The following is a 57,671-nucleotide window of genomic DNA, read 5'->3' on the forward strand; positions in this document are numbered from 1 at the left end:
GTGTTTGGTGCGAGTCACCGCACGGCTATGGCGTCTGGTGGCAGCCCGGCGAAGGGTCAGGCTGGGTTTCTGGTTTGGATGGGCAGGATGTTGCTTGCTCCGCGGCCGGTTGTCACCAGGACGTTGTGGGTGCCGGCGCCGGTGGCCGGCATGGTGAAGGTGAGCGTGGTGGATGTGTTCGCGGTGATGGTCGCCTGGGTGGCGCCAACGAGCACGCGAGAGGCGTTGGCCAGGTTGATGCCTGTGATCGTGACCGCGGCGCCGCCGGTGGTGTCGGCGGCGTTGGGGGCGAGTGAGGTGAGGACGGGAACCGACGTGGCGATGGGGCCTCGTTGGGTCCACTTGTCTTTCATGGAGTTGGCGGTGGTGTAGTAGAACACGATGATCTGACCGGCTCCGAGGGTGACAGTGCCGCCGGGTTCGCAGTCGAGGACAAGGCCGGTTGCTGGTCCTGGTCGTCTGCTGTCGTGGAAGGTTACGGGGTGGATGCCGATATTGCAGAGGGCGATCTCTTGTCCGTTGGCCCCTGGCGGGAGCGTCGGCGTCGCGGTGACGTCTGCGGGCGCCTCGAGAGTGCCGCGGTCTACGTGGATATTGATGTTCCGCCTGCGGATCGGGATCGTCGTTGTCCATGGGCTCGTGGTGATGTTCGCTTCGGCGCCCGCGCTGGGCAGGGTGAGCGTTCCGTCGTTGGTGAAGTCCTTTCCACGTCTGGCGGGTATGTCGGTCGTCGCCAACCCGATGGGGCGGAGGCCGGTCGGGTGGTTTGCGTCGACGAAATCGGCGATGTAGCCGAGAACGCCGGCGCGAAGGCTGAGGAATTCGCTGTAGACCAGGCGGCGGTGGACGGGCTGTCCGAACCACATGGGTTGGTCGATGGTGATTCCTCTTGCCTGTGCGAGGAAGATGCACGCGCCGTAGAAGGGCCCTTCGAAGTAAGGGCTGGAGATTCGGGTGCTGAGGAAGACGGCGACCCTGGAGTCGAGGGTTCCGATCACGATACCGGCGAAGCCACATCCTTGGAGCTCCATGTTGTCCAGCATGGCGCCGTACATGCCTCGGCACACGATTCCGCTTCCGGCACAGTAGGTGAACTTGCCGGTGTCCATGCGTGTCCGGTTGTTGTCGTTGTGGACCTCTTCGCTCCAGCCATCGCCGACCCCGATCGCGAACGGCTGTGCGGTGAGGTTCATTGACGGCTGGAGGAATTTGTGGACCGTGATCTGGGTGTCGCTGTCGATGCTGGCGATCTCGAGCCGCTGGGTCGTGGCGTCATCGGTGGCTCCGATGAGGACGAAGTCTCCAGGACGGGCGGGAATGGAGTTGAACTTCGTCCCGGATCCGGTGATCGTCGTACTGTCCTTCTGGCAGGACACAGTGCCCTCGACCAGTTCGGCCGCTCGCAGGTTGCCGTACCGGGCGGTGATCAGGTCTTGGGAGGAGCAGTACATCGTTCCGCACCGGTCCGCGTCCAGCGCGCGTGCGTACACGTTGTCGTTGATGGTGTTCGACCCGGCGTCGTTGGTGGCCACCGCCCGGTAGCCGTCTTTGACCGCATGCTCGACGTGCACGTCGTCGAGGTGCAGCCTCGACGCGCCTTGCAGGTAGAGCCCATGGTCGGTGTTGCCGGCGCAGGAGAACCGCATCCCCTTGATCGTCACCTGGCCGGAGTGAATCGAAAGAATCGAGCGGACTCCGGTACGCCTGGCCGTGATGCGCGTTCCACCGTGCACGGGCTCACACGATCCCTCACCACGAATCGACAATCCGTGATCGGTGAGCCCGGTGACCGCATAGGTCTCGAGCCTGATCTCGGGGGTTGTCACGAAGTCGCCGCCAGGCAGGTAGACACCCGTCTTGCAGGTTCTCGCGGCGCGGATCGCCGCGACCAGGTGCTCGGTGTCATCGGTCCTGCCGTCACCGACCGCACCGAACCAGGCGACGTTGAGGTCTGCGCCGTCGCGGCGGCGTACCCAGCGACCATCGGTTGACGCGCTGGCAACAGATACTCCGCCGTCTCCGACGGCACCACCCTTTGCATACGAGCCGGGCGGTCCGGCGGCGACGGTGAACGTTTTCGGGCTAGATGTGCCGATGGGTAGGTATGTGCCGTTGAGCGCGAAGCCGCCCTCGCCGGTGGCCCGCTCGATGATCGCGCGACCACCGGGCGCGAGCCCGTGCGACAAGGACGTCTCCACCGTGACGCTCTTCGCCGTACCGCCTGAGATGTAAGCGGCATTGCCTCTGGACCCGAGCAAGGTGAAGACGTCCGGAGCGTTCTTGTCGACCGCGACCAGCCAGGCGCCGTTTGCGTTGGTGTTGCCGCCCACGCCTTCCACCAGGACCGCTTGCCCGTTGACGAACCGGTGCCCGGCCGCTGTGACCACGATCGGCCCGCGTCCGGTGGGACTGTAGGTGGCGCCTGTGATGGTTGCCGAGCTGACTTTGGCTGCCGTGATGTGGGTCGTGTCGAACAAGAACGTGCCGCCCCCACCGTCGTGGCTCGACTTGTAGCCTGCGACCTCCACGACGTCGTCGACCTGTGGCGAAGCAATAGCCCGCATCGCGGTGACGGTCGTCGCGTTCGAAACTGTCATGACGGATCCTTCCGACGGCTGCCCTGCCGCCTGTTGAGTTCAAGCCCGATGTCACATGCGGTTGGTTGCCGTGGAGATCTCAGCCAGCTGGATTCCGTATTTCCGATCTCTGCGTCGAGCCGCCGGCAGCATTCGAGAATTGCGGAGTAGTGAATTCCAGCCGTATCGTGTTGTCGTCCGTGAGGACGATTGCCTTGCCCTCTTCGAGATTCCACTCGGTGGGAAGTAGAAAGTATTTGTCGCCGGACTTCTGGAGGAGCCGGAGTCCGTCGTATCGGTAGCCGTAGGCCGATGTTTCTCCGGCAAATCGAGTCTCCCGGACGCCTGGCGCGTCGATCTGCAGATTCTTGGCGCTGTAGACGATGACTCCGACACGGTCAGGGAGCCCGGCGATGAGCTGTCTGGCGTCCATGCTCCCGACCATGTTGGCGTAGTTGGACAGCGCCAAGAACAGCGGAAGGACAATGAGGAGGCCGATGACGATCCTGATCGCCGGCAGATGCCACGTAGCCAACGTCTCCGTGTCCTGGCGGAGACCGAGCGCAGCGGTGATACGACGCTGCAAGACGATCCCGTAGGTCGTGGTGAGGACGCCAACGGTGAAGCTGAGAGGGACGACCAGACCCCGCCAGCCAGGCCACATCCAGCCCGCGACCAGTCCGAGTGCGAGAGAGGCTGCCAAGCCATACTTCAGGCCTCGAACGAGCACGCGCAGACTGGCAAGTCGCCTGGCCTGGATGGCGCCGACCGCCCGCTCGTGAAGGAGTAGCCAGCCAATACCGATGGCTGTGACTACCAGCATCGGCAGCCACAAGGTGCGGATGCTCCCCAACACGTAGAACTGGGTGGTCAACTCGAAGAGGGTGGTGTCCAAGCCCAGAAGCCGGGTCCCGAGATAGGACCGTTGCCATCCGAAGTACACCAGCCCTGCCGTCACGATCGTGAGGGGTGTGCCGAACGCCGCTACCAGGCTGAGTGCCGGGCCCAGCACACTACTGGCGCCCACGTTTTCTCGTACGGACGTGGATCGCGCCCTGACCGCGTTCTGCCGGAGCTCCCCAACTGGCGTTCTGGCAGCACGAGCCCGCGAGCTTTGCGGACTCACCCTGTTTCCCCGGTGGTGTCGGAAGGCGTAGGGGTCGGGCCGTCGTCCGGGGGCGTTGTCTCCTCGTCGTTGCTGTCCTGCTCCTCACCTTCGTCATCGACGTATTCGAAGGAGACGCCGGTACGGCTCCCGCCCGGGCTGCGGACGGTGATCTGCACGGCTCCCGCGTTGCTCGCGCGTGGTGATATGACCTGAATCGAGCGGTAGTTGTCCTTGTCGTCGTCGGGGTCGTCGCGGGCGACGATTTCCGCGGGGCTTTGGCCGAAGAGAACCTCGGTCACGTCTTGAAGCCCGTTGCCGCTGTCGTCATAGATCTCCACCGTTGTGCCACCTTGAACGGTTCCCTGGGCCGGGTCGATGTCATCGATCCCCCAGGGACATACGGTGCCCCGTGTGGAGGTGATCCTCAGCCCAGGCGGGCCATCGGGAAACTCCAGGAGCCGCCGCCCCAGCGCGACGGCGGCGCCGTTATGACATTCGAGGTTCTCGTCGGCGAGTTGATCAAGAGCACGGGTCAGATCCCGCTGGGCATTACCCCAACGTCCGGTTTGTTTGTCGAACAGCGCCGAGCAGGCCGTACCCAGTCCCCGATAAAGCAGGGCAAGCCCTTCCGCGGATTCGTCCGATCCCGGACCGACTTCGTTACATTCCCGGTTCACCAGTCTCGTGTACCAACGTTCGTCCTCGGGAATGTCAGGGCCGGCGGGGCCGATAGGCACCCATGGCAGTTCCTCCTCATCCTTGCTGTTGGAGTCTTTGCCGTTGCTGTTGCCGTTGTCATCCTCGTCGTCTGGCGAGTCCGCCCCGGTCGTCGCCGGCGCTGGGGATGTGGTTTTCGAACCGGCCTCGAAGGTGTCGCCGGGGCTGTCTCGCCCACAGCTGACGAGTCCCACCGCCAGGACGCAGGTGACCACCAGGATTCGCTTGGACAGCATCTTCATGTTCCCCCTTTTGATCGAGGTCAGGGCGTCAACGTGATGGTCATGTCGTCGTTGCCGCCGACGTCGAAGACGCGGTATCCGATCTGGAAGGAGTCGGTGCTGCTCGTCCACTCGCACCATTCGAATGCTCGAGGAGGAACGTCGCGGGCGATATCGCCTGCCCAGAACGCACCGTCTGCTGCGCGCGCGAAGAAACACCAGTACCGGTTGATGTCGGCCAGGTCTGCGCTATGGACGACGGCACCTTGCCCGTTGGCAAGCGGCCACCATCCCTTCTTCGTCCAGTCTCCCCCGTCCGGACAGTTGGGCGTGAACCACATGATGGACAGATCCAGCCGCTGCGGATAGCTGTTGATGAACTGCAACATCAGGCATCCCTCCCGGAACCGCTGATGCCGTCGTCGGGCGGTTCACTCAGAGGACGTTCTGCTGGTCCGCGCCCGTAGGTTTCCGCGGCCTGTCCTGGACCTGCCCAGTCCAGGGTGCTTTGCGGCAGCAGTCCGGGGCGATGAGTCACGCTCAGCGATTTCCGCCCGGTAGGCTGTTCGAGCGTGGCGCCGAGGTCGGTCGTCGGGTGCACGCTCACCGTGAACTCGTTCTCGCTTGACATACTTTCTCCTCCGCGTTCCGTATATGCGGGCCGCGCCTGCCATTCCTCACGCGGTCCAGCCGGCCAGTTGTCGAACGGATGTGCTCGGTGTCCACGGTGGCGCCGCACTCTGCTTGTGGATCTTGCAGAAACCTTGCGGACCGGCCACTATTGACTCGTGAGCAGGTGTCGGTGACCAACTGATCTCCAGTTGGGTGGGGGATATGGAGTTTCGACTTTTCGGCCAGATGGAGCTATGGGCCGGCGGTCAGCCCCTCGACCTGGGGACTCCGCGGCAGCAGGCGGTGTTGGCGGCGCTGCTGGTGGACGCGCCGCGGCCGGTCGGGATCGAGACGCTTGTCGATCGGGTCTGGGATGACAGCCCGCCAGTCGAGGCCCGCAGCGTGTTGTATTCGTATCTGAGCCGGATCCGCCAGCTGCTGAAACGTGCGGCCACTCACACCGGCGAGACAACGGTGTTCGTCGAGCGCCGGCCCGCCGGCTACGTTTTGGACATCGACCCGGAGCGGGTGGATCTGCACCGGTTCGCTCGCCTGGTCGAACACGGCCGCGATCCGCAACGCACCGACGCCGACAGGGCCGATGCGCTCACCGAGGCGTTGGGTCTGTGGCGAGGCCCCCCGCTGGCCGGCATTCAGGGCGGATGGGTCACGCAGGTACGCAGCAGCTGTCACCGGCTGCGGCTCGACGCGGCGATGCAGTGGGCTCAAGTCAAGCTCCGGCTCGGCCGCCCTACAGCGGTAGTCGCCATGCTGCCCGACCTCATCGTCGAGTATCCGCTGGTCGAGCCGCTGGAGGATCTGCTCATGCGAGCGCTGCACGCGACCGGCCGCGACGCCGAGGCAATAGACCGTTACACCGCTATCCGGCAACGGCTGGCCGACGAACTCGGAACCGATCCCGGTTTTGAGTTACGCGCCCTGCACCAGGCGATCCTGCGCGGCGAACTGCCACCACCAGCCCAGGCAGACCAGCCGACCGTGGCGCGGGTTCTCGCCTCACCAGCGCAGCTGCCGCCAGACGTGTACGGCTTCTCCGGCCGCGAGAACGAACTGGACCGACTCGATGGCCTGCTCACCGCCGGCGGCCATCAGCCAACCGCCGTGGTGATCTCCGCGGTGTCCGGCACCGCCGGAGTCGGCAAAACCGCGCTGGCGGTGCATTGGGCCCACCGCGTCCGCGACGAGTTCACCGACGGGCAGCTGTATGTGAACCTGCGAGGTTTCGACCCGGCCGGGCCGCCGGTCACCCCGGCTGAAGCCGTACGCGGATTCCTGGACGCCTTCGAGGTGCCACCGCAGCGGATCCCGGCCGCTTTCGAGGCGCAGATCGCTCTGTACCGCAGCCTGCTGGCAGACCGGAAGGTCCTGATAGTGCTGGACAACGCCCGCGACGCCGAGCAAGCCCGTCCGCTGCTGCCCGGTGCGGCGGGCAGCCTGGTGGTGGTGACCAGCCGCAACCAGCTCACCGGTCTGGTCGCTACCGCAGGGGCCCAACCCATGGCCCTGGACCTGCTTACCACCGCCGAATCCAGGGAGCTGCTGTCCAGCCGCCTCGGCCACGACCGGGTAACCGCCGAACCCCTGGCAGCGGACGACATCATCGCCACATGTGTCCGACTGCCGCTGGCCTTGGCGATCGTGGCCGCACGCGCCGCCACCCACCCCAGCTTCCCGCTTGCCACCCTGGCCGCAGAACTACGCAACGCCAGAAGCCTGAACGCCTTCGCCAGCACGGATCCGGCTACCGACGTACGGGCGGTGTTCTCCTGGTCCTACCGGCAACTCAGCACCCGGGCGGCCCGCCTGTTCCGGCTGCTTGGCCTGCACCCAGGCCCTGACATCTCCGCGCCAGCGGAGGCAAGTCTGGCCGGTATCCCGTTCAGCGAGACACAACCGCTGCTGGTCGAGTTGACTCGCGCTCACCTGATCACCGAGCACATGCCTGGTAGGTACACGTTCCACGACCTGCTCCGCGCGTACGCCACCGAACTCGTCCACGGCAGCGGTACCGAGCGCAATCCGGCCGTGCACCGGATGCTGGACCACTATCTGCACTCCGCCAATGCCGCCGCCCTGCTGCTTAACCCGCACTATGACCCGATCACCATGCCGCCAGCGCGGCCCGGCGTCACACCCGAGGACCCACCTGGCTACCAGCAGGCGGTGTCCTGGTTCACCACCGAGCGCCCCGTCCTGCTCGCGATCCTCAACCTGGCCGCCAACGCCGGGTTCGACATCCACACCTGGCAACTGGCCTGGACAATGTCGGGGTTCCTCGATCGCCGTGGGCACTGGCACGACTGGGAGGCCACACAGGCCGCCGCGGTGGAGGCCGCGCGGCGGCTGGGCGACCGGGCCGCACAAGCCCGTGCGCTCCGCGGTCTCGCCAGTGCCAGCACACGGTTTGGGCGCTATGACGACGCCTGCGACGACCTTCGGCGCGCCCTCGACATCCACCATGAGCTCGGTGATCGCATCGGCCAAGCACATGCCCACTTCGCATTCAGCTGGGCCCTTGGGACGCAGGGCCGCCACGCCGATGCCCTCCGCCACGCCGAACGTGCACTCGACCTGTACCGGGAAACCGGCCACCGGCCCGGCCAGGCCGGTGCACTCAACGCGGTCGGCTGGGCCCACGCCCTACTGGGGAACGACAGGCAGGCTCTCACCTACAGCGAGCAGGCGCTCACGCTGTCGCAGGACCTCGGTGACCAGGACAGGGAGGCTGGCATATGGGACACCCTTGGCTCAGCCCACAACCACCTCGGCCACCACCGGCAGGCCATCATCTGCTACCGGCACGCCATCGACCTGTACCGGAGCCTCGCAGATCGCTACCACGAGGCTGTCCTACTCTCCTACCTCGGCGACACCCAATGCGCTGCGGGAGACCCCCATGCCGCTCGCGCCACTTGGCAACACGCCCTCGCGATCCTCGAAGAACTCCACAACCCCACCGCCGACGACGTACGCATCAAACTCCGCCAGCTTGACCCGCACTCGCCCGACACCGAATCCAAGCGTTCGTAACCGATCCTGGCTTGGCGGGAAGGATCGATCACGGCCGAATGCCTGTGACCGATGAACGTGGATCAACCGGACCTACAAGCCGGAGGTTGAGGGGTCGGCCGTGACCGTGACCTCGGCGCGGCCGCCCGCGGGTACCGTGACTGAGTCGGAGGACAGGGTCAACACGCCGGCTGAGGCGCCGTTCACGGCCAGCCGCAGCGTGAGCGGCTCCTTGCCGGTGTTGCGGTAGGTCAGCGTCTTATCGCTCGGCTGGCGGAGGAGTCGCGGATCGGGTGCCGCGGCCGCCGGATCAACGAGTGGAGCGCCGAGCACCCCGTTGAAGTCGGTGGAGCAGATCACCACCGACTTCGACGGGGAAACCCGGGTTCACCGCACGTGAGGCGGTGGCCTACGACGTGGCCGGCGATCCGGCCGGGACTTCGGCCGGAGCTCCGGAGTCCGGCACGCCCGCGTAGTCGGGCAGCTCGGCGCCGTTGATCGCGCGTTCGATCAGCTCGGTGAACCACTCGCCGTCAAACTCCGGGATCGGCTCGGCGTCCGGCCTGGAGGCGTCGAGGAAGCGTGCGTGCAGCCGGCCGATCTCCTGGTTGGCCTCGACGAACGAGCGCATCCGCCCCTCGAAGCCGGCGAACCCGGCCTCCGGGTCCCACCCGGCGGCGGCCAGCTCTCCGGCCAGCAGATAGGCACCGACCAGAGCCAAGCCGGTGCCCTGCCCGGACAGCGGCGACGAGCTGAAGGCCGCGTCCCCGAACAGCCCGATCCGTCCGCTCGACCAGCGGTCCATCACCACCTGGGCCACCTGGTCCAGGTAGAAGTCCGGCGTGTGGTCCAGGTGCGCGAGGATGCGCGGGGTCAACCAGCCCAGGCCGGCCATCTGCTCGCGCAGCAGGCGCTTCTGGGCCTCGACGTCGCGGTAGTCGACGTCGAGGTCGGCCGCGGGGAAGGAGAACAGGGCCATCGCCTGGGTCGCGTCCTGGAGGGGCCGCAGGCAGGCGGAGCGCCCGGACTCCGAATCCTGGAAGTCGAGCATCCAGCGGTCCAGTCCGAACTCGTTCGGCACAGTGTAGAAAGCCATCACGTGCCCGAGATGGCGGACGAACTGCTCGTGCGGCCCGAAGACCATCCCTCGCAGTGGCGAGTGCAGCCCGTCCGCCCCGATCACCAGGTCGAAGCGCCGCCGGTCGCCGCCCTCGAAGGCCACGTCGACCCCGTCCGCGTCCTGGGTGAGCTCGGCGATCCGGTCGCCGAAGATGTACTCCACACCGTCTCGGGTGTCGTCGTAGAGCACCTGGGACAGGTCCCCACGCAGGATCTCGATCTCCGAGATGTACCCGTCGCCGCCGTCGTCTTCCGCACTGTGGGTCTCCAGCACGTTCCCGTCCGCGTCCACCTTGTACGCGCCGGCGGTCTCGGTGCGGGCCGCGCGCACGGCCGCGTCCAGCCCCATCCGCCGGATGACCTCTCTGGTCACCCCGCGCGCGTCCACCGCCTGCCCACCGGGACGCAGCCCGGGCGCCCGCTCCACAACGGTCACCTCGGCACCCCGCCGGCGCAGCCAATGGGCCAGTGCCGGCCCCGCGATGCTCGCCCCTGTCACCAACACCCTGGTGCCGCTCACAGCGCCACCCCCTTATCTGTCCGGAACGTACGGCTGTCTACGGCGCCGGCGTGCAGGCCGGCGTCCCCGCCGGGATCCGCCGCGAAAGACTCCTCGAACATCGAGATCTCAACCTTGAACAACCTGTCCTCCTGTCATCGAAGAGGTAGACACCCTCCGGCCAGCGAACTCATCGGCAGCCGGCGAAGAAAGTTCACCCGGCCGGATCGTCGGCACCAGCCTGCGACTCGACGCGGCCGAGCCAGAACCCGATGGTCTCGGCAGCACTGCCGGCCAGGTGCCCGGGCGCGGCTAGTCGACGTCGACGCCTGCGTACGCGTAGGCGAACCACCGGGCGAGCAGCGGATCGGCCAGCAGGGTGTCTATCCAGCCGTCCCCCAGTCCGCGCGTGAACCCGCCGGGCACGGCAGCCGGCGCTTCCGAGCCGTTCCGCAGGCCGGCGAGCAGCACCCGCAAGTACCACAGGGAGAACGCCTGGGTCCGCCAGATCACCGGCAGTCGTGTACGTGAGTACGCGTCCAGCCGGCGGCTGTCCCCGCTCGGGCCGAACCGTGCGACGAGTCCGGCCGCCAGTTCCACGGCGTCCTGGATGGCGAGGTTCATCCCCTTGCCGCCGGCCGGGGTGATGAGGTGTGCCGCATCGCCCGCGAGATAGAAGCGGCCCTGCTGGATCGGGTCCAGGACGCGCACCCTGAGGTCCACCCAGCTCGGCGTGCCGAACGGGACGTCCGCCAGCTTGCCGTCGACGTCGAGGCGCAGCGACAGCTCCGCGCGGATCTGCTCCTCCGGCCAGTCCTGCTGTGAGTCGGTCGCCGGCACCTCCAGGTAGTAACGGGTTTCGTGGTCTCCCCTGCGCATCTGCCCGGCGAAACCTCTCGGATGGATGGCGTAGATCGTGTGGTCGACCATCGGTGGCGCCCCCGCGAGGACCGCCATCAGCCGGACGCCGAGCACCTCCTCGCTGACCTGGACGCCGGGCATCGCGGATGCGACGACGCTGCGCGCGCCATCGCATCCGACGACCGCCTGGCAGGCGATCTCCTCGCCGTTCGCGAGCACCACGACCGCGCCGTCAGGCCCCTGACGTACGCCAGTTACAGCCTGCCCGAACCGCAGGTCGGCGCCGTCGGCGATGAGCACGTCGCAGAGCTCGCCGACCAGCTGATGCTGCGGGTACACGTAGTTCGGACGGCCACCGGTCAGCGAGCCGTAGTCGAAGATCGCGCTTCGGCCCGGTGTCCGGAACTCCATCCGCCCGTTCTGCTTGCCGAAACGCAGGTCGGCACCCGCGATGCCCACCGCGGTGAGCACCTGCACGGTCCGGTACTCGACCAGGCCCGCCTTGGGATGGCTGCTCAGCTCGGCTCGCGTCCGGCGTTCGAGCAGAGTGAACGAGACACCCGCGCGCTGCAGCATCCGTCCCACCACCAGGCCTGCCGGCCCGGCACCTACGACGACGACATCCGGAACGGAGGTCATGGGAGGTCGGCCCGCAGCATCGCCCCCACAGCGTTACTGGCCGTGGCAACCGCGGGAAAACCCGCCCCGGCCACGATCGACGCACTGGTCGCATCCCACACATTCGGCAACACCAGCAGATCCCCACCGTGCAGCTCACGAAGCCGCTCGGCACGAGCCTTCAAATCTCCTGCGTCACTGGTCATTCGAATCTCCTCCATTTCAATGCACGTTTACTCGACCGAGCCGCTCATCACCGGTGGGCGCGGCGTCTGCCGTGGCGTGGCCGCGGTCGCCGGTCGTTTGCCCGGTATGCCGAGCGCGACGAGCATGCCGATGAACGCGAGTGCCGCGACCGCGCCCATCCCCGCCGAGAATCCAGCAGTGAACTCCTCGGCTGAGCCGTAGCCCCCCACGCCGGCGAAGACGGCGACGGTGATCGTCGTACCGAATACGCCACCAAGTATCCGCAGCATCATGAACGTGCCGGACGCCTGGCCGATCTCCTGCGGCCGCACCGCTCCGACCACTGCCTTCTGGGCCGCGGGCATGGCCATCGTGACTCCGGCGCTGCCGAGGATCAGCGCGGGCACGATCTCGAGATAGTTCGTGTCGGTGTCGACAACGATCGCGATCCAGCCCATGGCCAGGGTCTGGAGCAGCAGCCCGCCGGCCACGAACGCCCGCTCACCGACCTTGTCGACCAGCCGGCCGGCGATCGGCGCGCACACCATCAGCGTGCCGGTCCACGGCATCAGCCGCAGGCCGGCTCCGATCGGCCCTTCACCCTGGACGACCTGGAAGTACTGTGCGAGAAAGAACATCGTGCCGTACAGCGAGGCGAACACCGCGAAGTTCGCGGGGTTGGCCGTGGCGAACGCCCGCAGCCGGAAGAACCGCATCGGCAGCATCGGCGCGTTCGTGCGTTGTTCCCAACGTACGAACGCGATCACCAGCGCGACACCGAGCACGAGCGAAGCCAGGACCTCCGCGCTCCCCCAGCCGGCCGCGTTCCCGCGCACCAGCGCCCAGACGATGCCGAACGCGCCCGTCGTCGCCAGCACGACCCCAGCCAGGTCGAGCCGGTTGTTCGGGCCGACGCTCTCCTCGACGCGCCGCAACGTGAGCAGGATCGCGATCACGCCGATCGGCAGGTTCAGCCAGAAGATCCACTGCCAGGCAAGGCCTTCGGCGATGACGCCACCGATGAACGGGCCGCTGAACGTCGCCAGGCCGGTGAGACCCAAGTACAGTCCCATCGCCTTCCCTCGCTGCTGTGGCGGGAAGATCGCGCTGATCAGCGTGAGTGACAACGGCAACACCATCGCGGCCCCCGCACCCTGCAACGCGCGGAATGCGATCAGCGCACCGATGTTCGGCGACAGCGCGCACGCCACCGACGCGATGGTGAACAACGCCAACCCGGCGCTGAACATCCGGCGGCGGCCGAACCGGTCACCCAGTGCCGCTCCGGTCAGGAGCAGCACCGCGAACGTCAGGTTGTACGCGTTGACAACCCACTCGAGCGACTCGATCGATGCCGTCAGATCCTCTCGGATCGTGCTCAGTGCCGTGGTCACGACCAGGCTGTCCAGAGCCATCATGAACGACGCCAGCGAGGCGAGGCCCAACCCCCACGCCTGCTTGGACGTCATCCGTCTTTCGTGCGTACTCACAGTTCTCCTTCTGTACAAGGCCGTTGGCAGGGGCGCCGGCTACGTGTACTGACACCGGGTGGGTGGGGAACTGGTCGCTGCCGGTTGTTCTCGGAGTCAGGCGAGCTCGCCGGCGGGTTCAGCGGTCGGTTCGGCAGACGTCTCGACCGCGGGTGGCTTCAAGACGCTGGTCGCCCAGGCGACCGCCACGCCGGCCGCCGCGATGATCAGGCCGGTGACCACCGCGGCCGAGGCGGTGTAGGCGCCGATCGCCACACCGCCGGCGGCCGAGCCGAACGCGATGCCCACGTTGGCGGCCGATGCCGGCAGCGACTGTGCCAGCTGCCCACCGGGTCCGGCCAGGCTGATCACGCGGTACTGGATCGACGGCAGCAGGCCCATGCCGAACAGTCCAAGGGCAACCAGGGCCAGCGCCACCAGGAACGCGACCGTGCCGACGAGGTACAGCGCCAGCAACGAGACCGCGACCCCGATGGCCCCGAGGACCAGCGTGCGCGCGGCGTTGGCGTCGGCGTACCGGCCGCCGCCGAACGAGCCGACCGCCGTGGCGACACCGTACGCCAGCAGGAACACGCTGATCAGCGCGCCGGACACGCCGGTGACAGTCTCGAGGAACGGCACGATGTAGGTCAGTGCGGCGAACAACGCCGCGAACGCGAGGAACTGGAAGAACAGCACGGCGAGCACCCGTGGGGCGAACGCGTACTTGGCCTGGTTGCTGGCGCCGCCGCCGGAGCTGGGCACGGACGGGACCAGCGCCAGCGTGGCGACCAACGCGACCACGGCGAAGCCGACGATCGCGGCGAACGAGCCGCGCCAGCCGAGCGCCTGACCGACCAGCGTGCCCACCGGCACGCCCAACGCGGCCGACACCGCGACGCCGGACACGACGACGGAGATCGCCCGCCCCATTCGTTCCGGCGGGACGACCGAGATGCCCGCCATGAACGCGGTGCCGATGAACAGGCCCTGGATCGCGCCGGTGAAGACGCGGGCCGCGAGGAACACGCCGTAGCTGCTGGTCAGCACAGCGACCAGGTTGCCCAGGACGAACAGCACGAGCGCGCTGATCAGGATGGTCCGCTTGTTCAGCTTGATGGTCAGCGCGGTGAGCAGTGGGCCACCGATCGCGAGGCCGAGCGCGTAGCCCGTCACCAGCGTGCCGGCGACCGGGATGGAGACCCTCAGGTCGGCCGCGACCAGGTTCAGCACGCCGACCACGAGCAGCTCGGCACTGCCCAGTACGAACATTCCTAGGAACAGCGCGGCCAGGGCCAGGTTTGCCCTGCCCGGGCTCACCGACAGTTGCCGGGTAGTCATCACGCACACGCCTTTCTTGGAGGAGCTATGCTTTAGGGAACGATCCCTAACACTGTAGGGAACGATCCCTAACATCGCAACGACATTGTGAGGCCCCGGTGCAACGAACCGCTGCCGAAACCCGGTCCCACCTGCTCGGCGTGGCCGGAGAACTGTTCTATTGGAAGGGCATCCGGGCGACCGGGGTCGACCGGGTCGCTGCCGAGGCGGGCGTCGCGCCGACGTCGCTGTACCGCCTGTTCGGCTCCAAGGACGGACTCGTCGGTGCCTACGTCGAGCAGGCCGACCAGGGCTTCCGCGAGCTGGTCACCGCAGCGGTCGCCACAGCCGGCCCTGACCCGCGGACCCAGCTCCTGGCGATCTTCGACGCCGTCTTCGCACAGGTCAGCTCGACGGAATACCGCGGTTGTGCGGCGATGATGACGCTGGCCGAGTTCCCTGACACCGACCTGCCCGCACACCGCAACGCCGTCGCGGCCAAGGCCTGGGTCCGGCAGCGCATCGGCGAGCTCACCGACCAGCTTGGCGTGGACGACCCGGCCCAACTCGCCGACCACCTCACGCTGGTGCTCGAGGGCATGCACGCCTCGAGCCAGGCCCTCGGCCCGGCAGGCCCCGCCAGGCAGGCCCGGCTCCTGGCCGAAGTGCTCCTACCGGCCACCGCTTCGTAACCGAATGGGCGGTTCAGTCAGGTGTGGTCGGCGAGGAGCTTCAGTGCCAGTCCTCCGAAGACCGCCACGATGCCGCCCCGCCGTCCGCCAGTGATCCCATGCGCGACGATGAACATCATGCCCGGGCCTGGCACGAGGTTGAGCGCCACAACCTCCAGCCCGAAGCCAAGCAACGTCATTGCGGCCGACAACCCGGCGTCGCCAGTTGCGGCCAGCACTTGGCTTCGGAACTCGGGCGACTGCCTGAGCGACTGCAGAAGGTGCCCGATCAGGCAGATTGAAGGGCAAACCTGGCTCTGAGTTCTGGCCTACGCCCTTAGCCGTCGACAGAGTGAGATTCACGCATCCTTATCGGTGTGGATCTCTGGACAGGACTGTCATGATCTTGGAGCAGGTTGTTTCCCGGCATCACCCGAACTTCAATGTCGAGCAGGCTCGGCTCGGGCTTGGCCGGGATGGGAACGTCTATCTTGTCAGCAGTGCGCCGTATCCGGTTGGGCAGGCGTTACGTGTGTCGGCGGATGGTTCTGCTCGGTTGGCCGGCAAGGTCGGTTACTCGGCAGCGGCGATCACCGCGAATGCCGACGGCGTGATCGCCACCGCGGAAGTCCACTTCCCGCACCAGATCGCGTTGTGGGGAACGGATTTCGGGCCAATCGGACGAGCTACGGACTTCCTGACCAGTGACGAGGTCGGATACGCGGCACCGTCTGATGTGCAAGCCGGACTGTCTGGCGACTTCTACGGGATCGACCAGTATCGGCTTCGGGTACTACGACTCCAACCGGCAGGTGGCGTCGCCGCGGCCTACTCTCTCGCGCAGCTTGGCGAGCCTCGCCCAGCCGGCGCGGTTGGCCTTCGAGTTCTGGAGGATCAAGCACGGCTCTACACCGCGTGGCCGTCTGGGAAGGTGTGGGTGTCCGGCTTCGACGGCACGCCGCTGTGGAGCGCGGCCGCGCGGCCAGCCGGTGACATGTTCGGCGGATTCGACCTCGACGCCGAGGGGCGGCTCCACGTCCTGTCATCGGCGAACCTGCTGCAGATCTTCGACACCGCCGGCGTGTCCGCAGGGACGCTCACCCTGACCGGTGGCACGCAGGCGAAAGCCGTGACCGGCCTACGGGTGCACGGTTCGGAACTGGTGGTGAAGCGGGCTGATCCAACGACGTTGTTCGAGGTGTACGACGCCAACACCGGCGCTTTGCTCCGCAGCGTTCCGGCGGATGTCGAACGGCTACGCGTGACCTACCCGTCCGCGGTCTGCACCGCGGGCAGCCCGGTCCCCCTGACCATCTCGTTCGATGCCGGTTCGTGGCGGACGAACCCGCAGTTGCGCGCCTGGATTCGCCCGCTGGGTGTACCGGAGTTCCGTGAGCTCCCAGTCGTGCGAGGGCGAGTGACGCCGTCCGCCGACGCACGCGGGCTCTACCACCTGCGTGTCAGCCCAGGCCTGGATGGGCGATTCAGTGACTACGCTGTGGACGGCGTACTGGAGGTACGGACGCCTGGGACGACCGGCACGGTGTCGCTGTTCACTCCCCTGAACCGTTTCTACTACGGCAAGGGCGAACCGATCCCGTTCACCGTGGTTGCCCGCACGGCGGCTGACCAGTCGGTCCCCTCCTCGGTGCCGGTGCGGCTGATGCGCGATGATCACCAGGCCGGGCAGCGTGCTGTCGTGCTTCGTGACGGACGTGGCGAAGCAGCGTTCGATGCGGCGTTCACCGCCGAACTGGAGCCTGGACGGTACGTCCTCGACGCCGATGTCCCTGGCTGCACCGTGGCGCCGCAATACCTCGAGATCGGCGCCGGGCTGTCCGAGCGGCCAAGCTTCCACCTCGTGCAGCACGGCGACTACAGCGACAGCATGCCGATCACGGACGTCCGCGATCCGGGCAAGCAAACCCCTACAGGCAGTCCGTCCTTGCTCCCGTTCGCCGATCTCCCGGAAACGACCGCAGACCATCTCAACCGAGCCCGGCAGCTCGGGATCAACTTGTTCGTCGACAGGATCGGCTCCAACTGGTTGTCGTGGAAGACCAGGTTGACGCCCACTCCGGCCGATTCCACCACTGTGGATCGGCTGAGCGCCGATCCGACAGCGGTCGCACCGGAGAAGGCGGTCTTCGAGGACCCGACCAGCCGCGCGATCGCCGGCTACGGCGCGCACGGCATCGAGGAACAGCCGATCCTGCTGTTCAACGACGCCGGTCTTCCGCTCGGCACGCTGTACGACCCCCGCACACCAGAGAACATGGAGGCCGACCTCGAGGCGATCACGAGGCACCTCCTCCCCTACGCCGCGTTCCGTGGCTGGAGCTGGGCCGCCAACTGGTGGCTGGCGAAGCCCGGCGCCGATGCCGCCGCTGATCCCGCTGAACGTGCCGCTTACGAGGCCGCGCTCACCGCGGCACGGGACACCGGCGCCTGGTCAGCCGTACTCGACACGGTGTCCGACCGTACGTTCGCGCTCAAGGTCGACGCGGAGCGGCGATTCCGCGCGGCGCTGGAGTCGGTCGCACCAGGCAAGCTCAGCGCGATGAGCGCGCCCTACCCGTCGCCGCAGACTCCGCCTGCCGTCATCTTCGCCAACGTCGACGAGGTGGATCTGCACTACCAGGCAGAACAACTGCAGCCGCCGCAGATCACACCCCATCAGGTCGACTTCTACAAACGACCGGGCAAGCCCGCATGGGGACACCCTGAGCTCGGTAACGACGACGGCACCGGCGGGATGTTCCTTCCGACGCTGTTCCAGATGATGATGTGTGGCGCCGACGGGGTCGGTGCGTCCGGAGACGCCAGCGGCAACCACGGTGGCTCGCACGCGGTACCGCTTCCAGACTGGCGTTCGGGCGGCACCGGCCCACGGCCCGGCGATCCCCGTTCAGGTGGCGCTGGCAAGACATCGGTCCTGCGCGCTGCTTACGACGTCTTCCGTGAGCACGGGTCTGCCGTTGCCCAGGCGAGGAGCATCAACCGTGTCGCGATCGTGGTGTCGACCAGGATGCAGCGCATCGAGATCTGGGACGGTCAGATCCGCAGCGCCTACTTCGACGCGCTGTTCGAGGCATACAACGCCTGCCTCTACGCACATCGCCCAGCAGCGTTCGTCTTCGCCGAGGACGCCACTGCGCAGTCGCTGACCGGATTCTCCGTGGTGCTCCTGGTCGGTCAACGGGTCGAGCTCGACCCGGCGCTCGCGGAAGCACTTCAGGCGGCGGTCGATGCCGGCGTTTCGGTCTGGTACGACGGCACCTGCCGTCCCGAACTGGTTGCCCGGTTCAATCGGCTACCGGTGACGTTCGACCGGATCAAGAACGACCCACCCGCGCTACAGGACGACAGCGCCTACGCGAGATTCAGGCGACACTTCCTCGACCACGCCACGGCACTCCGCGAAGCCTGGGGGACCCAGGTCGCACCGGTCGCCAGCTGCGACCAGCCCGAAGTGATGCTCACCGAACGGCAGGCCGGCGACATCCGTTACATCTGGGCGGTCAACAACACGTTGCTGGACTGGGAACCCGGACTGGCCTGGCGGGTGAGCCTGCTGATCACCCACAGGGTGCCGGTGATGGCGAACCTGGCATTGCCCGTGCCGCCTGGACACAAGGTGCTGGACGTCCTGGCCGGAAAGGTCGTCCAGCCGCGAAACGGCACGATCACCGCCGATCTGCGTACGATCCCGGCCAGGCTCTACGCCATTTTGCCGCCGGGCTACCACAACCTGCCGGCGCCGAGCCCTGCCCTCGAGGACCGCTTCGGGCCACACGCCCGCGACATCGCCATCAGCGACGACGGGCACACAGCGCTGGTGAACTGCTTCAACTGGGACCACAACCTCTACGGCCTCGACCTGACCACTGGCCAAACCACCTGGCGGCGCAAGGCAGGGCACTTCTTCACGTTCGCTCCCGCCGCGCACGCCCCCGGATTCACCGTGCAGGGCTTCGACCTCTCCGCGGCGGAGGGCTACCACCTCTACCTCCTCGACGACGCCGGAGAACTACAGCGCCGTTTCGCGCTGTTCGGGCTACCGAAGCGCGGCACAGACTGGGCCTCCGGCGAATGGGGCTACGACCTCGGCCTGAACAACTTCGCAGCACCACCCAGCCGCTCCTGGATCGCCACCTCCGGCGATCTCGGAACAACCGTCTGGACCGAGTCGGGAACCGAGCTCTGGTCACACGAGGGCTGGCCACACGGCAGGGCTCCGTATCGGTTGCTCGCCCTCGACGAGTCCACGCTGATCACCTGCACGGGCGGCACGATCTCGGGCCTCAGCGCCACAGACGGCACAACCCTGTGGTCCCTCTCAGTTGTGACCTCCGGCGACCTGCTCGGCGGCCTCGCCTGCGCTGACGGCGGTACTGCCGTCTTCTGGTCCGACACCGACGGCGGACGGATCTTCGTCATCCGCGACGGTGAGCTGGTCAACACCATTCCGGCCGCGGTCGACGAGCTCGCCTTGTCCGGCGACGGCACGCTGATCGCCGTCACGGCCAGCAGGCAGCTTCGTGTGTTCGACACCGACGGCGGCCTGCTGTGGGCCTACACCGGCGACGACCACCTTCGCCGGCCACGCATCTCGCCGGACGGAACACGAATCGCGGTCGGCAGCGAACTCGGCACGCTGATCGTTCTGAACAGGACCGGCTCGGTGCTGACCGAACGAGACCTGCAGGCCTTGCCCGTACCGGCCTGGCTGCCGGGCGGGGATCTCCTCGTGGCCACCTGGATGGGCCGCGTCATGCGTCTGAACGCAGATCTGACGCCAACCTGGGAACGCCGGCTGCGACCAGCGGAACGAAACGCAGCCGCCGGGCTACGCGCGCCAGATCCAACACCGACGATCCGCAAGACAGGATGGGGCAACGCCACAACGACGATGCCGCTCAGCCCCAACCTGGTCCTCGATACCCGCGCCCTCGTCTATGCCGAACTCCACGCCGGCGTCCAACCGACAAGACTGGATTGGCAGAACCCGCTCGACCTCCTACGTGACGGGAAGACCGATCCTCCACCAAAACCGTGGCTACCGTGGTGGGCGGTCGGCAAGGTCGACAGCGGCTGGCACGACAAGCTGACCATCACCGTCGACACCTTCCGCACCCAGATCCGGCTGGACGGAATCACCTTCGTCGAGGACCCTGCCCATCCGGAGTCCTGGCTACGTGACGTGCGGTTGCAGTGGTGGGACCCCGTCACCGAAACCTGGCGTGACGGGCCCTACCTGTTGTCCGACGCGCAGTACCACAGCCACGCCCTGCCACAGCCAGTCGAGGCCGCACGATTCCGGTTCGCCACCACCGGTGGCGGTGGCTGGCCCTCCGGCAACATCCGGCTGGGAGAACTGGTTTTCCACGGGCAACAACTCGGTTGCTCCCATCCCGACGTAGTCGCCAGACGCCCGCTCGCCGTGCTCTTCGACGAACAGGAGTCCGACGTCAAGGCACTCGTCGGCATCGGACCCAGCGCCTTCCGCTACACCGACGCCTACTCCGGCGGCAAGTGCCTCGAGCTGAAAACAGCCGGGCAAAGCGGACCGGCCTACGTTCCACCGTTCGGCCACGCCATCCCCAACTGGAACTTCGACATCACCGAACAGCCCCAACCAGGCCAGTATCGCTACCTGCAGTTCGCATGGCGCGCGAAAACCTCCGCGACCAACGGCATGAGCCTCCTACTCGGTCTCGAATGGCCCGGCCGGGCAACCGCTGTGTCCATCGGCGACGCCAGCTTCCCCGACTACACCAAAGCCGGCGAGCACACAGTGCCCGGGACGCCATCGACCGCATGGAGCGTCGTGACCGTCGACCTGTGGGCCGTCTGCAACGGCGCGCCACCACCCATCCGATGCCTGTCGCTGCTGACCAGCGGGGACGGCGCGATGTTCGACCAGATCGTGCTCGCCCGGACACTAAGCGACCTTCCCAACCCAACCTGACACGTGGCTCAAGTCGCGAGGAGTTGGTGGACGAGGTTGGCGGCCAGCCAGGTTTCGTAGCGGTCGGCGGTCCAGCCGCGTTCGAGGACGAGGGTGCGGTAGACCTCGGGCAGGACGAGGGTGAGGTAGATGTCGACGCCGTCGTTGACGCTGACCGCGAGGTGGGAGGCGATGGCGTCGAGGTGGCGGCGGAACGCGCGCTCGCGGTTGACCAGGATGCGCTGGAGGTCCGCGGCGATGTCGGGGTCGGTACGGGCGGCTGTCTGGTAGATGTCGATCACGTCGTACATCAGCTCGAACTGCCGGCGTTGGATGTTCGCGGCCAGGCGCAGTCCGGCTTTCGGGTCGGGTTGGGCGAGGGCCTGGTCGTGGGCCTGGTCGATGTCGAGGCTTCCGGCGGCTTCCCAGGCGATGGCCTGGAGGATCGCGGCCTTGCTGCCGAACGCGGAGTAGATCGTCGGTGCAGGTATGTCCGCGGCTTCGGCGATCGCGGCGATGGTGGTCCGTACGTAGCCGTGTGCGGCGAACTGGGCGCGCGCGGCCTTGGCGATCTGCTCCTTGGTGGCCATCGCCTGACGCTGCCGGTGGGTCGGCCGTTCCCTCTTGACAACCACCTCTGGAGAGTATCACTCTAGAAATCATAGTCACGCTATGATGAAAGGAGTGGGACTATGGCTTCGGATATCTTCGAGACGCCGGTGCTGATCGTGGGAGGCGGCCCGGCCGGATTGACCGCATCGCTGCTGCTGTCCCGGCACGGCGTCGAGTCGCTGTTGATCGACAAACGCCTGACCGGATCGGCGTTGCCTCGGGCTCGCGGGGTGCACTCGCGGGCCATGGAGATCCTGAGGGTCCTTGGCGTCGAACCCGACCTGCGCGCGGTCGAGTTGCCGATCACACCCGGGGCGGAGTGGCGGGCGGACCTCACCGGCCCGGCTGTCGGGGAGGACGTGCCCTCGCACGGCGGCAGCCAGGTGAGCCCGTGTGAAGGACTGTCGGTCTCCCAGGACGTGTTCGAGTCGGTGCTGCGCGAGCACGTCCGCGGCAACCAGGCAGGGCAGCTGCGGATGGGTGCACAGCTGGAGTCGTTCCAGACCTGCGATGCCGGCGTACGGGCGACCGTGTTCGAGCAGGGCTCCGGCCGCCGGATCGAGGTTCGAGCGCGCTGGATGATCGCCGCCGACGGGGCCCACAGTGGCATCCGCCGGCAACTCGGCATCGCGATGAACGGCCCCGCCGATCTGGGCCGGCAGACGATGATCGCGTTCCGAGCCGACCTCCGTCGTCTCACCGGTGCCCGCCCGCGGGGAATCTACTTCCTCACCGCCACCGGATCCGCGCTGATCTGGACCCACGCCGACGACCGTTGGGTGATCAGCCGGCCCGGGCCGATCGCTGCCGGCGACGAACCCGCGACGGTCATCCGCGAAGTCCTCGGCCTCCCCGAACTGAACGTGGACGTACTGGCCACCAGCCCCTGGACCGCGGCCGCCCAGTCCGCCGCGCAGTACGCACACGGCCCGGTGTTCCTGGCCGGCGATGCCGCGCACCGCTTCCCGCCCGCCGGTGCCACAGGAGTCAGTGCGGCGATGCACGACGTGCACAACCTCGCCTGGAAGCTCGCCGCCGTCGCCCACGGACACGGCGATGACAAGCTGCTCGACAGCTACGCCACCGAACGAGAAGCGGTCGGACAGCGCAACGCCGAGGAAACCGGCACCGCATGGGCACGGATCTTCAGCGGGGACACGACGCCGTTCAACGGACGCAGCCTCGCCCAGATCGACCTGGGCTACCAGTACGTGTCGCCGGTCATCGTCGGCGACGGCAGCCCCGACGCCGATCCACCCGGCGCCGACTACCAGCCAACCGCCGCGCCCGGCTGCCGCGCCCCACACCTGTGGCTGGCCGACGGCACATCCACCATCGACCTGTTCGACCGCCAGTTCGTCCTGCTGACGGCCCCGCCCGGCCGCCCCTGGCGCGAAGCCGCCGCCCGCTCCGACCTGCCCCTCGACATCCATGTCATCGCCGAACCCACCTGGCCCGAGCTGTACGGCATCTCGCCCGACGGCGCTGTCCTCGTCCGCCCCGACGGCCACATCGCCTGGCGCACCGCCACCGCGTCCAGCCGTCCCGCGGCCGACCTCCACTCCGCACTGACCACCAGCACCGGAGGCTGAGACGGCCGTCCGTGGTGAGCGTGCAAGCGTCGAGGTGCGGCATCGGGCCACGCGCAGCTGTCTATCCCAGATCCTCGAGGCGAGGAGGCGATCGAGGTAGCGCCGAAGATGCGGTCGAAGAAGCAGGCAACGATGTCTCGGCCTTCGTACTCGAGGGGAAGCCCGTCCAGGACTGAGCCCGTTTGCCTTCGAGTGCACTCCAGGCTGCATGCTGGAAGGCGTAGTGCCACCTCTTGGCCATGACACCCGATGGAGGCTCGATGACAACCCCGACCCCGACCCGGACGCTCGGCCGTAGCGGCCGCACCGTCAGCCCGATCGGCTTCGGCTGCTGGGCCATCGGTGGCCCGGCCTTCCGGGACGGCAACCCGACCGGCTGGGGAAAGGTCGACGACAACGAGTCGATCGCGGCGATCCACGCCGCGATCGACGCCGGAATCACGTTCTTCGACACCGCCAACGGCTATGGCGGCGGCCACAGCGAACGGGTCGTCGGGCGGGCGCTGGCTGGCAGGTGGGACGACGTAGTGGTCGCCACGAAGTTCGGCAACCTGTTCGACGAGTCGACCAGGCAGGCGATCGGCCGCGATGCCTCACCCGCCTCGATCCGGCAGCAGTGCGACCAGAGCCTTGCCCGGCTGGGCACCGACGCGATCGACCTCTACCAGTTCCACCTCGGCGACTACGACCCCGTACAAGCGCAGGAGGTCGCCGCCACGCTCGACGACCTGGTCGCCGCGGGCAAGATCCGGTCGTTCGGCTGGAGTACGGACGACCCGGAACGTGCCAAGGTGTTCGCCCGCAGCCCGAACTGCACCGCCATCCAACTGCATGCCAACGTCGTCGACGACAACCCCGCCATGGTCGACCTGCTCGAGGCAGAGAACCTCGCCGGCATCAACCGCGGTCCGCTGGCGATGGGCGCGCTCACAGGGAAGTTCACCCGGACCTCCACGTTCGCCGCCGACGACATCCGCCGGCGGTTCGACTTCGCAGGCAAGGAAGGACGCATCCTCGACGCGCTCGAGCAGATCCGCGACATCCTCACCAGCCAGGGCCGGACGCTCGCCCAGGGCGCGCTGTGCTGGTTGCTCGCGCGGAGCTCGACCTTCGTGCCCATCCCCGGCATCCGGACCGTCGCGCAAGCCCAGGACAACGCCGGAGCGATCGGACACGGTCCACTCAGCGACGCGGAGATGAGCCAGATCCAGACCGCCCTGAAGGCGCTCGACACGTCACAGCACTGAACACCGCCGTCGACGTTTGGTGGTGAGCTCAACGCCGCGCACGCGGTTTACGGCGTCAACCGTCTCCTGCGTTACGTACCGCGGCAGTGAACGCGCACGCCGGTTCGGCTGCGACATAACCAAGGGATGTCCCCCGCCTGCCTCGCACTTCCCGACCCTGCCCGCATCCTCGCCGCGACGCTTGCCTGACCAGAGACGGAAGGGCCGCGGCACCGCGCCCGCCAGGACCATCCCCGGCGGGCGCGGCGGTTACGAGTTGCGAGTTACGACTCGAGGACCTACGCCTGCAGGCGGCAGAGCGGTCCACCGCACGACGACTGGTACGAGGTGCGCAGGCAGCGCTCCTTCCCGTCGGAAGGGGTTTCCTCGATCAGTTCGAGCTCCAGGTCGAACAGGTCCGTGATCGGTTCGCTGACGGCATTCATCGGCATCACCTTTCTCGCTAACCGGTTTCCGCTCTCTACCATGCAGGCCGGAGCGGACCGGCGGGGCAAGTCGGTCGCGATTTTCACGACAAGTCCGGCGAATAGTTTTGGCACGTGTGCCACGCTGGCTGGACATGGAGGAGCCCGCTCGCCTGACCGCCGTCCTGACCTCGGCGCTGCTCCGGCTCACCACGTTGCCCGTGGAGCGAGCCAGGCCCACACTCCAATCCCTCGGCGTTGACGACACGGCCGCGACCGAGCGCTACGTCCGCGAGCTGACCGCCGACCCGCTCGTACGGGAAGCGATCGCGGTGTCCAGCCCGTCGCTCACGCACACGCTCGACGCGCTGCACGCGGGTCGTCCGGTCGAGCCGGCGAGGGTACGCCGCGCGGCGCGAGCCGTCACCAGCTACCTGCTGCGGATGACCACGCGCCCCACGCCGTTCGGGTTGATGGCGGGCGTGGCGCGAGCAAGGTTCGGGCCACGTGCCGTCGCCCGCCTGGGCAACGATCACCGCAAGGGTGTCCGCGCCGACGCGGGCTGGCTCGCCGAGGTGGTACGCCGTCGCGAGAGTGACCCGGCGATCGTCCGCCGACTCCGCGTCGTACGCAACAACCTCTGCACCGTCCGCGGCGACCGCCTCGTGCTGACCTACGTGTCCGGGGCGGATGATGTCGACGGCAAGCCGGCGCGAGAGGTGTCGGTCCGCCGCACCCCTCTCGTACGCGAAGCCGACCGGCTCGCCGACCGCCCGATCCGCTTCGGCGACCTCGTCGACCAGTTGTGCCAGGCGTTCGAGCAGGCGTCACCCGACAAGGTCGAACCCGTCCTGCTGCAGCTGATCGAGCGGCAACTCCTGCTGACCGAGCTCACGCCCCCGCCCGGCGCGAAGGATCCGCTGGAGCACGTCCTCGGCCACCTTCCGGGCGATCCGGAGCTGACCAGGGCACGCGACGCGATCCACGCGTACGCGGCCGAGCCCTCAGGCGCCGGCCTGCCGGCCTGGCACAGGGCCGGCAGGTCCGGGCGGGAACCTCATGTCGATCTGGCCTTCGACGCCGAAGTCACGCTTCCCGTCCCCGTGGCTGCCGAGGTCGAGCGCGCGGCGACGATCCTGACCCGGCTCGCGCCACCCGACCAGACACCCGCGTACCTACGGCACTACCACCTGGCCTTCCTCGAGCGGTACGGCACCACGCAGCTGATCCCGCTGCTGGAGTTGCTCGATCCCGTGAGCGGGCTGGACGCGCCGGCGGGTTACGAGCTGCCGCGCAGCTCGCGCCCGGACCCACCTGCCGAGCTCGACGACGCGACCCCGCCGCCCAAGGACCGCGACCGCGTGCTCGGCGGTCTCGCCCAGCAAGCCGCCCTCGACGGCGCCGATGAGGTGGTCCTCGACGACGCGACCCTCGATCTCCTCGCGTACGACGACAGCCGCGTCCCCGGTGAGCTCGAGCTCGGTGTCGAGGTCGTCGCCGAGTCACTCGCCGCGATGGACGCCGGCGACTTCCAGGTCGTGGTCGGCGGGCTGCTGCTGTCGCCGCGCGCCGGTGCGCTCGGCGGCCGGTTCGCCTACCTGCTGGACGGTATCGAGCTGGGACCGCCCGATCCGCCCGGCGCGGTGACCGCCCAGGTGGAGTTCCAGCCGGCCCGGGCAGGGCTGGCCAACCTCGCCCGCGTACCCCGCACGCTCGACCACACCATCGCGGCCGGAGTGTTCGCCGACTCCGCGGACCCCACAGTGCTCGGCATCGACGAGCTGCTCGTCGGCGCCGACGACCGGCGGTTCTACCTGTGGTCGGAACGGCTCGGCATGGAAGTCGTACCCGCGACCTTTCACATGCTCGACTCCCGCCGGCTCGCACCCAACGCCGTCCGGTTCGTCCGCGAGCTGGCAGCGGCCCGGCAGCGCGGCTGCCGGGCGTTCGACTGGGGTCCGGTGGACGAGGTGCTGCCGTTCCTGCCGCGCGTACGCTACGGGCGGCTCGTGCTGTCGCCGGCGTCGTGGCGGCCGGACCCGGCGCTGGCCGATCCCGCGCTGCCGGAGGAAGCATGGCTGGAACGCTTCCAGGCTTGGCGAAAACGCTGGCGGGTGCCGGCTCGTGCGTACCTCACTGTCGTCGACCACCGGGTCGGGCTCGACCTCGACGCGCCGCCGCACCAGGCGCTGCTCCGGCACGAACTGCACCGGAGGCCGGACGCCAAGCTGGTGGAAGCGCCTGCCGGCGGCCGGCTCGGAACCGGCTGGCTGGGCGGGCACGCTCACGAGCTCGTCGTCACGTTGCGCTCCAGTCACCCCTCGCCCGTACGCGACGCGCCGGCCGCGCGGAGCGGTCGTCGCCGGCACTATCCCGGAGGCGAATGGACGTACGCGAAGCTGTACGCGCCGCAGAGCCGGCACCGGCACCTGATCGCCCACAGCCTCGACGCCCTGCGGAACGCGCTGCCGGACAGCGTCGACCGGTGGTTCTTCGTGCGCTACCTCGACCCTGAGCCGCACGTGCGGATTCGTGTGCACGGAGAGGTTCTGCCGTTGCTACACGACTGGGCGGCCTCGCTGTGCGAGGCGAACCTCGCGCAACGGCTCGTGCTCGACACGTACGAGCCGGAGGTCGAGCGGTACGGCGGGCTCGACGCGCTGGAGGCGGCGGAGCGGGCGTTCCATGCCGACAGCGAGGCCGCCATCGCGACACTGCGGCTGGCCCATCCGCTCCCGATGCGGCTGCTGGTGGCCGCCGGAATGGCGGACCTGGCGACCGCGTTCGGCGAACCGGATTGGCGGAACCGGTTTCTCGAGGCGTACCCGAAGGATGCTTCGCACGCCGCGTTCCAGGCGGTCCGCCGGCAGGCGCTGGCAACGATCGTGGATCGGAAGGTGGATCCCGCGCTGGCCGCGATCTGGCAGCGGAGATCGGGCGCGATCCGGGCGTACGGCGAGGTCGTCAGGGCGATCCGGGCCGGCGGTGTGTCGCCACTGGGGAGCCTGCTGCACATGCATCACAACCGGTTGGCCGGAGTCGATCCCGAGCTCGAGCGCGAGGCCTACGCCGTTCTTCGCGGCGCTCTGCAGGCGCGGCTCGACCGGGACCGGGCGACGCGATGAGCCGGGACCGGGCTGCCGAGGTAGTGGCCCTGGTGGCGGAGCAACTCGCCGACCCGGCCGCGGTCGCGGTCGACAGTTCGGTCGCCGGTTCGGTCGACGGGCGTACGACGCCGGGCTGGGAACCCGCGAGCCTCGCCGAGGGACATCCGGGAATCGCGTTGCTGCACGCGGAACTGGGCGACCGGAGGGCAGCGCACGCGCACCTGGTGGCGGCCAACCAGGCAAGGGCTCCGGAGCCGGCGGGCAGCCGGCACCACCTCAGCGGCGGGCGGCTGCCCGGGCTGCTGCTCGCTGCGACCGGTTCCGCCAGCCGGCCCGGTGAGTACGCCGGCCTGATCGGCAAGGCCGGTTCCGCGGTCGCCGAGGCCGTGCTTCGTACCGCCTCGGCCGAGCTGGAACGTGCGGCTCTCGGCAAACAGGGCACGACGTTCGCCGCGTACGACGTGCTCAGTGGGCTTGCCGGCGCGACGCGGCTGCTCCTGGCGTGCGGCGGCCAGGCGGATGCTGTCGAACAGGCGGTTCGTGCGTTGGTCGCCGTGGCCGGGCCGCTGGCCGACGGGCGTCCCGGGTGGTACGTCGAGCACGGCTGGGTCGGGCCCGATGATCGGACCGGTCATCTGAACCTCGGGCTGGCGCACGGTGTGCCAGGGGTGCTGGCCGCGCTGGCGGTCGCGTACCGGGACGGCGTGCTTGTGCCCGGGCAGGCCGAAGCGATGGAACGTATCGTGCGCTGGCTGCTCGCGCAGTCGCCCGATGCGGTGACCTGGCCGGAGATTGTGGCAGCGGACGGAACGGTGCTCGGCGGATCCGGGGACCGGCCGGGTTGGTGCTATGGCGTGCCCGGGCTGGCGCGCGCCCTGCAGCTGGCCGGCTCGGCGCTGGACGTACCTGCCTGGCGTACGACGGCGGTGCACGCGCTCGCCACCGCACTCGCCCGGCCGTGGTCCGGCTTCGGCATGGCCGACGCCGGACTGTGCCACGGCTGGGGCGGCCTGTTGCAGGTCACGCTTCGCATGTCCCGCGACAGCGGCGACGCACGACTGGCTGCCGCCGTCGAGGGCCTGGCCGACCGGGTGGTCGAGCAGCACGACGCGGCGGCACCGTTCGGCTTCGGCCACCCCGGCTTCCTCCTGGGCGCGGCGGGCACCGCCCTCGCCCTCCACACCTATGCGACGGACCGGCCTCCGGTCACCGGCTGGGACCTGGCCCTGCTCCTGACCTGATTCCCTGCCGATGCGCGCCTCAGTAGACGGTGTAGCCGCCGTCGATGACCAGCACCGATCCGGTGACGAAGGCTGCCGCGGGTGAGCAGAGGTAGACCACCGTCGGAGCGATCTCGGCGGGCATGGCGTAGCGCTGCTGGGGTGCGTCCTCGATCCACATCCGGCGCAGTTCGGGGCGGTCGACCGGGGCCATCTCGGTCTTCACGTAGCCCGGGGCCACGGCGTTGACCCTGATGTTGTGCGGCGCCCACTCGGCGGCCAGCGACTTCGTCAGCTGGTGAACGGCGGCCTTCGAGGCGTTGTAGGGCGCCTGTGCCTGCGGCCGGTTGACGATCAGGCCCGAGATCGAGCCGATGTTGACGATCGACCCGCCACCGGTGGCGCGCAGGTGGTGCCCGGCCGCGAGGCTGACCTTCCACACCGCGCGTACGTTGAGGTCGAAGACCTGCTGCCACTGCTCGTCCGTCGCGTCCCAGGCTGGGTTGTGGAAGCAGGTGCCGGCGTTGTTCACCACGATGTCGAGGCCGCCGAGCGCCTCGACCGCCTCGTCGACGGCCCGCTGCACCTCGTCGTCGTTCGACAGGTCGGCGCGGATGGCGTGGGCCCGCACGCCGACGTCGGCCAGGCGCTTGACCGCCGCCTCGTTGGCGGCCGCGTCGCGGGCCAGGAAGGCGACCGAGGCGCCGCAGTCGGCGAGCGCCTGTGTGAACGCGAACCCCAGACCCCGGTTACCGCCGGTGATCAGCGCCTTCTTGCCCTCCAGGGAGAACGCGGCCAGGCCGCGCGGGAAGTCGTTCACGGGTGTCCTCCGATCGTCCGCGGCTCCGCCTGCGCCGCTGTCCCTTATCGTGGCCATTCCTACAGTGCGGACATCGCTCATGCCAGGACAGCAGCGCGCCCTCGGCGTGCTCTACGTCGAGCCGGCAGGTGATCGGCGATCTACGCGTCCCGGCGAACGTCGCGCGGTTGCGATGATTTCCGCGGGCGTTCACGGTCTACACAGAGAAGAAGAGAACCATCCGAACCCGGGAGTGACACATGACCGAGAAGACCGCCGCCCGCGCCCTGCCGACCGTCGTCGATCAGGGGGCGTGGCGGGCCGCGTTGGACGAGTTGCGGGTACGGGAGAAGGCCGCCACGCGTGAGCTGGACGCCATCGCCGCGCAGCGGCGGAGGCTGCCGATGGTCGAGCTTCCCGACTACACGCTGATCGGGGCGGACGGGCCGGTCCGGCTGGTCGACGTGTTCGACGGGCGATCCCAGCTCATCGTCTACAACCACATGTGGTCCGACGGCGCGGAGTGGCAGTGCGGTGGCTGCACAGGGTTCACGTCGCAGTACGTGCGGCTGGACTTCCTGGACAACTACGACGCCCGCTTCGTCATCGTCACCAACGGACCGATCGACGAAGTGCTGGCCTACAAGGCCAAGGTCGGCAACCGGATGGAGTGGTACTCCTCGTCCGAGAGCTCGTTCGGGGCCGACGTCGACGCGCCACCTGGCGCGGGCTTCGCGGTGAACGTGTTCCTCCGCGACGGCGACACGGTCTACCGCACCTGGCACACCAACGGCCGCGGCACCGAGCAGCTCAGCCACACCTTCCCGTTGATCGACCTGCTGCCCTGGGGCCGCCAGGAGGAGTGGCAGGACTCCCCCGAGGGCTGGCCGACGTCGTCGACCTACTCCAACTGGCTCGACTCCCCCGACATCGCCCGGCTCTACGGATCGGGTCAAGGCCCGGCGTGACGGCGACCAAGCCCGCGCGCAGCGGCCACCTGCCGGTCAACGGCCTGAGCCTCTACTACGAGGCGTACGGCGAGCAGAGCAAAACCCCGTTGCTGCTCATCCCCGGCGGGTTCATGGCCACCGACTCGACCACTGCGTGGGTCTCGGCGTTCGCGGGCGAGCGCGCCGTGATCGTGTTCGATCAGCAGGGGCACGGCCGTACGCCCGACACGTCGCGCGGGATGTCCTACGAGCAGTTCGCCGACGATGCCGCGGCGTTGCTACGCGCGTTGAACGTCGAGCGTGCGGACGTGATGGGCTACTCGCAAGGCGGCGGCGTCGCGCTGCAGCTCGCGATCCGGCACCCGAACCTTGTCGGCAAGCTGGTCTCGCTGTCCGCCACCTATCGCCAGGACGGCTGGTATCCCTCGGTGCTGAAGGGCATCGAGGGTCTCAGCGCCGCGACGTTCGCCGGTACGTCGGTGGAGGAGGCGTTCCGGAAGCACACGCCGGACGCGGCGGCGTTCGAGGCCTACATCCAGAAGATGAAGGTCCTCAACATCGAAGACCAGCAGATCAGCGACGCCGAGCTGCGTTCGATCACCGCGAAGACGATGGTCGTCGTCGGCGATGCCGACGGCGTACGGCCGGAGCACGCCCTGGCGATGTTCAAGCTACGCGGCGGCGGCGACGAGGAAGCGGCAGCGACGGGACTGCTGCAGAACGCTCCGGCCGCGCGCCTGGTGATCCTGCCGGCGACGTCGCATATCGGCGCCTGGGGACAGTCGGAGGTGCTGGCGCCGTTGGTGAGCGCGTTCCTGGATGACGCCTCACCGCCGGCGCCGAACCTCTTCTAGGTGCGCCAGCGACGCCGGCGGGTCACGACAGGAAGCCGCCGTACCTGCCGGTGCGGATCCGGTCCTTCTGCTGCTGGCTGAAGTGGCAGTTCGGGTAGTTGTAGAACGAGGCGGACATCGGTGTGCCGTCGGTGGAGGTGGAGTCGGGAAGGCCGAAGCCGTGGCCGAGCTCGTGGACCATGCCTCCGTACCACCGGTTCATCGGGCCGTTGATCCCGGCGGCGCCGTCGGCGTCGTGGCCGCTGAGGATCACCCAGCCGCTGCCGCCACCCCGGCTGTCGCCGCGGTCGCTGTCAGCAGGGCACGCCGGGTCAGATCGCGTTGTTCCATTGGTCATCCTCTCCTCAGGAGTACGCCCTTCCCAGGAGTGATGCGCTCATCAAGCTAGCACCGGATCGCCAGGCTGACGATGTGCTCTCGAAATACCGACAGCGCACGTGGAAACGCCAACGAGGGCAGGCCTGGTCCGCGAGCGAGGGAGGGGCCGGGGCCGGCGCTGTCAACGTGGCCGGCAACGCGATGGCATCGGCGGAGAGTGTGCCGGGCTCGCAGGTGTAGGTGACGATCGACAGCCCGGACTCCTGTGAAAGCCTCCCAGGGAGAGGAAGGGCAGTGGCATGAGCGAATGGATATCGCTGTTCGACGGCGAGAGTCTCGACGGGTGGTTCGCGGCGCCGCGGACGTACGGCACGGTGTGGCCGGGCGGTCCACGCGTCCTTGACGCCTACGGCGTTCGCGACGACTACAACGAGCGGGCAGCCGAGCATCCGGCCGTCTGGAGCGTCGAGGACGGCACGATCGTGGGCCGGCAGGACCCGGACGCGCCCGGCTGGGGCGGCTACCTGGTCAGCGAGCGCGCGTACGGCGATTTCGAGCTCGTACTGGAGGCCAGGCCGGACTGGCCGGCCGACACCGGTGTGATGATCCACCGCCGGCGCGACGGCTGGGAAGGTTTCCAGGTGCTCCTCGACCATCGGCCGTCGGGTGGCATCGGCGGGTTCTTCGGCAACGGGCTCGCGAGCTTCTCCGCCGTACCGTTCGCCGTCGACGCGATCATCGGCGAGGACGGTCGCCCGGCCGGGCTGCGTGCCGACGACCCGGCGACGAGCGTCGAGCCGGTTACGCAGGAGAAGATCGACCGGCTCGACTACGCCGCGGGCGTCGAGGAGTTCCTCGCGGCCTGGCGGTGGGCGGACTGGAACGAGCTGCGCATCCACTGTGCGGGCGGCGCACTGCCGCGGATCACGACCTGGGTCAACGACGTGAAGATCGCCGAGCTCGACACGTCGAGGATCGACTCGCCGGACTACGACCCGGACGCCGTGGCGGCGGCACTCGGCCCGGAGGGGCACATCGCGCTCGAGGTGCACGACAACGACCAGCGGTTCGGTGAGTCCCGGTGGGGCCGCGGCGCCGCCTGCCGCTGGCGCGGGATCCGGATCCGCGAGCTCCGCGGCTGACTGCTGGGCGCGCTAGGCGCTGGACGTACGGCGGGGCCTGCGACCGCGCGGCGTTGGGTCGCAGGCCCGGTCCTTCCGCGTTCAGCGCGAGAGCGCGGCTACAGCCTGCCCGCGCCGGCGCCGGACGTGACGACCGACTTGACGTTGTTCACGTCGTCGAGCTGGTAGCTGTACGGGAGGGACGCCACCGAGCCGTTGGTCTCGCACGGTCCGGAGTTGGTGAGGATGTTGTTGCGCGCCACCAGCCGGCCCGGGTCGGAGTCGGCGTAGCCGCTGGCCGACCAGCAGGCCTGCTGCACGTCCTCGAAGACGTTGCCCTCGACCAGCGTTCCGGCGTTCATCACCGAGGCGATGGCGTACGAAGCGCTGTCGTGCCTGATGTGCAGGTAGTAGTTGTTGAAGACGTGCACGGTCTCGCCGAAACGGACGCGCGGCGAGCGCTCGAACGTCGTGTCGAACCAGTTGTGGTGGTAGGTGATCCTCAGGTGCCCCACGTCCTCGCCGGCGTTGCTGTCGGAGTGGCCGACCAGTGAGGTCTTCCAGTGGTTGCGGATGATGTTCCACGACACGGTGACGTAGTCGCAGGCGTGGGTGCAGTCGATCAGGCCGTCGTAGAAGTCGGGATCGTCCTCGATCGTGCTCTGCAGCGTGTTGTGGTCGATCCAGATGTTGGTGGCGTTCTCGATCTGGATCGTGTCGGTGCCCACGACTCCCCGCAGGTTGAGGTTCTGCAGGATGACGTTGGCCGGGCTCATGTCCTCGATGTTGAGGGTGGCGCCGGTGACGCCGGAGCTCGCGCCCACGCCGCGGATCGTCTTGTTCGAGTTGATCTCAACGGTGTCCGAGCCGCTGAGCATGCCGTTGACCAGGATCGTCTTCGCGCCGGAGCTCTGCGCCTGGGTCCGGAAGTCGGTGAACGTGCTCACGGTGACGGTCGTTCCGCCGGCACCGCCTGTGGTGCCGCCTCCCTGGGTGGCCCAGCCGACGATGCCGCCGGGCGGTGGCGGAGGTGGCGTCGTGCCGCCGGCCTCGAAGTCGAGAAAGTCCACGTTGGGCAGGCCGTTCGCCGTCGTGGGGTTGAGCCGGATGGTGTTGCTCCCGGCGTTCACGGAGACCGTCAGGGTCTTGGTCGTCCAGTTGGTCCAGGTGCTCGTGCCTTCGAACGACGGCGTCTGAACGGTCGACCCGTTGACGATCAGGCCGGCCGGGCGGGCGGCCGTGGTGCCGTTGGCGAACCGCACGCCGAGGGTGGCGGTGCCGGCGGCCGCGGCGTTGACGGTGAACTGCGCGAACGCGCCGGTGGCGTTGTCGCCGTTGCAGAAACCCGAGCCGGAGAAGCCGGAATGGTTGCTGTCGACGGTGCCGGTGCAGATCGCCGGTGAGCTCTCGGCTTCGTACCGCGTCGGCGCACCGAACGCGGCGGGCTGGGACTGGAGAACGAGTACGCCGGTCAAGAGGCTGGCGCACACGAGGACAGGTCTGAGGCGCATCTTTCATCTCCGGAGGAAGGTGTCGTCGCTCTGCGGTGGCAGAACATTCGCATCCTGCTGGTAAGCGCTATCCCTCCATATGCGTACAGTTCTGCTCCTCGCCTACCGGCCAGGCTAGGCACGTTCGCGTGGACAATGGCGGCCACCGTGTGGACATTGAAGGCGTCACGGAGGCGGAGTCGCCTCCGGCGCCGAGCGAGGCGGCGTCGGCATCGCCATTCGGGAGGGTTGCCGGAATTGTCACGGCACCTCTTCCCCCTCCCATTCCGAGCTCGGATAACGAGTCGGCCCCTCCCTTGCGGAGGCGGCCGACGTTCGCCCCTCCCGTCCGATAGGGTCTAGCTCAACAGGACAAATGGGAGCGCTCCCACGCAGTTGCCGAACCAAGCAGACACCTCTGGCAATCGCGTCGCCGGCCGGGCGGGACACGCTCACGACCAAACTCGCCAGGGAGGCGTGCCAGCATGAATCACCGCACGGTGCGTCGCGGGATCGCCGCGACCTCCTGCGCACTATCGCTCGCGCTCGTCCTCGTTGCCTGTGGTGGAGACGGCGACAGCACGAGCCCGGGCAGCGACACCAAGAGCGACACCAAGGGCAGCGGCAACGCCGCGTGCAATCCGTACAAGAGCTACGGCGACCTGAAAGGCAAACAGGTCACCGTCTACACCTCGATCATCGCGCCGGAGGACGAGCCGTTCCGGAAGGCCTACAAGGCGTTCGAGGACTGCACGGGCGTCAAGATCGTGTACGAGGGCTCCAAGGAGTTCGAGGCGCAGCTGCCGGTTCGGATCCAGAGCGGCAACTCGCCGGACATCGCGTTCATCCCGCAGCCCGGCCTGCTGCAGAAGCTGGTCCGCGACACCAAGGCGGTCAAGCCCGCACCAAAGCAAACCGCCACCAATGTCGACAAGTACTTCGGTGAGGACTGGAAGGGCTACGGCACCGTCGACGGCACGTTCTACGCCGCACCGCTCGGCGCCAACGTCAAGTCGTTCGTGTGGTACTCCCCGAAGCAGTTCCAGGCCAAGGGCTACCAGATCCCGCAGACGTGGGACGACCTGATCGCGCTGTCCGACAAGATCGTGGCCGACGGCGGCAAGCCCTGGTGCGCGGGCATCGGCTCCGGCGACGCCACCGGCTGGCCGGCGACGGACTGGATCGAGGACGTCATGCTGCGAAAGTACGGCCCTGACGTCTACGACCAGTGGGTGAACCACGAGATCCCGTTCAACGACCCGAAGGTCGCCGACGTGCTGGCCGAGGTCGGCAAGATCCTGAAGAACGACAAGTACGTCAACGGCGGCCTCGGCGACGTCAAGACCATCGCGTCGACGCAGTTCCAGGACGCCGGACTGCCTGTCCTGCAAGGGACCTGCTACCTCCACCGGATGGCGTCGTTCTACCAGGCCAACTGGCCGGACGGCACCAAGGTGGCCGAGGACGGCGACGTCTACGCGTTCTACCTCCCGGCGATGGGTGACCAGTTCGGCAAGCCGGTGCTCGGTGGCGGCGAGTTCGTCGCCGCGTTCTCCGACCGGCCCGAGGTCCAGGCGGTGCAGAACTTCTTCTCCTCCGCAGAATGGGCGAACCTGAAGGCGAAGGAAGGCAACTGGATCTCGGCCAACACGGGCCTCGACGTCGCCAACGTCGACACGGCGATCAACAAGCTGTCCGTGGAGATTCTGCAGGACCCGAAGGCGGTCTTCCGGTTCGACGGCTCGGACATGATGCCCGCGGAGGTCGGCGCTGCCGCGTTCTGGACGGAGATGACCGCCTGGATCGCGAACGACAAGGCCGACAAGGCCGTTCTCGACGCCATCGAGAAGGCCTGGCCCTAGAAAACGGAGCTCCCGGCCGGCGCGGACCTCAGGCCCCGCGCCGGCCGGGCGTACCGATTCACCTTTACGTAAAAGGGGAACAGCCGCGTGGACTGGCTACTCACCGCGGACACGGTTGGCGAGAAGTTGCTCGCCATGCTGTTCGCGATCCTGCTCTTCGTCATCGTCATGTCGGCGATCCTCGTCGCCGTCGACCGGAGGACCTGGTTCGGCTGGCGGATCCCGCGCTGGCTGGTCGCCGGTGGCTTCCTCGGCCCGGCCGTGCTGATGCTGGGGTTCGGCCTGATCTATCCGGCCCTGCGTACGGTCTACCAGTCGTTCTTCGACCGTACGAGCGAGAACTTCGTCGGCGTGGAGAACTACATCACGGTGTTCAGCCAGGAGGGCTTCCAGCTCGTCCTGCGCAACACGCTGATCTGGGTGCTCGTCGTGCCGGTCGCGTCGACGTTCATCGGCCTGGTGTACGCCGTGATCGTCGACCGCACGCGGTTCGAGGCGGTGGCCAAGGGGCTGATCTTCCTGCCGATGGCGATCTCGATGGTGGGCGCGTCGATCATCTGGCGGTTCATCTACGAGTACCGGCCCGACCAGCAGGGCATCAAGCAGATCGGACTCGCCAACCAGGTCCTGGTCTGGCTGGGCTTCGAGCCGTATCAGTTCATCATCACCAACCCCTGGAACACCTTCTTCCTGATCGTGGTGATGATCTGGATCCAGGCGGGGTTCGCGATGACCGTGCTGTCGGCCGCGATCAAGGCGATTCCCGACGACATCATCGAGGCCGCCAGGATCGACGGCGCGGCCGGCGTCACGCTGTTCCGCACGATCACCGTGCCGAGCATCCGCCCGGCGCTGGTCGTGGTCGGCAGCACGATCGCGATGGTCACGCTGAAGGTGTTCGACATCGTGCGCACCATGACCGGCGGCAACTTCGAGACCAGCGTGGTGGCCAACGAGTTCTACGTGCAGAGCTTCCGGCAGTTCAACGCCGGGCTGGGCGCGGCACTGGCTGTCGTGCTGTTCGTGCTCGTCGTTCCGATCATCGTCTACAACGTGCGGCAACTTCGTCAGGCGGAGGAAATTCGATGACCGCCCTACCCACCACCAAGGCGCCCGTCACCGGCGGCCGGGCGATGACCGGCGCCGAGCGACGTGCCACCGAGGCGAAGACCAAGCTGTCGTCGCCCTGGGCGTCGGCGATCGCCGTCGTACTGGCGATCCTCTGGACGATCCCGACGTTCGGCCTGCTGCTGTCGTCGTTCCGGCCCGAGCTGCAGCTCAAGACGACCGGCTGGTGGACGTTCCTCGGCGATCCGCAACTGACGCTGGACAACTACAACACCGTCATGTTCGACAGCAGCACCCAGCTCTCGACGTACTTCGTCAACTCGCTGGTGATCACGCTGCCATCGGTCGTGATCCCGGTGACGCTGGCGTTGCTGGCGGCGTACGCGTTCGCCTGGGTGGAGTTCCGTTTTCGTAACCTGTTGTTCGTCGCGGTGTTCGCGCTGCAGATCGTGCCGATCCAGATCACACTGATCCCGTTGCTGCAGACCTACGTCGACTGGGGACTGGCCGGCTCGTTCTGGACCGTGTGGTTGTCGCACTCGATCTTCGCGCTGCCGCTGGCCATCTTCCTGCTGCACAACTTCATGCGCGAGGTGCCGCGCGAGCTGATCGAGGCCGCCCGCGTCGACGGTGCCGGGCACGTCCGGATCTTCCTGCAGGTGCTGCTGCCGCTGCTGGTGCCGGCGATCGCGGCGTTCTCGATCTTCCAGTTCCTGTGGGTGTGGAACGACCTGCTGGTGGCACTGACCTTCGCCGGCGGTACGCCGAACGTCGCACCGCTCACCGTCAGGGTCGCCGAACTCGTCGGCACGCGAGGCACCGAATGGCACCTGCTGTCAGCCGGCGCGTTCGTCGCCATGATCGTGCCGCTGGTCGTCTTCCTCAGCCTGCAACGCTACTTCGTCCGCGGCCTGCTCGCCGGCAGCATCAAAGGCTAGCCTGCCTCGCTCGACGAGCTCCTCGATCACCAACTGGGCAACGGCTTCTGGAGCCGACCAGGTCAACAGACCGGCCAGCGGCCCGGCGGCCGGCACAACCTCGGCCGGCACGTCGAAGGACTGCGGCCCCTCCGAAGCCGTTGCCTGGCCGGACAGCGAGTCCGGCAACAGGTCGACGGCCGGGGCGTAGCGTTTGCCCAGGTCGAGCTCGCCGGCCAGGGACAGCTCTCCGTCGACCCAGACCAGGAAGTCGGTCGACGCGGCATCGGCCAGCTCCCCGAAGGCAGCCGTCAGGTCGACCCCGTTGAGCCTGGCCAGCGCTGTCAGGGCGACGTCGAGCGCCTCCAGATGTGGTTGCCGTTGGTCGTCATCGGTCTCGAACAGGGCCACGGGCAAGGCGATCTCGACGCTGTGCGACTCCTTCGCCGGTGCGCCGAGCGCACGCAGGGCCAGGTCGCGATAGGGCTCCTCCTGGCTCAGCTCGGTCAGGAGCTCCCCGACCATCGGTTCCCTGGCTATACCTGCGGCCGACTCGGCTACGGCCGCCTGGTCCGGTTCGTCCAGGAGCTGCCGGAGCGCGGTCGCGGTGGCGGCGCGGTCGCCGTCGCGCGCCGCCGCCTCGACGACGCGGCCCAGCCGGGCCGTCGGCGACTCCGCGAGGTACGCGGCGAGCGACCGATGCTCGGCGCTTTCGGGGTCGACGGCGGCCAGCAACTCCGTCGCCGCGTCGTCCTCGCCCTCGGCGACCCGGGCGAGCACGGCTCCCAGCCGTCGGACCTGATCCACCACGCCTGCGTCGATGTCGTCGGTGTTGATCGCCCGGAGGTTCTCCACGGGATCGGTCTGGCCGGTCACCTCGGCCAGGCGCGCGGCCACGATCTCGTCCAGCCCGTCGAGCGAAGGCAGCTCCACCTGATAGTGCCGGGCCAGTGCCTCCAGTCTCGGCCGCTGCACCACGCCCCAGTCCATCAGACCGGCCTCGGTCTTGGTGAGCGCGAGATCCCGGCCGAGCAGCTCCAGCGCTCCCGGTTCGCCCAGCAGCAGGCGGACCTCGGCCAGCAGGTTGCACGCCGTTCCCGAGCCCTTCGGCCGGTCGAACTCGGCGAGTACGCCGGCCCAACTCGCCGCCTGCTCGAACTCACCGCGTACCTCGGCGAGGTACGCCGCGAGCCACAGCCCGTCGTACTCCTCGGCCCGAAGCCCCAGGCCCTCGTTCAGGACGGCCGACTGCGCGATCGCGCTGTCGAGCCGGCCCGTCAGGATGAGCGCGTCGACGTAGGTGCCGGCCGCCCACCAGCAGGCGGGGTCGAACACCGCCGTCTGCATCCGCAGGACGGCGTCGGCCGGACGCCCGGCGTACAACAGGACCCGCCCGCGCAAGCACTCCGTCCAGTTGTCACTGCCCTCGCCGTAGCCGTCGTAGACCTCGTCGTCGAACCGGCCGATGGTCGACAGGGCGTTGGCGTAGCGCGGAAGGGTGTAGTTCCGGTGCGCCGGAAGCTCGACCCCTCTGCGCCCGGCCGCCACCGTGAAGTACCGCCCGCGCAGCCCTTCGGCCGCCTCGGCCAGGGTCGCCCAGCGTTGCGCGCTGGCCGGTTCGAGCGCGACGGCCCGGCACGCGGCGAGCAGTCCCTCCCACAGCTGCTGCCTGGCGGCCGGACCGATCTCCCTCGACAGTTCCTGGTGGAGGCGGTGCTCGACGACGTACGCCCAGGACTCCGTGCCCGCCAGGTCGACTCCGGCCTGCGCGGCATGGAGCACGCCGAGCGCTTCGGTGAGCTCCTTTCGTACGGTGTGTAAGGGCTTCCCGGTCGTCTGCGTCCAGACGCACTCGGCCCAGAGCCGGTCTACGATCCGCTGCTGGGCAACGGCGTCACCCTCGGCCGGCAGGCGCCTGGCCCGGTCGAAGTCGCGGCGGGCCCGGTCGAACTGGTTGGCGGCCATCCGCAGGTCGCCGGCAGCGGCCAGGGCTGTCAGCTTCACCTGCTCGTCGGAGCTGTTCTCGTCACGCAGCTCGTAGATCAGCGCCAGCAGCTGAAAGTCGTCCGGCCGGGTACGCCCCTCCGCGCGGAGCAGGGCGTAGTCCGCCAGGTCCGGCTCGCCTTCCCGCATCGCCCGCCTGGCGGCCGCGACCCAGAGCTCGGCCGGCGGAGTGAGCAGGACCGCGAGGTCGTTGTCGATGTCGAGCAACGACGGCAACGCGTCGACGGCGACCTGGGCCGCCTCGATCGCCGCGTCCAGGTCGTCGTCGAGGAGAGGTACCGGCAGTCCGCCGCCGGTCGTCTGGACCGCCGACCCGTCGGACGTCAGGTCGTCCGGCGAGGCGACCGAGCCGGAGCCGTCCGGGCTCTGGATGCCGGGGCCGTACATGCCGCGGGCGTCCAGGACCAGCTCGTACGCCACGTCGAGGTTGGTGGTGTCCTGCTCCCTGGCGCGGCTGAGCAGGTCGTCGGCAAGCTCCCGGTCTCCGCGCAGCTGGGCCGTTGCCGACCGCAACGCGACGGCGGACACCGAGCGGCGCACGTCCTCCAGCCGGGCGTCGGAGAGGTCCAGCTCCTGGGGCTGGCCGTTCAGAGCGAGCCGGGCGAGGATCAGCCGGAGGCCCGTCTGAGTCTTGCGAGCCGGCCCTTTCGCGCCACCGACGTGAGACCCGGCCGCCCCCGCCTCCAGCAGGGGTACGGGCAGGCTCGAATCGAGGGTCTGCAGCGCGTGCGCCTCGAGCCGCGCCCGGCTCCTCAGTACGCCCATCGCGTCCGGAAGCTCGATGTCGTCGGTCAGCCTGGCCAGCGCGTCGAAGCGGCCCTGGCTCGCGGCCACGAGCCAGTCGTCCAGCCAGGCGGCCATCCCGGTCGCCGGCGACGCCTCGAACGCCGCCGCCAGCTCGGCGCGGCGCTCGGGCCACCCCTCCTGCGTGAACTTCAGGATCCTCCGGACGTGCTCCACCTGCTCGTGCAGCAACGTGAGCTCGGCCTGCGCCTTGCCCAGCTCGTCGATGCGGTCCGCCACGGCGTTGCGTACCCGCGCGACGCGGACGCCGTCGCGGATCGCGTCGGTGAGACCGGAGCTGTCGACGTTCAGGCCGGCGAGCCGTTCGGCGTATTTGCGCACCAGATCTTCCAGCGACGGCACGGTCAGTCCTCCGTGCCGCGGCTCGCGGACCGGCCGAGCGGCCGGTCGGTTGTCAGCGGCCTCCGGCCGGGCCGGCTCGGCCCTGCTTGCGACACGCTGCTCGCGAGCCGGAGTTCCGGGTCTCCGGTGATCAGCGTGAACGAGCCGAACACGGCGAAGTCGTTCATCGGCTTGTCCCTCTGCAGGACGTACCGGCCGAGCTGCACCGCCTGATCGATGGCCGCGCCCGCGCCGAGCGCCTGGTAGAACTTGGTGTTGAACGAGCGCAGCTGGCCAGGGTGCACGGGCAGGCTGGTCGCCACCAGCGCGCGGATCTCCTTGGGCAGCGCGTCGACGATCGAGCCGATCGGAACCGGCTCCTCCTCCAGGTCGTCCGGCGGCAGGGTGAACTCGAACACCACGATCGGGACCCGCGCCTCCCGTGCCAGCTCCAGGATCTCCGCCAGGCTCTGCTCCTCCGCCTGGTCGCCACGGTCGTCGGTCAGCCAGGCGGTGGCATCGCCGCTGTCCCTGGAGATCCCGCCGGCACCGATGTAGTGCAGGACGTCGTACGGCCGTTCCTTCAGCCGGTCGTCCAGATCCGACAGCGTGACGCGGCCCACCATCGCCGTGAACCCGAAGTTGCCCTGCTCCACGGCTTGTTCGAGACCCGCGGCGATGTCCTCGGCCGAAGGCCAGTCGCGCTTGGCGACCTTGCGGAAGCTGGTCCAGCTCGCCGGGCGGCTGATGGCCGCCAGCACCATGCTCTTGTCCTCCGGCCGCGCCATCGGGCCTGCCCCACCCTGGCCGTTCGGGATTCGTACGAAGCGGTACTTCGGCTCGGAGGCGAGGAACTTCGTTCGCATGCCGGGGACGCCCGGAACCGCGGCCAGCTCCCACGGAATGTTGGCCAGCGGCTTGCTGTCGCCGTTGTCCTGGCCCTCGAAGATCAGGTTGATCGAGATCTGGTCGGCGTCGCCGAGGCGGCGCAGGCGGTCGGCGACGGCCTTGGGCAGCAGCGCGCCGGCCAGCAGGCGGCCGATCAGCTCGACCTCCTCCTTCCGGCGCAGCCGGCCGCGCCGGCTCCACGCGAACAGCGCCTCGGCCACGTCCTCGCCGAGGTCGCGCCCGGTCACGGCGTACTCCGACGGCACGTCGCCGCCGAGAACGACCTGCCAGCCGCGGGTCGTGCCGCTGATCCGCAGGTCGATCTGCTCGGTCAGCTCCCAGGTGTGGCCGAGCCCTCGCCAGTGGCCCTCTCCGAGGAAATCGCGCCACCTGCCGATCGCCGACGGCAGGTTGCCGGTCAGGAGGTCGCGTACGCGCGGGAACAGCCTCGCCGCATGGCTGATCGGCACGGCGCTGCCGCCGCGATCGTCGTTCGGATCGTTCGACGTCCGGATGACGCCGACGACGGCGCCGGTGGACAGGTCGGCGACCGGCCCCCCGCTCATGCCCCAGGTGATGCGCTCGCCGGTCAGCTGGATGAGGTCCGGCTCGCCGGCGAGGTCGCGGCGGAGGTGACCGTCGATCTCGTACGCCTCGATGCCGGCCGGTGCGTGATCCTCGCGGGGATAGCCGGCCACGAGGTACGAGCCGCCGTCGTTCTCGCGATGCAGGAGCACACACGGCTGCACGTAGTCGATCTCGTCGGCTCGCACCTCGAGCAGTGCCAGATCCGTGGCCTCGTCGTAGTGGGCGACCAGGGCATCGCGGCGATGCCGGCCGACCGGCTGGACCATCAGACGGTCGGCGAGCACCGCGCCGTAGTTGTCCCGCACGACATGCGCGGACGTCAACAACTGATGGTCGTTGACGAAGAAGGCAGTGCCCAGATAGCTCTCGTCGAAGACGACGGCGGCCGTGCAGGAGGTCAGCAGCCTGGTCAGCTCGGCGATCCGCTGGTCGGTGATCGCGTTCACCATGGGCGGTTCACCGTCAACCGCTCTCGGCGGACGGCTTGGCCCACTCGAGCGTGACCTTGATGCTGGCTTCGCCCTTGCCCTGGCCGAACAGCGCGAGTAGCTGTCCCTGCTCGATCGCCAGCCCGAACGACAGCTCGACGGTGGCTTTCGACGGGCCGACCCGCTTCATCGCGTCGAGTACGTTGCGGCTGAGCGTCTCGATGGGCGCGACGACCGAACCCAGCTTGGCAACCACGCCTTTGTCGGCCACTTGGACGGGCCCGACCTGTTCGGCGACGACGAGCAGGAAGGTGCCGTCCTCGAGATCGAGCTTGATCGGACGCTCTTGAACCATGGATCCCCCCAACTGCCGCGAACCCACACTGAGGCTCAGCGTAAGCCTCCTGCTGGCCGCTTGGTGCCGGATCGGGATGAGTTAACAGTTAACCCGCCTAGCCTTTGCATCGAAGGAATCTGTCCTTTACGGCTTCGACCGGAGGGAGGAGCGATGCGGAGGATCGGTGTCGCGGCGGCTTCGCTGCTGGCGGGAGCGGCGCTCGTACTGGCGGGTGTCGGCGGGCCCGCCTCGGCTGGGGTTGGTCCGCTCGCGGTGGGTACGGAGGCGGTCTTCAACAACCCGACCGGGACGGACGCCGAGCAGCGGGCGATCGTCAACCGGATCGTTCAGCTGATCGACGGGGCGGCCGTGGGCTCGCGGATCCGGGTCTCGTTGTTCTACGCCGACGATCCCGCGATCCCGGCCGCACTGGTCGCGGCGAAGAACCGGGGCGTGAGCGTCCAGGCGATCTTCGACTCGCGGATGGCCGATCCCAACGAGAGCGCGGGAATCAAGGCGGTCTGGGCGCAGCTGGTCGCAGGGCTCGGGACCTCGAAGGCGGCGTCCTCATGGGTGATGGCGTGTCCGGCCGGGCGTGGCTGCGTCGGCACGCTTCAGCTCGGCGGCGTGACCGCGATCAACCACAACAAGTTCTTCCTGTTCTCCAGCACCGGCGGTACGTCGAACGTCGTCGTGCAGTCGTCGGCCAACCTGCACAACGGCAGGGACGGTACGAAGGGCTACAACAACGCGCTGATCCTCACCGGGCACAACGCGACGTTCACGGCGTACGAAGGCTATTTCGGTGACCTGGCGGCGTTGCGCGCCAACAACAACTACTACGACACCGGCCGCCCGCCGGTGACCGACGGGAACGCCAAGAGCCACTTCTTCCCAAGGGCCGCGGCGTCTGCGGACAACCAGTACCGCGACCCGGGCGAGGACACGATGTACACCGTCCTCGACCACATCGACTGCTTCGGCAACACCACCGTCGGCACGTCCGACAACCACCGCACGATCATCCGCGTCAACCAGCACATCTTCAGCCGCCCTTACCTGGCGACGAAGCTGGTCGCGCTGGACGCCGCGGGGTGCTACGTGGAGGTGGTGCTGAACCACGCCGTGGGCAACGGGCTGGCGACCGAGTCGCTTTCCGACCTGCTGGCGGCGACGTCGAGCGGCTACAACGGCGTGCTGGTGCGCTACTACTGCCCGGACGATCCGGTGTGGACGCACTCGAAGTACCTCATGGTCGAGGGCAAGTACTACGGCGTGCCGGACCGCGGGATCGTGTGGACGGGCAGCGCCAACTGGAGTACGAACTCCTTGCGCCAAAGCGACGAGACCATCCTGCAGTTCGAGGACCCGGCGGTGTTCGCGCAGTACCTGACGAACTTCCGCGCGGCCCGCGACAACGCACTCCGAAAGCCCGCCAACGGCGACCCGATCGCCTGCTAGACGATCTCCGGTTCAGCTCGTGATGTCGAAGCAGCCGTCGAACTGCCAGAGGGGGTTGGTCACGATCGCGCCGTCGGCGGCGGTGACGGTTGGCTGGCCGTTGAGGTCGATCGGGCCTTCGCCGTCGGCGGTGTAGCAGCCGTTGGCCTGGACGTGGAGGTTGTACGACGCCACCACCGCGATCTCCGGGCCGTGCTTGAACCACGTGATCGCGCAGGTCCAGTCCTGGCCCGGGCCCTCATCCGGTGTCTCCGGGCCACCGCGCTGGCAGGCGGCCTTCGCGTGCAGGGAGTCCGGTGTCACCCGCAACCCCCGGACGGACTGCTGGACGGAGTAGAGGTTGGCGAACGTCGGCGCCACCGCGTGGCCGACCTTCGCCGCCGTGATCGCCGGGGAGCCGCAGCCGGCCGTACCCAGCAGCGCGAGCCCGGCGACCACGCCGGCAAGCCGTCGTACCATCGAGACCTCAGCTCCCCGCCACGTCGCGCCGGCGGAACACGACATAGACCGCCGCCAGGCCGGCCGCGAAGTAGACCAGGCTGGTCACCGCGCCCTCGAGCAGCGGCCCGTAGAACGGCCGCTCGGTCAGCAGGCCGTGCCAGGCCACGAACGGCCCACCCAGGAACAGCATCCGGACGCCCGCGGGCAGGTCGACCATCGTCAGCAGCTGCATCGCGAGCCCGAGCACCACCGGGACGCCGATCCCCACCGCTCCGCTGCGAGTCACCAGCGAGAACAGCATCGCGAGCGCCGTGAAACCGAGCACCGGCAGGAGTACGGTCAGCCAGCTCAGCGCGATCCGTCCCGTCGCCTCCCCCGGCGACAGCAATGTGCCGGACAGGCTGACCAGCGGCTGCCTTCCGATCAGCAGAACGCCCGCGAGCCAGCTGCACGCACCCAGCACCAGCGTCGCCACCACCGCGAACGTGATCGCCGTGAGCGCCTTGCCGGCGAAGATCTCGCCCCGGCTGCGCGACCGCGTGAGGACCGTCCGCCAGGTGCCGTACCTGTCCTCGCTGGAGAAGATGTCGCCCGCCACCACGCTGGTCAGCGCCGGCAGCACCCACTGCCCGGTGAAGCCCAGGATGATCAGCGGAATCGACAGCCCCGAGTCCTCGATCCAGCGTCCGAACAACGTGTCGCGTGGAATCGTCGTCTGCAGCTGGAAGCCCGCCACGAACAGGAACGGCCCGAGCAGGCAGAGCCCGAGCGCGATCCGGGTCTTGGCCTGGGCCAGCAGCTTGACCAGCTCCCAGCGGTACGCCGCGATCACGCCGCCTCCTCGGTCAGGCTGAAGAACAACGAGGTGAGCGCGGTCGTCGAAAGCTCCAGGCCGCGGACCGCGATCTCCTTCTTGCCCAGCTCGATGACGTACGCGTCGAGGTTCTCACGCTGCGCCCGGACGAGCAGGCCACCGCCGCCGGACGCGGAGACCGCCACGCCCGCCTGCGACTCGGCCAGGTCGATCGCCGCGGAGTCGTCGCTGGTCGACATCCGGAACGCCGGGTCGGGCGCCTGCTCCCGCAGCAACTCCATCGTGCCGTCGAACACGATCGTGCCTGCCTTGACGATGCTGACGTAGGTACAGAGATCCTCGACCTCGTCCATGTCGTGACTGCTCAGCAGGATCGTCACGCCGTCGGCGGAAAGCCTTCTGAGCAAGGCGTGCAGGTCGCGCAGACCGGCCGGGTCGAGCCCGCCGGCCGGCTCGTCGAGGACGAGCAGCCGCGGCTCGCGGAGCAGTGCGGCGGCGATGCCGAGCCGCTGCCGCATGCCGACGGAGAAGCCGCGTACCTTGCGATCCGCGCGATCGGCCAGGCCGACGAGCTCCAGCAGCTCGCCGATCCGCGCCCGCCGGTCCGTTCCCGGCGCGTCCAGCCCGGCGAGGAGCTCGAGGTTGCGCCGCGCTGTGAGGTACGGATAGAAGCCAGGACTCTCGACGAAGCCTCCAACCCCGTCGAGCGCCCGCGCCCCTTCCTCGGCAGGGCTCCGGCCGAACAGCAGGACGGTCCCTTCGTCCGGCCGGACCAGACCCAGCAGCACCGACAGGAGCGTGGTCTTCCCGGCGCCGTTGGGCCCGACCAGTCCGTGCACCCGTCCCTGCTCGACGCGCAGGCTCAGCCCGGCGACCGCGACGACCTCGTCGAACGTCTTGACCAGTCCGGTCACGGCGACGGCGGGCACGGCCGGGTCGCCCAGCTTGACCGGCTCGGTCACCGCACGCCCTTGGCTGCCTTGTGCGGCAGCAGCGCCCGGTTCTCGGCCAGGTCGTCTGGGTCGGTGATGCTCTGGGCGGTCGTCTGCGGGAACTTCTTCAACACCTCCTGCGGCGTCATCACCTTGGAGTCACCGGGGTACGGGCGTTTCCAGCCGGTCGTGGCGTACCACGTCATCCGGTTGAACGGAGCGAACGCCAGCATGTCCTCCTGCGACCAGTCCTGCTTCTCCGACCACTGGATCCACTCCTTCTGCATGGGATCGGAGACCTGCGCCGCCGACGGGTTCATCGTGTCGAGCGGGATGCGGTTCGGCTGCGCGGTGTAGGACCTGAAGTCCGGCTCGTTGGTGAACGCGTTGTACATCGGCTCCGCGGCCAGGTCGAGCTTGTTCATCGGCGGCAGGCCGAGGATCTGCTCGATCGTCCGGACGACGTTGGTCTGGCTGTAGTACGTACTGTCGACCGTGCCGCGCTTGGCGTACGGGCTCGCGATCATCGTGACGTTGCGGTGTCCGTCCACGTGGTCGACACCGTTCTGCGAGTCGTCCTCGACCACGAAGATCGCGGTGTCCTTCCAGTACTTCGAGTGCGACACGGCGTCGACGATCCGGCCGACCGCGAGGTCGTTGTCGGCGACCATCGACGTCGGCGTCGGATAGCCGGCGGACAGCCCTTGCGTGTGGTCGTTGCTCAGCCAGAACATGTTCAGCGCCGGGAGCTTGCCGTTCTTCTTGTACTGCGCGAAGTCACGCAGGAAGATGTCGGCGCGGTACTGGTCGGGGATGTTCATCTGGAAGTTCGGGTAGTCGCGCGACAGGATGCGGTCGAGCGACGGAACGTCCGACTTCGTGGTGCAGTAGCCCATCGGCACGTGCAGGTCGCCGGTCGCCTTGCCCTCCAGGATCCTGGAGTCCTGGTAGAACTGCGCCCAGGTACCCGGGCAGTTCGCGCCGCTCGGGGTGGTGAACCACGGCGCGTACTCTCCCCAGACCTTCGTGGTCAGGCCGTGCGAGATCGCGTTGTCCCACAGGAATCCCGACTTCGGGTAGACCATCGCGTCCGGCTGGCCGTAGTTGCGCACGTAGTTCGCGTACGACCGTTCGAGATAGTCGTTGATGAACGCGGCGTCCAGCCAGGTGTGGCCGGTCGCGGAGTTCGTACCGTCGGAGTAGAGGTTGTCGATCAGCGGGTATCGGCTGGCCAGCGCGTGTGCGTTCGGCGTGACGTTCTGGCCGAACTGCGTGTTGGTGGGGTCGCCGTTGCCGCGCGGGTCGTCGCCGAGGACCTGGTCGTAGGTGCGGTTCTCGCGCACGATCAGGAACACGTGCTTGATCGTGCTGGGATCGCCCACGCGGGTGGGTACGGCCTTCGGCGCCACCTTCGGTGAGCCTTTCGCGTTGCGCTCGGCGAGGCCGTTCCACTGGTTGTTGGAGAAGACCTGGGCGGTGTACTCCGAGATCTGCTGCGGCGTGGGCGGCGCCACCAGCTGGACCGAACCCTTGTCGGAATAGACGTGGTGGTCGGTGGCGGGCGTCGTGCCCGGGCCCTGGCTGACCGTACGATCGGCGCCGAGCGCGCCGACGCCGTACTGGTTGGCGATGACGAGCTTGCCGAGCGCGTTGTCGAAGTGCAGGGTGCCGGGATACCACGCCGTGGGAATCAGCCCGTCGAAGCCGGCCGCCTGGTGCGCACCGTTGTACTCATACACCGCGAGCGCGTTGTCGCGGCCGAGGCTCACGACGAGGTGGTTGGCGTCGAGGAACTCCAGGGCGTTCGGCGAGCTGCCGTACGGCTGGCCGGGCAGGGGGTTGACGTTGAACGTCTGGGTAACCTGCCGCGTCGTGGTGTCGATGACCGACACGGTGTCGTCGCTGGAGTTGGTGACGAGCACCTCGGTGCCGTGGGCGAGCAGGCTGCTCGGGTCGAGGCCGACGGTGTAGGTCTGGACGACCTGGTTGGTGGCCAGGTCGACCTCTGACACCGTGCCGGTGCTGGCGCGGCCGTCCGTCGTCTCGGCGACGACCGGCGAGTCGTAGCTCAGGTTGGTGAAGTCGGTGCTGACCGGCACCCGGCCGCCTTCGTTGCTGACCAGCGCGTGGTTGCCGACGACCACGACGTCGCGTGGGGCGATCCCGGTCCTGACCTGGGAGGTGATCGCGCCGGTTGCGGCGTCGATGCTGGCCAGGCGATCCCAGCCGTCGAGCACGGCGAGGATGTGGCTTCCGTCCGGCGCCCAGGCGAGGTCGCTGGGGAGCGGCTGGGCGGCCGCGCCGGACGGGCTCTTGGGGACGGTGCTGTCGGCCGGGAGCCTGATGACCGTGGGGCTGCTCAGCGTGCCGTTGTCGGCGACGGCGAACTTCAGGATGTCGCCGACCTGCGTGGCGTAGAGCGTGTGGCCGTCCGCCGAGTAGAGCAGGCCACCGACGCCGACGTTGCCGCTGCCCGTACCGCTCGGCGGGGTGTACTGCTGGAGGACGGTCTTGTTCACCAGGTCGTACACCGTGAACAGGCCGTTGCCGGACTTGGTGAGCGCGGTCGCCGTACGCCCGTCCGGACTGATCTCCAGATCCATCGGACGGCCGGTCTGCTCGATGCTGTCGCCGGCGGGCGTGATGTAGGCGTTCACGGCGGTGAGCACCGACCCGTCGTCCTGCCGGCCGACCAGATGCTCGCCGAGCGGCTTGTTCTCGTTCACGGCGGCGCTGGCCGCGATCGCGACCGAAGCAGTGACCGCGATCGCCACGACACCGATGACGGGGGTGGAGAGCACCCGGCGACGCCAGGCCCTTCTCCGCAAGCGTGTTGCCAGATCCATGAGCTAGACGACCCTTCGGCGGTTCGCCTGGCGGCAGGTGGTTCGGCCAGGTCAGCTTTTGACGGTAGAACGGCAACGTGCGTATACATCTGACTTCGAGATGAAGGGAAGTTGAACCGCCCTGGCCAGATCTGGTCAGGCCGAACGAATCCTTAGGGTCGCCTAAGCGCCTTGTAGGCAGAGGGGCCTGAAGATCGGAGGACAAGCGCTGCCTCGATAGGTTCGTCCGGAGGTCACCTTCGTAGGAGAGGCGGAACGTGTCGGCAGCGTGGCGCGCGGGGATCGAGACGGCACTGACTCAGTTCGTCGACGGCGGAGGCGCGCCTGGAGCCGTGGTCGCATTCGGCTCGGCAGGCTCGGCGCCCGACACTGTCCAGGTCGGGATCGTCGCTGCTGAGTGCGGGTCGACGCCCGCCGGTGCCGGCACGGTCTACGACGTCGCCTCGCTCACGAAGGTCGTCGCGACCTGGCCACTGCTCGGCCACGCCGGCCTCGACCTCGAGGCGCCGGTCGGCAAGTATTTCGCCGACCTTCCGCCTGAGCTGCCCGGCGCCGGGGTCAGCGTCCGGCAGCTGCTGAACCACACCGCCGGCCTGATGACGCGCACGCGGCTCGACCTCTACCGCGGCGACTCGCGGCCGCTGGCCGAGCTGATCTGCGCCGAGCCGCTGGAGCGTGAGCCCGGCGAGCGGCACAAGTACATCAGCCGCAGCTACATCCTGCTCGGGCTGCTGATCGAGCAGGTGCTGGGCCGCCCGTTCGAGGAGGCGGCCGCCGAGCTGGTCTGGCGTCCGGCGGGGCTCACGGCCACCGCGTTCAGCCCGGTGAGCCGCGCCCCGGACGTCGCGCCGACCGAGCGCTTCCTGCCGGGCGCGCCGCGGATCTGGGGGCAGGTGCACGACGAGAACGCCCGGCTGCTCGGCGGCGTGGCCGGCCACGCCGGCCTGTTCTCCACCGCGCACGACCTCGCTGCGTACGCCGGCTGGCTGCTCGACGACACCTCGCCGTTGCACGACTGGCTGCTGCGCAGCGTCCGGCGGGAGATCGACGTCCCGCCGCCGGCAACAGTGACCGAGGGCTCGGCCGTCGGCGACGACCTCGCGCGCGGGCTCGCCTGGCTGGTCACCGGCGACGGCGTGGCGTACCACGACGGATTCACCGGGCCGAGCCTCTACCTCGCACCGGAGAGCGGCCGTTATCTCGCACTGACGACGAACGCGATCTACGGCGGGCGCCGGCGACCCGGCCTGCGTGCGCTGCGGCAACGGCTGCTCGCCTCGCTCACCGATCGCTCGGACTGATCGCAGCGAGCAGTTACTTCTGTTGGCCTGCTCGGGCCGCCGGGGGGAATGCTGGGATCCATGCAGAATCGCAGTCTCGGAGACACCAGCGTGGGCGCGATCGGGCTCGGCGGGATGCCGATGTCGATCGAGGGCCGGCCCGACGAGCAGCGTTCGATCGCGACGATCCACGCGGCGCTGGACGCCGGCGTCACGCTGATCGACACCGCCGACGCGTACCACCGCGACGCCGGCGAGGTCGGACACAACGAGTCGCTGATCGCCAAGGCGCTTGCGTCCTACGGCGGCGACACGTCGTCGGTGATCGTCGCGACCAAGGGCGGCCACCTGCGTCCGGGCGACGGCTCGTGGACGTTGAACGGCCGGCCGGACTACCTCAAGGCGGCCTGCGAGGCTTCGCTGAAGCGGCTCGGCGTCGACGCGATCGGGCTCTACCAGTTCCACCGGCCGGACCCGTCCGTGCCGTACGCCGAGTCCGTCGGCGCTATCCGCGACCTGCTCGACGCGGGCAAGATCGTGCGTGCCGGTATCTCGAACGCCAACCCGGAGCAGATCAAGCTGGCGCAGGAGATCCTCGGCGGCCGGCTGGTCTCGGTGCAGAACCAGTTCTCGCCGAAGTTCCGCAGCAGCGAGCCGGAGCTCGCGCTGTGCGACGAGCTGGGCATCGCGTTCCTGCCGTGGAGCCCGCTGGGCGGCATCAGCCAGGCCGGCGAGCTCGGCTCGCGGTTCGAGGCGTTCGCGGCGGTCGGCGCCGCCCGGGACGTGAGCCCGCAGCAGGTCTGCCTGGCGTGGATGCTGGCCAAGTCGCCCGTCGTCCTCCCGATCCCCGGCTCCAGCCGCCCGGAGACGATCCGCGACTCGGTGGCGGCGGCTTCGCTGAGGCTGACCGACGAGGAGTTCCGTACGCTCGACGCGGCCGGGGCGTGACTCCGATGCGCGTGCTGGTGACCGGGGCGCTGGGCCTGGTGGGCCGCGCCGTCGTACCCGCTCTGCAGGCAGCTGGGCATTCCGTGGTCGCGACGGATCTGCCTTCGCCGACCTGGGGCGCGCCCCCGGCCGGCGAAGCGCCGTATGTCCGAGCCGACCTGACCGACGCCGGCGAGGTCTACGCGCTGGTCGGCGGCGCGTCGGCGGGGCACGGGCCGAAGGCGGGCCCGTTCGAGGCCGTCGTCCACGCGGGCGCGATCCCGGCACCCGGCAAGCACGCGCCGCACGTCGTGTTCCAGAACAACCTGATGGCCACGTTCAACATCGTGGAAGCCTGCGTACGTTGGGGTGTCGGCCGGCTGGTCAACTTCTCCAGCGAGACGGCACCGGGCTTCATCTTCGCCGAGCGCCCGTTCCACCCCGACTATCTGCCGGTCGACGAGGAACATCCGCTGCGCCCGCAGGACCCGTACGCGCTGTCGAAGGTCTTCGGCGAACAGCTGTGTGACGCGGCCGTCCGCCGGTCGGACGTACGCTGCGTCTCGATCCGCCCGAGTTGGGTGCAGGAGGCGGCGAGCTACGCCCGCAACCTCGGCCCGCTCGTGCGCGACCAGTCCGTGCCGTCGGCTGCCGGCTGGCCCTACATCGACGTGCTGGACCTGGCGGAGGCCGTCCGCCTGTCGGTGGAGTCGGACCTGCCGGGCCACGAGGTCTTCTACATCGCCGCACCGGACACGGTCGGCGGCCGCGACCTGCATGCCGCCTGGCGGGCAGCCTTCCCGGCCTCCACGACCGAGCTGCGCCCGGTGCCCCGCCCCGACGCCAGCGCGATCGACTGCTCCAAAGCCGCCCGCCTGCTCGGCTGGCGGCCGACCCGCACCTGGCGCGACTACCTCACCGAAACCGGCGACCCGGTCTGAGCGGGCTTGCCCTGGTTCCCACGGCTGAGGGTGCCTGCCGCACGAACCTGTTGCACGCGGGCACCCTCATGCGGACCGAATCGGCGCGATGAGGCGGCGGCCGGAGTGCGGTCGCCGGATCAGGCCAGGGCACTTTGTCCGGATCGGGCATGATCTCGGCTTGCGTTCGGCGTTCGGTGGCCCTTATGGTCTTTACCATCCCGTTACAATCCGTTCCTCATCCCCTGTGCCACCGATCCAAGCCTGTGGAGTTGTCTTCGTTGCCGCCAGCGGACCAGCCAGCAGTCAGCAAATCCGCCAATCCCGCCGGCGGCCTGACGTCCTGGGCACGGCTCCAGGCCGCTCAGCATCCACGGCTTCTCGCACCGGCTCGCAGCGTTCATCGCGCCGTACGCCGCGTGCGACGGGATCGCCGGCATCAGCAGCTGGCCAAGCGGGCCGAGCTGGCCGACCGGCGCCTGGTTCGGTCCCCCGTCTTCATCATGTGCCCCGTGCGCTCCGGGTCGACGCTGCTGCGGATGATGCTCGACACCCATCCCGACATCCACGCTCCGCACGAGTTGCACCTGCGATGGCTCCAGGTCACCCATGCCAAGCCCTACGCCGAACTGGCGACCCAGGAGCTCGGCCTCGACCACGAGGAGCTCGAGCACATGCTGTGGGATCGGCTCCTGCACCGTGAGCTCGTCCGCAGCGGCAAGCAGATCATCGTCGACAAGACGCCGTCGAACAGCGTGATCGCCGACCGGTTGCGCACCTGCTGGCCCGACGCCCGGTTCGTCATCCTGCTGCGCCACCCGGCGTCGGTGTTCGCGTCGCTGATGGACACCCGGCCCGATCGGGAGCGCACCGCCACCATCCGCGAAGCGCTCGCCTACCTCGAGCCAGTCGAGGAGGCCCGCAAGAACGTGCCCGGGCACGTCGTTCGCTACGAGGACCTCACCGCCGACCCCGAACGGGTGACCCGCGAGCTGTGCGCCCACCTCGACGTCTCCTGGGATCCGGACATGCAGAACTACGGCCGGATCTACCACGGCAGGATCAAGGCCGGGCTCGGCGACTGGACGACGAAGATCCGCACCGGCAAGGTCCAGCCGCCCAGGCCACTCCCCAACTCCGGCCAGGTTCCCGACGAGCTCAAGAAGCTCGCCACCACCTGGGGCTACCTGCCCTGACAGCAGCAGTTCGCCCGCGCGCCGGCCGCACGGGTCAGGAAGCCGACGGCTGAGCCGCCGGATCGGGGGTGCCTGCGGCGGCAGCGGCTGCCGCTCCGCGAGCGCGGGACCGCTTGGCGTACAACGTCGTCCAGCCGATCAGGACCGCCAGCACGGCCAACGGCAGCACATTGGTCACGAGCACCATGGTCTCGATCGACACGACGTAGGTCAGCGCGATCCGCAACACCGCCTCGGCGAGGTACGCCACGCCCCACACGACAGTGATCACCCACTGGGTGCGCCGGAAACCGGCGTACTGCCACAGGCCGTTCCACCAGTTGGCGCTCTCCGCCGAACCGTCGGTGGCGAACCGGCGGCCGAAGTAGAACATCAGCGGCCTCGGCGCGAACAACGACACGAGCGTGACGATGCCGAACAGGCCGGTGACCGCCGAGTCCTTGATCAGGATCAGCCGCGGGCTGTTGAACGCCAGCATCGACACCACGCCCAGCCCGATGAACACCAGGACCAGCAGGCTGAGCTCGTCGAGGTGCCGGCGGATCGCGTACGACAGGCCGAGCTCGGCGAGCGGCCAGATGCCGGTGGCGACCAGCGCGGTCGCCTGGTGCCAGCCGCGGTCGACGAGGAAGTCGTAGGTCAGGAACGGCAGGACGGCGTTGAAGACAATGGTCATCGCCCAGCCGAGCGCGGTGCTCATACCGCTTCGCCGGGAGGCAGGCTGTGCCGAATTCTGGGCCGGGTTCTGCGCTTGCTTCTGGGCCGGGTTCGTCGTCACGGGACACTCCATCGTGAAGGTGGAAGAATATGTGTCAGATAGGATCACGACCGTGAGCGAAAGCGTAGCACGTGGCCCGGGCTCGACAGGAGGTCCGATTCGCCGGGTGGCCTTCCTGTTCGGGGTGGTCGGGTCGGAGCGGGTGCCCGGCGCCGCGCTGACGCGGCTGCTCGGCGACCTCGGGATGGCCGCCTCCGCCAGCCGTACCCTGCTGTCGCGGATGCGCCGCCAGGGCCAGCTCACGACGATCCGGCACGGGCGTACGGTCGACTACCAGCTGGCGGGTGCGTTCGCCGAGGGCTTCAGGCGCGTACGGCAGGTCGACACCGATCAGACGCGGGAGTGGACCGGAGCCTTCCAGGCGCTGCTTTACCAAGTGCCGGAGTCGGAACGGGCCTACCGCGACGCGTTCCGGCGGGTCGCGCTGAACGCGGGGTACGGACTGCTCCAGCCCGGCGTGCTGATCGCGCTCGACGACCGGCGCTCGGCGCTCTCCGACCTGCTCGAGGCAGCGCCGGCTGCGGCCCGCATCCGGCCGGCCCGGCTGTCGATGGAACCCGCCGATGCCGCGGCCGCCGCCGACCACGCGTGGGAGCTTGCCGAGCTCACCAGCACACTGCGGGGACACGTACACATGCTGCGAGAAGCACTCCGCCGGACCGAGCCACCGGGGCCGGACCCGGAGTCACTCCGGCAGTTCGTCGAGCTGTCGGAGACACCGCTGGCCGACCTGGCTCGCGCACCCAACCTGCCGCCGGAGCTCGCCCCACGAGACTGGCCGCTCGACGACCTGCGCACGGCCGTCTCCGAGCTGCACCAGCTCTACGGCCCACCCACGAGGGCGTACGCGAACCAACTGATCGCCGGCGCGTAAGAGAAGACCAGCTCAGAACATCTGACGGCGGCCGGCCAAGGCCTCGAGGCGCTTGATGCGCTGCTCGGTCGGCGGGTGGGTCGAGAACAAGCCGCCGAGGTCGTTGGGTCCGAACGGGTTGGCGATCATCAAGGCCGCCGTGCTGCGCAGCTCCGGATGCGCCGGGAGCGGCAGCCGCTGGGTCGACCACTCGATCGTGTGCAGCGCGTCGGCCAGCGCCATCGGGTCGCCGGTGATCTGGGCGGACACCCGGTCGGCTTCGTACTCTCGCGAACGCGCGATCGCCAGCCGGATGAAGGAAGCCGCCACGGGACCGAGCAGCAGCAACAGCAGCGCGCCCACGGGGTTCATGTTGTCGTCGTCATCGGCCCCGCCTGACGGCAGCAGCCAGGCGAAGTAGGCGACGTACATGATCATGCTGCCCAGCGCCGTGGCCACCGACGAGACCAGGATGTCGCGGTTCTTCACGTGGGCCAGCTCGTGCGCCAGCACCGCGCGCAGCTCGCGCATGTCGAGCAGCGACAGCAGGCCCTCGGTCACGCAGATCGCCGAGCGACGGGGGTTGCGACCGGTCGCGAACGCGTTCGGGCTGCGGGTCGGGGCGACGTAGACGGCCGGGATCGGCAGCCGCATCATCATCGAGATCTCGCGGACGGCCCGGCACAGCTCGGCGTGAGTCGCCTCGCTGACCGGACGAGCGCGCATCGAGCGCAACGAGATGCGGTCGCTGGCGAAGTAGGCGGTGAGGATCACCACGATCGACAGGATCAGCCCGATCACCAGCCCCACCGGCCCGGCCACGACCACACCGGCCACCAGCGCCAGCGCACACACGCCTGCGAGCAGCGCTGTGGCCTTCAGCTGGTTTCGGTGACAGTGGGAGCGAGAGTGCATGGCTGTGGTTGAACCTCCGACGGAAAGAACGAGGTCGCGGTGTCGAGCGTTCCCGCCAAAGGTCCTGTTGTCGACGGACGGTGTTCTTACCAGAGGCCGGGTCAGCTCGCCTCGTGAGCGCTGACCAGGTCCTCCAGGTACGCCGCAATGATGTCCACGTTGGGCGCGCTTCGCAAGCCGAGGTAGCCATCCGGGCGTACGACGAGCACCGTTCCGCCTCGCCGGGCGAGGCGGTGGCGGGCCTGGCCGTACCGATCCTGCAAGGTCACGCCTGGCACCATGCTGCCGCCGCCACCGATCACCTCGGTGTGGACGGCCTGGCCGAAGCGGGTGGAGAGCGCGCCGAGCACCTCCGCCGAACGTGAGCCGAGTCCTAGCAAGGTCCAGTGCGGCCCGTTCACCAGCGAGCCGAGCGGCACG

Annotated in this window: 46 protein-coding genes (1 of these 46 only partly in view); 19 read left to right on the plus strand and 27 right to left on the minus strand. The window is 68.6% G+C overall.

Annotated elements, in window-relative coordinates; translation table 11 throughout:
- Positions 1–56: 56 nt before the first annotated feature.
- The 5 genes from ACYVF6_RS19320 to ACYVF6_RS19340 all read right to left on the minus strand — a co-directional run bounded on the left by ACYVF6_RS19320 (position 57) and on the right by ACYVF6_RS19340 (position 5,253).
- Positions 57–2,597, minus strand: a complete 2,541-nt coding sequence (locus tag ACYVF6_RS19320) for an IPT/TIG domain-containing protein (protein ID WP_460523193.1) — start codon at positions 2,595–2,597, stop codon at positions 57–59.
- Between the two features lie 79 nt (positions 2,598–2,676).
- Complete coding sequence (locus ACYVF6_RS19325; protein WP_460523195.1) at positions 2,677–3,603, minus strand: hypothetical protein; 927 nt, start codon at positions 3,601–3,603, stop codon at positions 2,677–2,679.
- Between the two features lie 95 nt (positions 3,604–3,698).
- Positions 3,699–4,643: an IPT/TIG domain-containing protein gene (locus tag ACYVF6_RS19330; protein ID WP_460523197.1), complete on the minus strand. Its 945-nt coding sequence runs from the start codon at positions 4,641–4,643 to the stop codon at positions 3,699–3,701.
- Positions 4,644–4,663: 20 nt separating this feature from the next.
- Complete coding sequence (locus tag ACYVF6_RS19335) at positions 4,664–5,011, minus strand: hypothetical protein (RefSeq protein ID WP_460523199.1); 348 nt, start codon at positions 5,009–5,011, stop codon at positions 4,664–4,666.
- Positions 5,011–5,253 carry a hypothetical protein gene (locus ACYVF6_RS19340; RefSeq protein WP_460523201.1) on the minus strand — a complete coding sequence of 81 codons (243 nt, stop codon included), beginning with the start codon at positions 5,251–5,253 and terminating at the stop codon, positions 5,011–5,013. Before ACYVF6_RS19340 ends, ACYVF6_RS19335 begins: the two co-directional genes overlap by 1 nt.
- A 203-nt stretch (positions 5,254–5,456) precedes the next feature.
- On the opposite strand from ACYVF6_RS19340, the gene ACYVF6_RS19345 reads away from it, so the two are divergent.
- Positions 5,457–8,285 (plus strand): AfsR/SARP family transcriptional regulator, encoded by a 2,829-nt coding sequence (locus ACYVF6_RS19345; RefSeq protein WP_460523203.1) that lies wholly within the window; start codon positions 5,457–5,459, stop codon positions 8,283–8,285.
- Positions 8,286–8,357: 72 nt separating this feature from the next.
- On the opposite strand, the gene ACYVF6_RS19350 is transcribed toward ACYVF6_RS19345, so the two are convergent.
- The 6 genes from ACYVF6_RS19350 to ACYVF6_RS19375 form a co-directional block, all read right to left on the minus strand.
- Positions 8,358–8,624: a hypothetical protein gene (locus tag ACYVF6_RS19350; RefSeq protein ID WP_460523205.1), complete on the minus strand. Its 267-nt coding sequence runs from the start codon at positions 8,622–8,624 to the stop codon at positions 8,358–8,360.
- Between the two features lie 49 nt (positions 8,625–8,673).
- A complete protein-coding gene (locus ACYVF6_RS19355) occupies positions 8,674–9,903 on the minus strand; it encodes an FAD-dependent monooxygenase (protein WP_460523207.1) in 1,230 nt (409 codons plus the stop codon).
- Between the two features lie 291 nt (positions 9,904–10,194).
- A complete protein-coding gene (locus ACYVF6_RS19360; protein ID WP_460523209.1) occupies positions 10,195–11,382 on the minus strand; it encodes a Rossmann-fold NAD(P)-binding domain-containing protein in 1,188 nt (395 codons plus the stop codon).
- On the minus strand, positions 11,379–11,567 hold the full coding sequence (locus ACYVF6_RS19365) for an isocitrate lyase/phosphoenolpyruvate mutase family protein (protein ID WP_460523211.1): 189 nt from the start codon (positions 11,565–11,567) through the stop codon (positions 11,379–11,381). The genes ACYVF6_RS19360 and ACYVF6_RS19365 overlap by 4 nt, the downstream gene beginning before the upstream one ends.
- 27 nt (positions 11,568–11,594) lie before the next feature.
- Positions 11,595–13,037, minus strand: coding sequence for an MFS transporter (locus tag ACYVF6_RS19370; protein WP_460523213.1), 1,443 nt, complete (start codon positions 13,035–13,037; stop codon positions 11,595–11,597).
- Between the two features lie 96 nt (positions 13,038–13,133).
- Positions 13,134–14,357, minus strand: a complete 1,224-nt coding sequence (locus ACYVF6_RS19375; RefSeq protein WP_460523215.1) for an MFS transporter — start codon at positions 14,355–14,357, stop codon at positions 13,134–13,136.
- A 98-nt stretch (positions 14,358–14,455) separates the two neighbouring features.
- On the opposite strand from ACYVF6_RS19375, the gene ACYVF6_RS19380 reads away from it, so the two are divergent.
- On the plus strand, positions 14,456–15,028 hold the full coding sequence (locus tag ACYVF6_RS19380) for a TetR/AcrR family transcriptional regulator (protein ID WP_460523217.1): 573 nt from the start codon (positions 14,456–14,458) through the stop codon (positions 15,026–15,028).
- 17 nt (positions 15,029–15,045) lie between these two features.
- Here the strand turns inward: ACYVF6_RS19380 and ACYVF6_RS19385 are convergent, their stop codons facing one another.
- Positions 15,046–15,207 (minus strand): hypothetical protein, encoded by a 162-nt coding sequence (locus ACYVF6_RS19385; RefSeq protein ID WP_460523219.1) that lies wholly within the window; start codon positions 15,205–15,207, stop codon positions 15,046–15,048.
- Positions 15,208–15,407: 200 nt separating this feature from the next.
- Here ACYVF6_RS19385 and ACYVF6_RS19390 point away from each other — a divergent pair, with 200 nt between their 5' ends.
- Positions 15,408–20,978: a WD40 repeat domain-containing protein gene (locus tag ACYVF6_RS19390; RefSeq protein ID WP_460523221.1), complete on the plus strand. Its 5,571-nt coding sequence runs from the start codon at positions 15,408–15,410 to the stop codon at positions 20,976–20,978.
- 8 nt (positions 20,979–20,986) lie between these two features.
- Here the strand turns inward: ACYVF6_RS19390 and ACYVF6_RS19395 are convergent, their stop codons facing one another.
- Entirely contained in the window at positions 20,987–21,592 is a 606-nt protein-coding gene (locus tag ACYVF6_RS19395; protein WP_460523223.1) for a TetR/AcrR family transcriptional regulator, read from the minus strand.
- Between the two features lie 57 nt (positions 21,593–21,649).
- Between ACYVF6_RS19395 and ACYVF6_RS19400 the strand changes: the two genes are divergently transcribed.
- Positions 21,650–23,161: an FAD-dependent monooxygenase gene (locus ACYVF6_RS19400; protein ID WP_460523225.1), complete on the plus strand. Its 1,512-nt coding sequence runs from the start codon at positions 21,650–21,652 to the stop codon at positions 23,159–23,161.
- A gap of 260 nt (positions 23,162–23,421) precedes the next feature.
- Positions 23,422–24,408, plus strand: a complete 987-nt coding sequence (locus ACYVF6_RS19405; RefSeq protein WP_460523227.1) for an aldo/keto reductase — start codon at positions 23,422–23,424, stop codon at positions 24,406–24,408.
- Positions 24,409–24,686: 278 nt separating this feature from the next.
- Here ACYVF6_RS19405 and ACYVF6_RS19410 read toward each other — a convergent pair whose 3' ends face one another.
- Positions 24,687–24,833 carry a hypothetical protein gene (locus tag ACYVF6_RS19410; protein ID WP_460523229.1) on the minus strand — a complete coding sequence of 49 codons (147 nt, stop codon included), beginning with the start codon at positions 24,831–24,833 and terminating at the stop codon, positions 24,687–24,689.
- A 134-nt stretch (positions 24,834–24,967) separates the two neighbouring features.
- Between ACYVF6_RS19410 and ACYVF6_RS19415 the strand changes: the two genes are divergently transcribed.
- Both ACYVF6_RS19415 and ACYVF6_RS19420 read left to right on the plus strand, forming a co-directional pair.
- Positions 24,968–27,937, plus strand: a complete 2,970-nt coding sequence (locus ACYVF6_RS19415) for a lantibiotic dehydratase (protein WP_460523231.1) — start codon at positions 24,968–24,970, stop codon at positions 27,935–27,937.
- Positions 27,934–29,160, plus strand: coding sequence for a lanthionine synthetase C family protein (locus tag ACYVF6_RS19420; RefSeq protein ID WP_460523233.1), 1,227 nt, complete (start codon positions 27,934–27,936; stop codon positions 29,158–29,160). Before ACYVF6_RS19415 ends, ACYVF6_RS19420 begins: the two co-directional genes overlap by 4 nt.
- A gap of 19 nt (positions 29,161–29,179) precedes the next feature.
- Here ACYVF6_RS19420 and ACYVF6_RS19425 read toward each other — a convergent pair whose 3' ends face one another.
- Positions 29,180–29,959: an SDR family NAD(P)-dependent oxidoreductase gene (locus ACYVF6_RS19425; protein ID WP_460523235.1), complete on the minus strand. Its 780-nt coding sequence runs from the start codon at positions 29,957–29,959 to the stop codon at positions 29,180–29,182.
- A gap of 239 nt (positions 29,960–30,198) precedes the next feature.
- Here ACYVF6_RS19425 and ACYVF6_RS19430 point away from each other — a divergent pair, with 239 nt between their 5' ends.
- Both ACYVF6_RS19430 and ACYVF6_RS19435 read left to right on the plus strand, forming a co-directional pair.
- Positions 30,199–30,906: a DUF899 domain-containing protein gene (locus tag ACYVF6_RS19430; RefSeq protein ID WP_460523237.1), complete on the plus strand. Its 708-nt coding sequence runs from the start codon at positions 30,199–30,201 to the stop codon at positions 30,904–30,906.
- Positions 30,903–31,742 (plus strand): alpha/beta fold hydrolase, encoded by an 840-nt coding sequence (locus ACYVF6_RS19435; protein WP_460523239.1) that lies wholly within the window; start codon positions 30,903–30,905, stop codon positions 31,740–31,742. Before ACYVF6_RS19430 ends, ACYVF6_RS19435 begins: the two co-directional genes overlap by 4 nt.
- Positions 31,743–31,764: 22 nt before the next feature.
- On the opposite strand, the gene ACYVF6_RS19440 is transcribed toward ACYVF6_RS19435, so the two are convergent.
- The gene (locus ACYVF6_RS19440; protein ID WP_460523241.1) at positions 31,765–32,079 is read right to left on the minus strand and encodes a hypothetical protein; all 315 of its coding nucleotides are present in this window, start codon (positions 32,077–32,079) and stop codon (positions 31,765–31,767) included.
- Between the two features lie 280 nt (positions 32,080–32,359).
- Here ACYVF6_RS19440 and ACYVF6_RS19445 point away from each other — a divergent pair, with 280 nt between their 5' ends.
- The gene (locus tag ACYVF6_RS19445) at positions 32,360–33,202 is read left to right on the plus strand and encodes a 3-keto-disaccharide hydrolase (RefSeq protein WP_460523243.1); all 843 of its coding nucleotides are present in this window, start codon (positions 32,360–32,362) and stop codon (positions 33,200–33,202) included.
- Positions 33,203–33,300: 98 nt separating this feature from the next.
- Here the strand turns inward: ACYVF6_RS19445 and ACYVF6_RS19450 are convergent, their stop codons facing one another.
- Entirely contained in the window at positions 33,301–34,692 is a 1,392-nt protein-coding gene (locus ACYVF6_RS19450; protein ID WP_460523245.1) for a pectate lyase family protein, read from the minus strand.
- Between the two features lie 464 nt (positions 34,693–35,156).
- On the opposite strand from ACYVF6_RS19450, the gene ACYVF6_RS19455 reads away from it, so the two are divergent.
- The 3 genes from ACYVF6_RS19455 (at position 35,157) to ACYVF6_RS19465 (ending at position 38,539) form a co-directional block, all read left to right on the plus strand.
- Positions 35,157–36,533, plus strand: a complete 1,377-nt coding sequence (locus tag ACYVF6_RS19455) for an ABC transporter substrate-binding protein (protein ID WP_460523247.1) — start codon at positions 35,157–35,159, stop codon at positions 36,531–36,533.
- An 87-nt stretch (positions 36,534–36,620) separates the two neighbouring features.
- Positions 36,621–37,622 carry a carbohydrate ABC transporter permease gene (locus ACYVF6_RS19460; protein ID WP_460523249.1) on the plus strand — a complete coding sequence of 334 codons (1,002 nt, stop codon included), beginning with the start codon at positions 36,621–36,623 and terminating at the stop codon, positions 37,620–37,622.
- Positions 37,619–38,539 carry a carbohydrate ABC transporter permease gene (locus tag ACYVF6_RS19465; RefSeq protein WP_460523251.1) on the plus strand — a complete coding sequence of 307 codons (921 nt, stop codon included), beginning with the start codon at positions 37,619–37,621 and terminating at the stop codon, positions 38,537–38,539. Before ACYVF6_RS19460 ends, ACYVF6_RS19465 begins: the two co-directional genes overlap by 4 nt.
- On the opposite strand, the gene ACYVF6_RS19470 is transcribed toward ACYVF6_RS19465, so the two are convergent.
- The 3 genes from ACYVF6_RS19470 to ACYVF6_RS19480 are packed head-to-tail and all read right to left on the minus strand — an operon-like array spanning position 38,438 to position 43,906.
- Positions 38,438–41,668: a hypothetical protein gene (locus ACYVF6_RS19470; RefSeq protein WP_460523253.1), complete on the minus strand. Its 3,231-nt coding sequence runs from the start codon at positions 41,666–41,668 to the stop codon at positions 38,438–38,440. The two genes, ACYVF6_RS19465 and ACYVF6_RS19470, sit on opposite strands and share 102 nt — an antisense overlap.
- Positions 41,669–41,670: 2 nt before the next feature.
- Positions 41,671–43,572 carry a S1 family peptidase gene (locus ACYVF6_RS19475; RefSeq protein WP_460523255.1) on the minus strand — a complete coding sequence of 634 codons (1,902 nt, stop codon included), beginning with the start codon at positions 43,570–43,572 and terminating at the stop codon, positions 41,671–41,673.
- Between the two features lie 13 nt (positions 43,573–43,585).
- Positions 43,586–43,906, minus strand: a complete 321-nt coding sequence (locus ACYVF6_RS19480) for a CU044_2847 family protein (protein ID WP_460523257.1) — start codon at positions 43,904–43,906, stop codon at positions 43,586–43,588.
- 153 nt (positions 43,907–44,059) lie between these two features.
- Between ACYVF6_RS19480 and ACYVF6_RS19485 the strand changes: the two genes are divergently transcribed.
- A complete protein-coding gene (locus ACYVF6_RS19485) occupies positions 44,060–45,349 on the plus strand; it encodes a phospholipase D-like domain-containing protein (protein ID WP_460523259.1) in 1,290 nt (429 codons plus the stop codon).
- Between the two features lie 12 nt (positions 45,350–45,361).
- Here ACYVF6_RS19485 and ACYVF6_RS19490 read toward each other — a convergent pair whose 3' ends face one another.
- Genes ACYVF6_RS19490 through ACYVF6_RS19505 form a run of 4 tightly spaced genes read right to left on the minus strand, consistent with a single transcriptional unit; the run spans position 45,362 to position 50,337 of the window.
- Positions 45,362–45,808, minus strand: a complete 447-nt coding sequence (locus tag ACYVF6_RS19490; RefSeq protein WP_460523261.1) for a hypothetical protein — start codon at positions 45,806–45,808, stop codon at positions 45,362–45,364.
- 7 nt (positions 45,809–45,815) lie between these two features.
- Positions 45,816–46,622: an ABC transporter permease gene (locus ACYVF6_RS19495; RefSeq protein ID WP_460523263.1), complete on the minus strand. Its 807-nt coding sequence runs from the start codon at positions 46,620–46,622 to the stop codon at positions 45,816–45,818.
- The gene (locus ACYVF6_RS19500; protein ID WP_460523265.1) at positions 46,619–47,566 is read right to left on the minus strand and encodes an ABC transporter ATP-binding protein; all 948 of its coding nucleotides are present in this window, start codon (positions 47,564–47,566) and stop codon (positions 46,619–46,621) included. Before ACYVF6_RS19500 ends, ACYVF6_RS19495 begins: the two co-directional genes overlap by 4 nt.
- On the minus strand, positions 47,563–50,337 hold the full coding sequence (locus ACYVF6_RS19505) for a bifunctional YncE family protein/alkaline phosphatase family protein (RefSeq protein WP_460523267.1): 2,775 nt from the start codon (positions 50,335–50,337) through the stop codon (positions 47,563–47,565). Before ACYVF6_RS19505 ends, ACYVF6_RS19500 begins: the two co-directional genes overlap by 4 nt.
- Positions 50,338–50,639: 302 nt before the next feature.
- Between ACYVF6_RS19505 and ACYVF6_RS19510 the strand changes: the two genes are divergently transcribed.
- The 4 genes from ACYVF6_RS19510 to ACYVF6_RS19525 all read left to right on the plus strand — a co-directional run bounded on the left by ACYVF6_RS19510 (position 50,640) and on the right by ACYVF6_RS19525 (position 54,705).
- Positions 50,640–51,683: a serine hydrolase domain-containing protein gene (locus ACYVF6_RS19510; RefSeq protein WP_460523269.1), complete on the plus strand. Its 1,044-nt coding sequence runs from the start codon at positions 50,640–50,642 to the stop codon at positions 51,681–51,683.
- Positions 51,684–51,743: 60 nt separating this feature from the next.
- On the plus strand, positions 51,744–52,610 hold the full coding sequence (locus ACYVF6_RS19515) for an aldo/keto reductase (RefSeq protein ID WP_460523271.1): 867 nt from the start codon (positions 51,744–51,746) through the stop codon (positions 52,608–52,610).
- Between the two features lie 5 nt (positions 52,611–52,615).
- The gene (locus tag ACYVF6_RS19520; protein WP_460523273.1) at positions 52,616–53,530 is read left to right on the plus strand and encodes an NAD-dependent epimerase/dehydratase family protein; all 915 of its coding nucleotides are present in this window, start codon (positions 52,616–52,618) and stop codon (positions 53,528–53,530) included.
- A gap of 398 nt (positions 53,531–53,928) precedes the next feature.
- Entirely contained in the window at positions 53,929–54,705 is a 777-nt protein-coding gene (locus ACYVF6_RS19525) for a sulfotransferase family protein (RefSeq protein ID WP_460523275.1), read from the plus strand.
- A 34-nt stretch (positions 54,706–54,739) separates the two neighbouring features.
- Here ACYVF6_RS19525 and ACYVF6_RS19530 read toward each other — a convergent pair whose 3' ends face one another.
- Positions 54,740–55,483 carry a DUF3159 domain-containing protein gene (locus tag ACYVF6_RS19530; protein WP_460523277.1) on the minus strand — a complete coding sequence of 248 codons (744 nt, stop codon included), beginning with the start codon at positions 55,481–55,483 and terminating at the stop codon, positions 54,740–54,742.
- A gap of 52 nt (positions 55,484–55,535) precedes the next feature.
- Here ACYVF6_RS19530 and ACYVF6_RS19535 point away from each other — a divergent pair, with 52 nt between their 5' ends.
- The gene (locus tag ACYVF6_RS19535; RefSeq protein WP_460523279.1) at positions 55,536–56,357 is read left to right on the plus strand and encodes a hypothetical protein; all 822 of its coding nucleotides are present in this window, start codon (positions 55,536–55,538) and stop codon (positions 56,355–56,357) included.
- A gap of 12 nt (positions 56,358–56,369) precedes the next feature.
- Here ACYVF6_RS19535 and ACYVF6_RS19540 read toward each other — a convergent pair whose 3' ends face one another.
- The gene (locus ACYVF6_RS19540) at positions 56,370–57,251 is read right to left on the minus strand and encodes a M48 family metallopeptidase (protein WP_460523281.1); all 882 of its coding nucleotides are present in this window, start codon (positions 57,249–57,251) and stop codon (positions 56,370–56,372) included.
- A gap of 101 nt (positions 57,252–57,352) precedes the next feature.
- Positions 57,353–57,671 carry the 3' end of an FAD-dependent monooxygenase gene (locus tag ACYVF6_RS19545; RefSeq protein WP_460523283.1) on the minus strand. 473 nt of this gene lie beyond the right edge of the window, so only the last 319 of its 792 coding nucleotides appear in the window; its start codon lies beyond the right edge, outside the window; its stop codon occupies positions 57,353–57,355.

The sequence above is a fragment of the Flindersiella endophytica genome (genome assembly GCF_054779015.1).

Excerpts from the sequence above, each read along its gene's own strand:
- ACYVF6_RS19430 (WP_460523237.1), top strand. The coding sequence starts at position 30,199 with ATGACCGAGAAGACCGCCGCCCGCGCCCTGCCGACCGTCGTCGATCAG.
- ACYVF6_RS19335 (WP_460523199.1), bottom strand. The coding sequence starts at position 5,011 with ATGTTGCAGTTCATCAACAGCTATCCGCAGCGGCTGGATCTGTCCATC.
- ACYVF6_RS19450 (WP_460523245.1), bottom strand. The coding sequence starts at position 34,692 with ATGCGCCTCAGACCTGTCCTCGTGTGCGCCAGCCTCTTGACCGGCGTA.
- ACYVF6_RS19410 (WP_460523229.1), bottom strand. The coding sequence starts at position 24,833 with ATGAATGCCGTCAGCGAACCGATCACGGACCTGTTCGACCTGGAGCTC.
- ACYVF6_RS19415 (WP_460523231.1), top strand. The coding sequence starts at position 24,968 with ATGGAGGAGCCCGCTCGCCTGACCGCCGTCCTGACCTCGGCGCTGCTC.
- ACYVF6_RS19345 (WP_460523203.1), top strand. The coding sequence starts at position 5,457 with ATGGAGTTTCGACTTTTCGGCCAGATGGAGCTATGGGCCGGCGGTCAG.
- ACYVF6_RS19515 (WP_460523271.1), top strand. The coding sequence starts at position 51,744 with ATGCAGAATCGCAGTCTCGGAGACACCAGCGTGGGCGCGATCGGGCTC.
- ACYVF6_RS19520 (WP_460523273.1), top strand. The coding sequence starts at position 52,616 with ATGCGCGTGCTGGTGACCGGGGCGCTGGGCCTGGTGGGCCGCGCCGTC.
- ACYVF6_RS19405 (WP_460523227.1), top strand. The coding sequence starts at position 23,422 with ATGACAACCCCGACCCCGACCCGGACGCTCGGCCGTAGCGGCCGCACC.
- ACYVF6_RS19385 (WP_460523219.1), bottom strand. The coding sequence starts at position 15,207 with ATGACGTTGCTTGGCTTCGGGCTGGAGGTTGTGGCGCTCAACCTCGTG.
- ACYVF6_RS19475 (WP_460523255.1), bottom strand. The coding sequence starts at position 43,572 with ATGGTGAACGCGATCACCGACCAGCGGATCGCCGAGCTGACCAGGCTG.
- ACYVF6_RS19400 (WP_460523225.1), top strand. The coding sequence starts at position 21,650 with ATGGCTTCGGATATCTTCGAGACGCCGGTGCTGATCGTGGGAGGCGGC.
- ACYVF6_RS19340 (WP_460523201.1), bottom strand. The coding sequence starts at position 5,253 with ATGTCAAGCGAGAACGAGTTCACGGTGAGCGTGCACCCGACGACCGAC.
- ACYVF6_RS19455 (WP_460523247.1), top strand. The coding sequence starts at position 35,157 with ATGAATCACCGCACGGTGCGTCGCGGGATCGCCGCGACCTCCTGCGCA.
- ACYVF6_RS19365 (WP_460523211.1), bottom strand. The coding sequence starts at position 11,567 with ATGACCAGTGACGCAGGAGATTTGAAGGCTCGTGCCGAGCGGCTTCGT.
- ACYVF6_RS19320 (WP_460523193.1), bottom strand. The coding sequence starts at position 2,597 with ATGACAGTTTCGAACGCGACGACCGTCACCGCGATGCGGGCTATTGCT.
- ACYVF6_RS19330 (WP_460523197.1), bottom strand. The coding sequence starts at position 4,643 with ATGAAGATGCTGTCCAAGCGAATCCTGGTGGTCACCTGCGTCCTGGCG.
- ACYVF6_RS19390 (WP_460523221.1), top strand. The coding sequence starts at position 15,408 with ATGATCTTGGAGCAGGTTGTTTCCCGGCATCACCCGAACTTCAATGTC.
- ACYVF6_RS19420 (WP_460523233.1), top strand. The coding sequence starts at position 27,934 with ATGAGCCGGGACCGGGCTGCCGAGGTAGTGGCCCTGGTGGCGGAGCAA.
- ACYVF6_RS19360 (WP_460523209.1), bottom strand. The coding sequence starts at position 11,382 with ATGACCTCCGTTCCGGATGTCGTCGTCGTAGGTGCCGGGCCGGCAGGC.
- ACYVF6_RS19490 (WP_460523261.1), bottom strand. The coding sequence starts at position 45,808 with ATGGTACGACGGCTTGCCGGCGTGGTCGCCGGGCTCGCGCTGCTGGGT.
- ACYVF6_RS19465 (WP_460523251.1), top strand. The coding sequence starts at position 37,619 with ATGACCGCCCTACCCACCACCAAGGCGCCCGTCACCGGCGGCCGGGCG.
- ACYVF6_RS19540 (WP_460523281.1), bottom strand. The coding sequence starts at position 57,251 with ATGCACTCTCGCTCCCACTGTCACCGAAACCAGCTGAAGGCCACAGCG.
- ACYVF6_RS19485 (WP_460523259.1), top strand. The coding sequence starts at position 44,060 with ATGCGGAGGATCGGTGTCGCGGCGGCTTCGCTGCTGGCGGGAGCGGCG.
- ACYVF6_RS19440 (WP_460523241.1), bottom strand. The coding sequence starts at position 32,079 with ATGACCAATGGAACAACGCGATCTGACCCGGCGTGCCCTGCTGACAGC.
- ACYVF6_RS19480 (WP_460523257.1), bottom strand. The coding sequence starts at position 43,906 with ATGGTTCAAGAGCGTCCGATCAAGCTCGATCTCGAGGACGGCACCTTC.
- ACYVF6_RS19375 (WP_460523215.1), bottom strand. The coding sequence starts at position 14,357 with ATGACTACCCGGCAACTGTCGGTGAGCCCGGGCAGGGCAAACCTGGCC.
- ACYVF6_RS19445 (WP_460523243.1), top strand. The coding sequence starts at position 32,360 with ATGAGCGAATGGATATCGCTGTTCGACGGCGAGAGTCTCGACGGGTGG.